General features: G+C 63.0%; 50 protein-coding genes and 1 tRNA gene (2 of these 51 cut by a window edge). 30 read left to right on the top strand and 21 right to left on the bottom strand.

Going from position 1 to position 57,011, the window contains the following annotated elements:
• From mglA to AACQ43_RS18810, 4 genes are all read right to left on the bottom strand, one after another.
• Window positions 1–1,351 carry the 5' portion of a galactose/methyl galactoside ABC transporter ATP-binding protein MglA gene (gene mglA / locus AACQ43_RS18825; RefSeq protein ID WP_029302302.1) on the bottom strand. Its footprint begins 170 nt before the window's first position, so 1,351 of the gene's 1,521 nt are visible here — the first part of the coding sequence; the start codon lies at window positions 1,349–1,351; its stop codon lies beyond the left edge, outside the window.
• Window positions 1,352–1,405: 54 nt separating this feature from the next.
• The gene (mglB, locus tag AACQ43_RS18820) at window positions 1,406–2,392 is read right to left on the bottom strand and encodes a galactose/glucose ABC transporter substrate-binding protein MglB (RefSeq protein WP_011707762.1); all 987 of its coding nucleotides are present in this window, start codon (window positions 2,390–2,392) and stop codon (window positions 1,406–1,408) included.
• A 235-nt stretch (window positions 2,393–2,627) separates the two neighbouring features.
• The gene (locus AACQ43_RS18815) at window positions 2,628–5,702 is read right to left on the bottom strand and encodes a beta-galactosidase (protein ID WP_168968283.1); all 3,075 of its coding nucleotides are present in this window, start codon (window positions 5,700–5,702) and stop codon (window positions 2,628–2,630) included.
• Window positions 5,703–5,920: 218 nt separating this feature from the next.
• On the bottom strand, window positions 5,921–6,925 hold the full coding sequence (locus AACQ43_RS18810) for a substrate-binding domain-containing protein (RefSeq protein ID WP_011707764.1): 1,005 nt from the start codon (window positions 6,923–6,925) through the stop codon (window positions 5,921–5,923).
• A gap of 204 nt (window positions 6,926–7,129) precedes the next feature.
• On the opposite strand from AACQ43_RS18810, the gene galE reads away from it, so the two are divergent.
• The 6 genes from galE (at window position 7,130) to bacA (ending at window position 13,713) form a co-directional block, all read left to right on the top strand.
• Window positions 7,130–8,143: a UDP-glucose 4-epimerase GalE gene (galE, locus tag AACQ43_RS18805; protein WP_168968281.1), complete on the top strand. Its 1,014-nt coding sequence runs from the start codon at window positions 7,130–7,132 to the stop codon at window positions 8,141–8,143.
• A 106-nt stretch (window positions 8,144–8,249) separates the two neighbouring features.
• A complete protein-coding gene (locus AACQ43_RS18800) occupies window positions 8,250–9,308 on the top strand; it encodes a UDP-glucose--hexose-1-phosphate uridylyltransferase (RefSeq protein ID WP_168968279.1) in 1,059 nt (352 codons plus the stop codon).
• Window positions 9,305–10,453, top strand: coding sequence for a galactokinase (gene galK, locus AACQ43_RS18795; RefSeq protein ID WP_168968277.1), 1,149 nt, complete (start codon window positions 9,305–9,307; stop codon window positions 10,451–10,453). The genes AACQ43_RS18800 and galK overlap by 4 nt, the downstream gene beginning before the upstream one ends.
• Window positions 10,454–10,517: 64 nt before the next feature.
• Window positions 10,518–11,510 (top strand): galactose-1-epimerase, encoded by a 993-nt coding sequence (galM, locus tag AACQ43_RS18790; protein WP_168968275.1) that lies wholly within the window; start codon window positions 10,518–10,520, stop codon window positions 11,508–11,510.
• Window positions 11,511–11,694: 184 nt separating this feature from the next.
• A complete protein-coding gene (locus AACQ43_RS18785; protein ID WP_168968273.1) occupies window positions 11,695–12,705 on the top strand; it encodes an aldo/keto reductase in 1,011 nt (336 codons plus the stop codon).
• A gap of 192 nt (window positions 12,706–12,897) precedes the next feature.
• Entirely contained in the window at window positions 12,898–13,713 is an 816-nt protein-coding gene (gene bacA, locus AACQ43_RS18780; RefSeq protein WP_011707770.1) for an undecaprenyl-diphosphate phosphatase, read from the top strand.
• A 61-nt stretch (window positions 13,714–13,774) separates the two neighbouring features.
• Here the strand turns inward: bacA and AACQ43_RS18775 are convergent, their stop codons facing one another.
• The 3 genes from AACQ43_RS18775 to AACQ43_RS18765 form a co-directional block, all read right to left on the bottom strand.
• Window positions 13,775–14,440 (bottom strand): ChrR family anti-sigma-E factor, encoded by a 666-nt coding sequence (locus AACQ43_RS18775; protein WP_168968271.1) that lies wholly within the window; start codon window positions 14,438–14,440, stop codon window positions 13,775–13,777.
• Window positions 14,433–15,002 (bottom strand): sigma-70 family RNA polymerase sigma factor, encoded by a 570-nt coding sequence (locus AACQ43_RS18770; RefSeq protein ID WP_168968269.1) that lies wholly within the window; start codon window positions 15,000–15,002, stop codon window positions 14,433–14,435. Before AACQ43_RS18770 ends, AACQ43_RS18775 begins: the two co-directional genes overlap by 8 nt.
• 132 nt (window positions 15,003–15,134) lie before the next feature.
• Window positions 15,135–15,701, bottom strand: coding sequence for an LON peptidase substrate-binding domain-containing protein (locus AACQ43_RS18765; RefSeq protein WP_049045479.1), 567 nt, complete (start codon window positions 15,699–15,701; stop codon window positions 15,135–15,137).
• Window positions 15,702–16,014: 313 nt separating this feature from the next.
• Here AACQ43_RS18765 and argS point away from each other — a divergent pair, with 313 nt between their 5' ends.
• The 14 genes from argS to mgtE all read left to right on the top strand — a co-directional run bounded on the left by argS (window position 16,015) and on the right by mgtE (window position 33,659).
• Complete coding sequence (gene argS, locus AACQ43_RS18760; protein WP_168968267.1) at window positions 16,015–17,760, top strand: arginine--tRNA ligase; 1,746 nt, start codon at window positions 16,015–16,017, stop codon at window positions 17,758–17,760.
• A 3-nt stretch (window positions 17,761–17,763) separates the two neighbouring features.
• Window positions 17,764–18,603, top strand: a complete 840-nt coding sequence (locus AACQ43_RS18755) for an SPOR domain-containing protein (protein ID WP_011707775.1) — start codon at window positions 17,764–17,766, stop codon at window positions 18,601–18,603.
• Between the two features lie 187 nt (window positions 18,604–18,790).
• Window positions 18,791–19,324: an ATP-dependent protease subunit HslV gene (gene hslV, locus AACQ43_RS18750; protein WP_168968266.1), complete on the top strand. Its 534-nt coding sequence runs from the start codon at window positions 18,791–18,793 to the stop codon at window positions 19,322–19,324.
• Window positions 19,325–19,419: 95 nt separating this feature from the next.
• Window positions 19,420–20,748, top strand: coding sequence for an HslU--HslV peptidase ATPase subunit (hslU, locus tag AACQ43_RS18745; protein WP_168968264.1), 1,329 nt, complete (start codon window positions 19,420–19,422; stop codon window positions 20,746–20,748).
• A gap of 260 nt (window positions 20,749–21,008) precedes the next feature.
• Window positions 21,009–21,650 (top strand): TetR/AcrR family transcriptional regulator, encoded by a 642-nt coding sequence (locus AACQ43_RS18740; protein WP_168968263.1) that lies wholly within the window; start codon window positions 21,009–21,011, stop codon window positions 21,648–21,650.
• Window positions 21,651–21,735: 85 nt separating this feature from the next.
• Complete coding sequence (gene hlyD / locus AACQ43_RS18735) at window positions 21,736–22,704, top strand: secretion protein HlyD (protein ID WP_168968261.1); 969 nt, start codon at window positions 21,736–21,738, stop codon at window positions 22,702–22,704.
• Entirely contained in the window at window positions 22,701–24,455 is a 1,755-nt protein-coding gene (locus AACQ43_RS18730) for an ATP-binding cassette domain-containing protein (protein WP_168968260.1), read from the top strand. The genes hlyD and AACQ43_RS18730 overlap by 4 nt, the downstream gene beginning before the upstream one ends.
• Complete coding sequence (locus AACQ43_RS18725) at window positions 24,452–25,561, top strand: ABC transporter permease (protein ID WP_168968258.1); 1,110 nt, start codon at window positions 24,452–24,454, stop codon at window positions 25,559–25,561. Before AACQ43_RS18730 ends, AACQ43_RS18725 begins: the two co-directional genes overlap by 4 nt.
• Window positions 25,562–25,564: 3 nt before the next feature.
• Window positions 25,565–26,653: an ABC transporter permease gene (locus tag AACQ43_RS18720; RefSeq protein WP_168968256.1), complete on the top strand. Its 1,089-nt coding sequence runs from the start codon at window positions 25,565–25,567 to the stop codon at window positions 26,651–26,653.
• 296 nt (window positions 26,654–26,949) lie between these two features.
• Window positions 26,950–29,496 carry a nitrite reductase large subunit NirB gene (gene nirB / locus AACQ43_RS18715; protein ID WP_168968254.1) on the top strand — a complete coding sequence of 849 codons (2,547 nt, stop codon included), beginning with the start codon at window positions 26,950–26,952 and terminating at the stop codon, window positions 29,494–29,496.
• Window positions 29,496–29,813: a nitrite reductase small subunit NirD gene (gene nirD / locus AACQ43_RS18710; RefSeq protein ID WP_016352322.1), complete on the top strand. Its 318-nt coding sequence runs from the start codon at window positions 29,496–29,498 to the stop codon at window positions 29,811–29,813. Before nirB ends, nirD begins: the two co-directional genes overlap by 1 nt.
• A 57-nt stretch (window positions 29,814–29,870) precedes the next feature.
• On the top strand, window positions 29,871–30,683 hold the full coding sequence (gene nirC, locus AACQ43_RS18705) for a nitrite transporter NirC (protein WP_168968252.1): 813 nt from the start codon (window positions 29,871–29,873) through the stop codon (window positions 30,681–30,683).
• Window positions 30,684–30,695: 12 nt separating this feature from the next.
• Entirely contained in the window at window positions 30,696–32,102 is a 1,407-nt protein-coding gene (gene cysG / locus AACQ43_RS18700) for a siroheme synthase CysG (protein ID WP_168968250.1), read from the top strand.
• 132 nt (window positions 32,103–32,234) lie between these two features.
• Window positions 32,235–33,659: a magnesium transporter gene (mgtE, locus tag AACQ43_RS18695; protein ID WP_168968248.1), complete on the top strand. Its 1,425-nt coding sequence runs from the start codon at window positions 32,235–32,237 to the stop codon at window positions 33,657–33,659.
• A 57-nt stretch (window positions 33,660–33,716) separates the two neighbouring features.
• Here mgtE and AACQ43_RS18690 read toward each other — a convergent pair whose 3' ends face one another.
• A complete protein-coding gene (locus AACQ43_RS18690; RefSeq protein ID WP_168968246.1) occupies window positions 33,717–35,570 on the bottom strand; it encodes a methyl-accepting chemotaxis protein in 1,854 nt (617 codons plus the stop codon).
• A gap of 146 nt (window positions 35,571–35,716) precedes the next feature.
• Between AACQ43_RS18690 and rraA the strand changes: the two genes are divergently transcribed.
• On the top strand, window positions 35,717–36,202 hold the full coding sequence (gene rraA / locus AACQ43_RS18685; protein WP_005306574.1) for a ribonuclease E activity regulator RraA: 486 nt from the start codon (window positions 35,717–35,719) through the stop codon (window positions 36,200–36,202).
• A gap of 269 nt (window positions 36,203–36,471) precedes the next feature.
• Here rraA and AACQ43_RS18680 read toward each other — a convergent pair whose 3' ends face one another.
• The 3 genes from AACQ43_RS18680 to AACQ43_RS18670 form a co-directional block, all read right to left on the bottom strand.
• Window positions 36,472–37,146 carry a 7-cyano-7-deazaguanine/7-aminomethyl-7-deazaguanine transporter gene (locus tag AACQ43_RS18680; RefSeq protein WP_076362142.1) on the bottom strand — a complete coding sequence of 225 codons (675 nt, stop codon included), beginning with the start codon at window positions 37,144–37,146 and terminating at the stop codon, window positions 36,472–36,474.
• Window positions 37,147–37,278: 132 nt separating this feature from the next.
• Window positions 37,279–37,566 (bottom strand): DUF3630 family protein, encoded by a 288-nt coding sequence (locus AACQ43_RS18675; RefSeq protein ID WP_168968244.1) that lies wholly within the window; start codon window positions 37,564–37,566, stop codon window positions 37,279–37,281.
• 10 nt (window positions 37,567–37,576) lie between these two features.
• Entirely contained in the window at window positions 37,577–39,004 is a 1,428-nt protein-coding gene (locus tag AACQ43_RS18670; RefSeq protein ID WP_168968242.1) for a protein adenylyltransferase SelO, read from the bottom strand.
• 103 nt (window positions 39,005–39,107) lie between these two features.
• Here AACQ43_RS18670 and AACQ43_RS18665 point away from each other — a divergent pair, with 103 nt between their 5' ends.
• Entirely contained in the window at window positions 39,108–39,407 is a 300-nt protein-coding gene (locus tag AACQ43_RS18665) for a c-type cytochrome (RefSeq protein WP_168968240.1), read from the top strand.
• A gap of 59 nt (window positions 39,408–39,466) precedes the next feature.
• Here AACQ43_RS18665 and recQ read toward each other — a convergent pair whose 3' ends face one another.
• The gene (gene recQ / locus AACQ43_RS18660) at window positions 39,467–41,302 is read right to left on the bottom strand and encodes an ATP-dependent DNA helicase RecQ (protein WP_168968238.1); all 1,836 of its coding nucleotides are present in this window, start codon (window positions 41,300–41,302) and stop codon (window positions 39,467–39,469) included.
• Between the two features lie 133 nt (window positions 41,303–41,435).
• On the opposite strand from recQ, the gene AACQ43_RS18655 reads away from it, so the two are divergent.
• Complete coding sequence (locus AACQ43_RS18655; RefSeq protein ID WP_049045446.1) at window positions 41,436–41,900, top strand: thioesterase family protein; 465 nt, start codon at window positions 41,436–41,438, stop codon at window positions 41,898–41,900.
• 124 nt (window positions 41,901–42,024) lie between these two features.
• Entirely contained in the window at window positions 42,025–42,552 is a 528-nt protein-coding gene (locus AACQ43_RS18650; RefSeq protein WP_168968236.1) for an AbiTii domain-containing protein, read from the top strand.
• Window positions 42,553–42,900: 348 nt separating this feature from the next.
• Here AACQ43_RS18650 and AACQ43_RS18645 read toward each other — a convergent pair.
• From AACQ43_RS18645 to AACQ43_RS18605, 9 genes are all read right to left on the bottom strand, one after another.
• Window positions 42,901–42,977 (bottom strand) — tRNA-Pro (locus AACQ43_RS18645).
• Window positions 42,978–43,124: 147 nt separating this feature from the next.
• Entirely contained in the window at window positions 43,125–43,835 is a 711-nt protein-coding gene (locus AACQ43_RS18640; RefSeq protein ID WP_076362148.1) for an MOSC domain-containing protein, read from the bottom strand.
• Between the two features lie 45 nt (window positions 43,836–43,880).
• Window positions 43,881–44,723 carry an ABC transporter permease subunit gene (locus tag AACQ43_RS18635; RefSeq protein WP_011707793.1) on the bottom strand — a complete coding sequence of 281 codons (843 nt, stop codon included), beginning with the start codon at window positions 44,721–44,723 and terminating at the stop codon, window positions 43,881–43,883.
• Window positions 44,720–45,625 carry an ABC transporter permease subunit gene (locus AACQ43_RS18630; RefSeq protein ID WP_017409743.1) on the bottom strand — a complete coding sequence of 302 codons (906 nt, stop codon included), beginning with the start codon at window positions 45,623–45,625 and terminating at the stop codon, window positions 44,720–44,722. The genes AACQ43_RS18635 and AACQ43_RS18630 overlap by 4 nt, the downstream gene beginning before the upstream one ends.
• A complete protein-coding gene (gene potA, locus AACQ43_RS18625) occupies window positions 45,622–46,776 on the bottom strand; it encodes a polyamine ABC transporter ATP-binding protein (RefSeq protein ID WP_011707795.1) in 1,155 nt (384 codons plus the stop codon). The genes AACQ43_RS18630 and potA overlap by 4 nt, the downstream gene beginning before the upstream one ends.
• A 75-nt stretch (window positions 46,777–46,851) precedes the next feature.
• Window positions 46,852–47,913: a polyamine ABC transporter substrate-binding protein gene (locus tag AACQ43_RS18620; protein WP_211162605.1), complete on the bottom strand. Its 1,062-nt coding sequence runs from the start codon at window positions 47,911–47,913 to the stop codon at window positions 46,852–46,854.
• A 141-nt stretch (window positions 47,914–48,054) separates the two neighbouring features.
• Complete coding sequence (locus AACQ43_RS18615; protein ID WP_029304954.1) at window positions 48,055–49,152, bottom strand: polyamine ABC transporter substrate-binding protein; 1,098 nt, start codon at window positions 49,150–49,152, stop codon at window positions 48,055–48,057.
• Window positions 49,153–49,206: 54 nt separating this feature from the next.
• Complete coding sequence (locus tag AACQ43_RS18610) at window positions 49,207–50,568, bottom strand: aspartate aminotransferase family protein (RefSeq protein WP_042067130.1); 1,362 nt, start codon at window positions 50,566–50,568, stop codon at window positions 49,207–49,209.
• 190 nt (window positions 50,569–50,758) lie between these two features.
• Window positions 50,759–52,090, bottom strand: a complete 1,332-nt coding sequence (locus AACQ43_RS18605) for a glutamine synthetase family protein (RefSeq protein ID WP_146062422.1) — start codon at window positions 52,088–52,090, stop codon at window positions 50,759–50,761.
• A 468-nt stretch (window positions 52,091–52,558) separates the two neighbouring features.
• Here AACQ43_RS18605 and AACQ43_RS18600 point away from each other — a divergent pair, with 468 nt between their 5' ends.
• The 6 genes from AACQ43_RS18600 to yegD all read left to right on the top strand — a co-directional run.
• The gene (locus tag AACQ43_RS18600; protein ID WP_010635769.1) at window positions 52,559–52,945 is read left to right on the top strand and encodes a TraR/DksA family transcriptional regulator; all 387 of its coding nucleotides are present in this window, start codon (window positions 52,559–52,561) and stop codon (window positions 52,943–52,945) included.
• Window positions 52,946–53,115: 170 nt separating this feature from the next.
• A complete protein-coding gene (locus AACQ43_RS18595) occupies window positions 53,116–53,973 on the top strand; it encodes a hypothetical protein (RefSeq protein WP_011707800.1) in 858 nt (285 codons plus the stop codon).
• Window positions 53,974–54,024: 51 nt separating this feature from the next.
• Window positions 54,025–54,471, top strand: a complete 447-nt coding sequence (locus AACQ43_RS18590; protein ID WP_168968232.1) for an Mpo1 family 2-hydroxy fatty acid dioxygenase — start codon at window positions 54,025–54,027, stop codon at window positions 54,469–54,471.
• Between the two features lie 21 nt (window positions 54,472–54,492).
• Window positions 54,493–54,972 carry a CreA family protein gene (locus AACQ43_RS18585; RefSeq protein WP_024945569.1) on the top strand — a complete coding sequence of 160 codons (480 nt, stop codon included), beginning with the start codon at window positions 54,493–54,495 and terminating at the stop codon, window positions 54,970–54,972.
• A gap of 77 nt (window positions 54,973–55,049) precedes the next feature.
• Window positions 55,050–56,039 carry a 2-hydroxyacid dehydrogenase gene (locus AACQ43_RS18580; RefSeq protein WP_011707803.1) on the top strand — a complete coding sequence of 330 codons (990 nt, stop codon included), beginning with the start codon at window positions 55,050–55,052 and terminating at the stop codon, window positions 56,037–56,039.
• A 91-nt stretch (window positions 56,040–56,130) separates the two neighbouring features.
• On the top strand, window positions 56,131–57,011 hold the 5' portion of the coding sequence (gene yegD, locus AACQ43_RS18575; protein ID WP_168968230.1) for a molecular chaperone. It continues 499 nt past the right edge of the window; 881 of the gene's 1,380 nt are visible here — the first part of the coding sequence; its start codon is at window positions 56,131–56,133; its stop codon lies off the right edge, out of view.

Raw genomic sequence — 57,011 nt, 5'->3', positions numbered from 1 at the left:
CCAGGATGAGCTGATAGATCTCGAACTTGGCCCCCACATCGATGCCACGAGTCGGTTCGTCCAGCATCAGGATCTCCGGCTGGGTCAGCAGCCAGCGGCCGATGATCACCTTCTGCTGGTTGCCTCCCGACAGGGAGCCGATCTGGGTCTGCTGGGTCGGTGTCTTGACCCGCATGGAGTCGATGACCCACTGGGTATCACTCTTCATCTTGTTGTCGCTGAGCAGCCCCATGGAGCCCTTGTAGTTGTCCATGTTGGCGATCAGGGAGTTGAAGGCGATATCGAGGCGCGAATAGATGCCGGTGGAGCGCCGCTCCTCGGTCACCAGTGCAAAACCGTTGCGGATCGCCTCGTGGGCATTGTGGTTCGCCACCGGCTGACCGTGCAGCTTGATGACACCTTCACTGCGATCGCGGATGCCGAACAGGGTCTCGACGATGTCGGTGCGCTTGGCCCCCACCAGTCCGGCAATGCCGAGGATCTCCCCCTTGTGCAGGTTGAAGGTGATGTCCTGAATGGAGGGTTGGTTCTTCGCCGTCAGGTGCTCGACTTCGAGGATCACCTCTTTCGGCTGGTTGGTCTTCTCCGGGAAGCGCTGGGTCAACTCACGGCCGACCATCATGCCGATGATCTGATCCATGGTCATGCCCTTGAGCGGCTGGGTCGCCACCCACTGGCCATCCCGCAATATGGTGATCTCGTCACACAGCTGGAAGATCTCTTCCATCTTGTGGGAGATGTAGACGATGCCGCAGCCCTTCTCCTTGAGCTTGTTGATGATCTTGAAGAGGTGGCTCACCTCTTTCTCGGTCAGCGAGGAGGTGGGCTCGTCCATGATGACGATCTTGGCGTCATAGGAGAACGCCTTGGCGATCTCGATCATCTGCATCTGGGAGACGGAGAGGGTGCCGACCTTGACCCTTGGGTCGATGTCGATGTCCAGCTCGTCGAAGATATGCTTGGTGTCCTGATACATCTTGCCGTGGTCGACGAACAGCCCCTTGGTGGGATAGCGACCGAGCCACATGTTGTCCATCACCGAGCGTTGCAGCACCAGGTTCAGCTCCTGATGCACCATGGAGACGCCATTCTCCAGCGCCTCTTTGGAGGAGGTGAAGTTGATCTCCTGCCCCTTGAAGAAGATCTTGCCCTGATCCTTCTCGTAAATGCCGAACAGGCACTTGAGCAACGTGGATTTTCCTGCCCCGTTCTCGCCCATCAACGCATGCACAGAATGAGGACGGACCCGTAAATTGACATTATCGAGTGCCTTGACGCCGGGAAAGCTTTTACTGACGTCAATCATCTCCAACAGCCATTCTGATTGTTGCTGTGTTGTCATATCAGCCATCACATCTGGTTGAAACTGAGGGCAAGGGGAGACCCCTTGCCCGGGAGGAGGGAATTATTCGAATTTGGACAGGTTGTCAGCATCGACACCAACGTAGGGAACGCGCACAACCTTGTTGACGATGTTCCACTTGGTGCCTTCACCGGCAGCTTTGCCTTCCGCCAGGTTCTTGGTCAGCTCGTAGGTCGCCTTGGCCTGGTTGGCGGCATCGTTCAGCACGGTACCGGCCATGGCACCGCTCTTGACCAGAGCCAGCGCTTCCGGCAGGGCATCAACCCCGAATACCGGGATGGCGGTCTTGCCCTGGGCCTTCAGCGACTCGACGGCCCCCATCGCCATGCCATCGTTGTTGGCGATGACCACTTCGATCTTGTTGGCGTTGGGGCCGGAGATCCAGGCGTCCATCTTGTCCTTGGCCATGGCGGTATCCCACATACCGGTATCCATGTGCAGCTGCTCGGTCTTGATGCCGCCGTCGTTCAGGGTCTTGATGACGTAGGTGGTACGGGCTTCGGCATCGGGGTGGCCCGGCTCCCCTTTCAGCAGCACGAACTGGATGACGCCATCCTTGTTCAGGTCCCAGGCCGGGTTGGCTTTCCAGTGCTTGGCGATCAGCTGACCCTGGATGATGCCTGACTCCTTGGAGTCGGTACCCACGTAGTAAGCCTTGTCATAGCTGGCGAGATCGGCAGCGCTCGGCTCCTTGTTGTAGAACACCACGGGCACATCCTCGCCACGGGCCTTCTCGATCACGACCGGGGCCGCAGCCGGGTCAACCAGATTGATGGCCAGCGCCTTCACGCCTTTGGCCAGCAGTACGTCGACCTGATCGTTCTGCTTGGACTGGTCATTCTGGGAGTCATTCATCAGCAGCTCCACCCCCGGGTTGGCCGCCGCTTCCTTCTCGATTGCCTTGCGCACTACCGCCATGAAGTTGTCGTCGTATTTGTAGACGGTCACCCCGATGCGGGTTTCGGCATGAGCGGTGGCCCCAGCCATCAGGCTCATCAGTACGGCGGCAATGGTCGTGATCTTTTTCATTGTTATGCTCCGATCTCTCTATCTGTTTTTGTAGGGAATGCTGTACACCAAGTGAACTGGCGCCAGCCTAATGTAATCAGTTTGTTGTATGACAATCTGTGATCATGACAACAAAATGAAAACGTTTACACTCTGTTACATAGCAACAAATCAATTAAAAAATCATGCAGTTACATTTGATTACTGATGCTTGAGCCCTGAACGAGGCTCTTTCTTGTTAAGCAATCGCTCAGATTCAGCGTAGAACACAGTTCCAATAGTAGCCGCCCGGCTGCAACCAATATTCCGGCCGCACGCTCTGGCTCCAGGAATCATCGCCCCCAATCCCCATATGAAAGCCATCGAGACAGAGGTGCAGCCCTCCCTCGGCCACCAGATCGGTCTGGTGGCGGGCCTGTGCCAGCTGCTGCTGACTGAAGCGGCTCAAGCTGAAATGGAACAGCCCCTCGACCTCGATGCTACCCAGTTGCAGCTGGCGGGTGTCGCAGCGCAGCCCGTTGTCGGTCGGGAACACATACGCGGTGTGCAGCGCATCGAGCGACAACTGCCAACGACCGAGGTCAGCAGCCAGCAGGCGATCCGGATAGTTCTCGTGCGGACCGCGCCCCAGCCAACTCACCTCTCCTGCCGCCAGCACCTCGTCGGTCAGCCAGAGCCGGGCGCCGATGCGCGGCAGAGAGGGCATCTCAGCCGCCACCTGCACCTCGATGGCGAGGCGCATGGCCCCATCCTGATCGAACTCGTGGCGCCAACGGGTCAGCAGCTTGAGCACATCGCCGACGAAGTAACCGTGGCGTACCGTCACAACCCCTTGGTCAGGGCTCACTACCATATCGAGGCAGCGGTGCTGCAACTCATTGAGCCCGGCCTCCTGCCAGCGAGCGATCCAGGCGTTGGGATCGGCGTGATCCGCCTCGCTGGTGCCGATGTCGTTGTCGAGCGGTGCCCGGTAGAAGTGATCGGCGATCGCCTCTTTCAGTTGCTCGCGGCCCAGCTTGCACCAGCTTTGGACGCGGCCGCTGGCCTTGTCCAACCGCCACTCGCTGGCGGCCGCCCGGATCTGCCAGCCATCCGCCAGCTCGATAAAGGTGGCCGGCGTGCGGGTGGCGGGCAGTGCCAGCGGCGCAGGCAACATGCATTGCTGGCGCGCTACCTCGTGACCAGCCGCTGACCAGGGCGTGGCGGCGGGCTGCACGATGGCGAGATCCAGCCAGGCGAGCGCCCCCGGCGCAAAGGCCGGCAGCCGCTCCAGCAGAGTCAGCGTCACGCTTTCCTGCGGTGCCAGGGTGAGTGGGCATTCACCCTGGCTCACCACTACGCCGTCTTCGCACAGCCGCCACTGCAACCGCTCGTTGTCCGTCTCGCGAAACAGGTACTCGCTGCAGATCTCGATCGTCAGCGGTTGGCGCTCGAGCAGCCTCAACCCGAACGGCTGCTGGGCACGTTTTGCCTCAAACAGGGCGGGATGGGGGGTGCGGTTGGGAAACACCAGACCGTTGCAGCAGAATTGGCGATCATTCGGGGTATCGCCGAAATCACCGCCATAGGCCCAGAAATGGCGGCCGTCATCGGTCAGCTTGTCCAGCCCCTGATCGACCCAATCCCAGACGAAACCACCCTGCAACCGTGGATGATCGCGAAATGCCTGCCAGTAGTGGGCATAGCCCCCCAGGCTGTTGCCCATGGCGTGGGCGTATTCACACAGGATCAGCGGGCGAGTCTCTCCCGGCAGGCCGATCCACTTGGCCAGCGCCCACTTGGGCACCGCCGGGAAGGGCTGATCCTGATGGGTACGGGCATACATGGGGCAGATGATGTCGGTGGCCGGCGTATCGGCCCCACCCCCTTCGTATTGCACCGGACGGCTCGGATCCGCCCGCTTGACCCAGCCATACATGGCATCGTGGGCCGGGCCGTAACCCGACTCGTTGCCAAGGGACCAGATGATGATGCTGGGGTGGTTGAAGTCGCGGGCCACCATGCGGGTCACCCGCTCCAGGAAGGCGTTGCTCCAGGCGGGATCCCGCGCCAGCCGCCCCATGGGGGTCATGCCGTGGGTCTCCAGGTTCGCCTCGTCCACCACGTAGAGGCCGAGCCGGTCGCACAGCCGATAAAGCTCGGGGTGATTGGGGTAGTGAGAGCAGCGCACCGCGTTGAAGTTGTGCCGCTTCATCAACAGCAGATCCTGCTCGATGGCGGCGGGGGTCACCACATGGCCGCTGGCCGCATCGTGTTCGTGACGGTTGGCACCGCGAATGAGCAGCGGCTGGCCGTTGACCCGCAGCAGGCCGCCACGGATCTCCACCGCCCGAAAGCCCACGTCATAGGCTTCGCTCTCGATGGGCTCCCCCTGCTCGTCCAGCAGGGTCAGGGTGAGACGATAGAGGTGGGGGGTCTCGGCGCTCCACTTGCGCGGAGCCGCCACCTCGAGCCAGCACTCGGCACGATCGTCATATGCCCCTTTCTCGTCAATGGCTTGCGTGCCGATCGGTTGGCACAGGGTCGCCACCCGCTCACCGCCGTCATAGAGATTGGCCACCACCGACAGACCGGCCCCATTGACTGCCTGCAACGCGATCTTGAGTCGACCATCGCGATAGCAGGCGTCCAGCTCTGGGGTGACCCGGATGTCCATCAGATGACGGGCCGGTTTGTGCAGCAGGCTGACGGAGCGGAAGATGCCACTCATGCGCCACATGTCCTGATCTTCCAGATAGGAGCCGTCGGACCAGCGCAGCACCAGCACTGCCAGCCGGTTGTCACCGCAGCAGAGGAAAGAGGTCAGATCAAATTCGGCAGGCAGCCGGCTGTCCTGGGAGTAACCGACCCAGCGACCGTTGCAGAAGAGGTGAAAAGCGCTGTCCACCCCGTCGAAGATGATCCGGGTCTGGCCGCTGGCGAGCCAGTCGGCCGGCACGCTGAACTCGCGGGAGTAGCAGCCGGTGGGATTCTCGGCCGGCACCCGCGGTGGATCGCACGGGAAGGGATATTTGATGTTGGTGTAGATAGGCACGTCTGTCGCAGGCCGCAACCCTGGGTAGGCCGCATCCAGCTGCCAGTTGCCCGGTACCTTGATGGGACAAGCATCCGGCAGATCCTCAACCAGCCAGTGCTCCGGCACCAGCTCGGGCGCCGCGAAGAAGGAGAAACGCCACTCCCCATCCAGCAGGGTGCGCGATGGCGAGGCGAGATCATCCCGCGCCGCGGCTTCGCTGCGCCAGCTGAACAAGGGGGTATGGGCAGGCAACCGATTCACTGCGGTAATCGCCTGGGTCTGCCAGTCCTGACGGGCCACTATCTCCCTGAGCATTCTTCTCTCTCCCTGCATGAACGCCGAAAACGTATACAGTGTAGGGGAGTTTTGCCCGGTGATCGGCGATCTCGCTCACACAGATGTAAACGATTACACTGAATTTGTTAAGTAAAACAGGGTAAAAATGCGCTAAATGCAGGTAAAAGACCAAGGCTCCGGATCACGCGCCGCAAAAACGGCGATCCGGAGCGACAAACAGAGGTAAATGAAAGGGATCAGCTTCGAACGGGCGCCACCGAGTGGCGGTTGATCAGGGTCGGGGTGTAAATGCGGCTCTGTACCGCCTCGCTTTCACCCGCCGCCAGCTGCAGTGCCAGCTTGGCCGCCTGGGCAGCCATCAATTCAACCGGGTAGCGCATGGTGGAGAGCTTGGGGCGCAGGTATCTGGCATAGATGATGTCATCGAAGCCCACCACCGACACCTCCTCCGGCACCTTGAGGCCATTGTCCGCCAGCACCGAGATGGCCCCCGCCGCCATGGCATCGTTGTAGGCCACCACGGCCGTGATGGGCAGCCCCTTGGCCAGCAGGTTGAGCATGGCGCGCTCGCCGCCCTCCTCGTTGGGCATGCCGCTCTCCACCAGCTCAGGATCGGCGCGCAACCCCGCTTCGGCCAGCGCATCCTGATAGCCCTGCAGCCGCAGGATGGCATCTTCGATGGCGTGATCCGAACTGAGGAAGGCGATGTGGCGGTGGCCCAGCTCCAGCAGATGGCGGGTCGCCGTGGCGGCCCCCTGGCGGTTGTTGAGGGCAATGCAGCGCCCCTTGAGCGCCGGGATGTCGCGGTTGATCAGCACCATGCCGGGCACCCGCAGCGCGTAGTCGATCAGCTCCTCGTCGCTCAGCGCCTTGCTGTGCACCACCAGCGCCTCGCAGCGCTTGCCGATCAGCAGTTCGATGGATTCGCGCTCCTGCCGTGCCTTGTGAAAACCATTACCCATCAACAGGTGCAGGCCCTGTTCCACCGCCACCGCGGCCACCCCCTTGACCAGGGCGCCGAAGAAGGGATCCGCCACGTCGCCCACCAGCACCCCCATTGTGTCACAGGTCTGGCTGACCAGTGCCCGCGCGTTGGCATTGGGGGTGTAGCCCAGTTCGGCCATGGCCTTCTGCACCACCTCGCGGGAGGCGGCACTGGCCTTGGGTGAGTTGTTCATCACCCGTGAAACCGTTGCCACCGATACGTTGGCCAAACGGGCGACATCCTTGATGGTACTCATGCTGTTTTCACTTATTTCACGGCTCGGGATGGCGCCATTATACCGAGCAATGTCACTGATAACAGGGGGGAAAACCATATTGCTGAAATGATGACCATCAAAACAAGTGTAATCGTTTACACATATTTGTTAGCCAGTTCACAGTTTGCCCGCCGGCCCCTCGGCTAGACTCCTTCACAGGCTTTTTTCAGCGTGGAGATGAGGATGAAAGTACTGGTCACCGGCGGCTGCGGCTACATCGGCAGCCACACCTGCCTGGCACTGCAAGCGGCTGGCATGGAGCCCGTGGTGGTGGACAACCTCTGCAACAGCAAGGCGGGTGTACTGACTCGCATCGCCGCCATCAGCGGGCGCGAGCCCCGCTTCTATCAGGGGGACATCCGTGACCCGGCCCTGCTGGATCGCATCTTCAGCGAGCAACGGATCGACGCCGTGATCCATTTCGCCGCCCTCAAGGCGGTCGGCGAGTCCACCCGCCTCCCCCTCGCATACTACGAGAACAACCTGAGCGGTACCCTGGTATTGCTGCAGGCGATGCAGCGGGCCGGCGTCCATAACCTGGTGTTCAGCTCGTCGGCCACCGTCTACGGCGACCCGGCCAGCACCCCCATCCGGGAAGATTTCCCACGCAGCGCCACCAACCCCTACGGCCGATCCAAGCTGATCATCGAAGAGATCCTCGAGGATCTGCAGCGGGCCGAACCGCACTGGAGCATGACCCTGCTGCGCTACTTCAACCCGGTCGGCGCCCACCAGTCGGGCACCATGGGGGAAGATCCCCAGGGGATCCCCAACAACCTCATGCCGTTTTTGACCCAGGTCGCCATTGGCCGGCGCGATTGCCTTTCCGTCTTTGGTAACGATTACCCCACCGTCGACGGTACCGGCGTACGCGACTACATCCACGTGATGGATCTTGCCGAAGGACACGTCAAGGCGTTGCAGCACTGCGCCAGCAAGGGCGGCGTGCACACCTACAACCTGGGCACGGGCCAGGGCCAGAGCGTGCTGCAGATGGTCGCGGCGTTCGAGACGGCCAGCGGCCGCCCCTTGCCCTATCGCATCGAACCAAGACGCCCGGGCGACATCGCCGAATGCTGGGCCGATCCCGCCAAGGCCGAACGCGAGCTGGGCTGGCGTGCCCGGCGGGATCTGGCCACCATGTGCGCCGACAGCTGGCGCTGGCAATCCGCCAACCCCCAGGGGTATGAGGCGTGATATCCGTTTTGCACCCTTCTCCCGTCGCGGGAGAGGGGCCACAGATGAGCGGCGCACCCGCCCTCATCACTGCCCGCAATTCCTTTATTGAGCTTGAGGAGTGATGATGTTCAACCCGGTTGATCACCCCCACCGTCGTTTCAACCCGCTGACCGGCCAATACGTGCTGGTCTCCCCTCACAGAGCCAAGCGCCCCTGGCAGGGCCAGGTAGAGAAGGTGAGCCAGGCGCCGAGCCAGGCCCATGACCCCGACTGCTTCCTCTGTGCCGGCAACAAGCGCGTCACCGGCGACCAGAATCCCGACTATCGGGACACCTTCGTCTTTACCAACGACTTCGCCGCCCTGATGCAGGACACCCCGGCTGCCAGTGGCCAGCAGGATCCCCTGCTCAAGCTGGAAGCCGCCCGTGGCACCAGCCGGGTCATCTGCTTCTCGCCGGATCACGGCAAGACCCTGCCCGAACTGCCCCTGCCTGCCATCGAGCAGGTGATCACCACCTGGATGGAACAGGTGGCCGAGCTGTCGGCCCAGTGGGAGTGGGTGCAGGTGTTTGAAAACAAGGGCGCCGTCATGGGTTGCTCCAATCCTCACCCCCACGGTCAGCTGTGGGGCAGCGACTTCCTGCCCAATGAAATTGCCCGCGAAGAGCAGCACCAGCGCGACTGGCTGGCGGAGCACGGCCGCCCGCTGCTGGTCGACTACGTGGAGCGGGAGCTGCAGGATCGCTCCCGCATCGTGGTGGAGACAGCCCACTGGCTGGCGGTAGTCCCCTTCTGGGCGGCCTGGCCGTTCGAGACCCTGCTGCTGCCCAAGCGCCACGCTCCCTCTCTGCTCGACCTCACTCCCGAGCTGCAGCAGGATCTGGCCATCGCGCTCAAGGAGCTCACCAGCCGCTACGACAACCTGTTCGAGTGCAGCTTCCCCTACTCCATGGGCTGGCACTTTGCCCCGCCCCGCTCCGACTGCCCAGAGGCGTGGCAACTGCACGCCCACTTCTATCCGCCGCTGCTGCGCTCCGCCACGGTGCGCAAATTCATGGTGGGCTTCGAGATGCTGGCCGAGACCCAGCGTGACCTTACCCCGGAGCAAGCCGCGGAACGGCTGCGGGCACTTTCCCCCATTCATTACAACCAGACCAATCAGGCCAACGAGGAGGCCCTATGACCCCGAGTCAGCGCGTCAGCGCCGTGTTTGCCGAGCAGTTTGAGCAACAACCCGACCTGCTGGTGCGGGCCCCCGGCCGCGTCAACCTCATCGGCGAGCACACCGACTACAACGACGGCTTCGTGCTGCCTTGCGCCATCGACTACGAGACCTGCGTCGCCATCGGCCTGCGCGATGACAGCCTGGTGCACGTGATCGCCGCCGACTACGGCAACCAGCGCGACCTGTTCGATCTCGACCAGCCCATCGGCCACCATGCCGACCAGCGCTGGAGCGACTACATCCGCGGGGTGGTGAAATACCTGCAGGAGCGGGGCTATCCGCTGCGCGGCCTCAATCTGGTGGTCTCCGGCAACGTGCCGCAGGGAGCCGGCCTCTCCTCTTCCGCCTCGCTGGAAGTGGCCATCGGCCAGGCCTTCAAGGAGGCGCTGGGGCTCGCCATCACGCAGGCCGAGATTGCCCTCAACGGCCAGCAGGCAGAGAACCAGTTCGTCGGCTGCAACTGCGGCATCATGGACCAGATGATCTCCGCCAGCGGCAAACAGGATCACGCCCTGCTGCTCGACTGCCGCTCGCTGGAAACCCGACTCATCCCCATGCCCACCGATCTGGCGGTGCTGATCGTCAACTCCAACGTGCGCCGCGGCCTGGTGGACAGCGAATACAACACCCGCCGCCAGCAGTGCGAAGCAGCCGCCCGTCACTACGGGGTCAAGGCGCTGCGCGATCTGGATCTGGCGGCGCTGGAAGCGGGCAAGGCCGGGCTGGATGAGGTCTGCTATCGCCGTGCCCGTCACGTGGTGGGCGACAACAGCCGCACCCTGGCCGCCGCCGACGCGCTGGCGCAAGGGGATCTGGTGCGCCTCGGCGAGCTGATGGCCGACTCCCACGCCGCCATGCGCGATGACTTCGAAATTACCGTGCCCGCCATCGATGGTCTGGTGGAGATCATCAAGGCCAGGATCGGCACCGAGGGCGGCGTGCGGATGACCGGCGGCGGCTTCGGTGGCTGCGTGGTCGCCCTGCTGCACCCCGACAAGGTGGCCGAGGTGATCGCCGCGGTCGATGCCGACTACCCGGCCCGCTTCGGCCTCAAGGCCGACAGCTACGTCTGCCGCGCCAGCGCAGGAGCGGGAAGACTATGAGCCCATTGATGATGCAGGCCGACGGTGACGTCTGCCGGGTCGGCAACACAGGTGCAGGCAGACTATGAGCGATGCCATGATCCCGTTCGAGCTGGAAAACGAGGAGGGGCTGCGCCTGCGTGGCCTCGATTTCGGCGCCACCCTCACCTCCCTCACCCTGCCGGTGGCGGGCGGGCGCCGCGAAGTGCTGCTGGGCTGCGCCGATGAGGCCTACCCCGCCCAGCAGGTGTGGCTGGGGGCGGTGGCGGGGCGCTTTGCCAACCGCATCGGCAACGCCGAGCTGCTGCGCGACGGCCAGCGTTGGCCGCTGGATGCCAACCAGCCGCCCCACTGCCTGCACGGCGGGCGGGCGGGGTTTCATCACCAGCACTGGCAGATCAAGGAGCGGGAGGCGGACCGGGTCAGACTGACCCTGCTCTCCCGAGCGGGGGATCAGGGCTTTCCCGGCAACCTGCGGGTCACGCTGGAGTACCGGCTGGAGCAGTGCGATCTGGTGGTGGATTTCGTCGCCAGCACGGATGCCGCCACCCCGGTCAGCCTCACCAGCCACACCTACTTCAATCTCGATGGACAAGCCGCCGACGGCGATGTGCGCGGCCACCTCATCCGCCTCAATGCCGACCGTTTCCTGCCGACCGACCCAAGCGGGCTGCCACTCGCGCTCGCACCGGTGGAGGGGCCGTTTGATCTGCGCCGTGAGCGCCTTATCGGACAAGAGTGGCTGAGCCATCCCCAGCAGCAACAGGCCAAGGGGTATGACCACGCCTTCGTGCTCAACGGGCCGACCGCCGAGTGGGCGGCGCGGGTGGTCTCGGGGGATCGTCAGCTGGCCATGGAGGTCTACACCAACCAGCCCTCGCTGCAGTTCTACACCGGCAACTGGCTGGCCAATACACCAGCACGCGATGGCCAACTCCATCAGGATCACGCCGGCTTCTGTCTGGAGGCCCAGCAGCTGCCGGACAGTCCCAACCGGCCCGAGCTGGGGGATCCCTGGCTGTTGCCGGGGCAGACCTATCGTCACCAGACCCGTTATCGCTTTATCGCCGCCGGCTGACCCGGCGCCCTCCGCCAAGCCTGTGCTGACCACCGCAGGCGAGGCCGAGGCGGCGTCACCGTTTCGCGGCACTCTGGCCCTACTCTGGCCCCGCGCGCTCTGCTCCACGCCGACATGGCGGATGAAGAGGGCGCGGGGTCACCCGTCATATCCGCTCGCACACAAGTTCACGCAAGGAGTCGTTATGGATGATCACTACCTCGCCGCCCCCGACCGCTACCAGCGCCAGCCCTATCGACCCGCCGGTCGCCACGGCCTGCGTCTGCCCAGCATCGGTCTCGGCCTCTGGCACAACTTCGGCGCCGAGTGCGATCCCGCCACCGCGAAAGCCATGGTGCACCAGGCGTTCGATCTGGGCATCACCCACTTCGATCTGGCCAACAACTACGGGCCGCCGCCGGGGTCGGCCGAGATCACCTTCGGCAAGCTGCTCAAGGGGAGCCTGGCCCTCTATCGGGACGAGCTCATCATCGCCAGCAAGGCGGGATACATCATGTGGGATGGCCCCTATGGCGATGGCGGCAGCGCCAAATACCTGTTTGCCAGCCTGCACCAGAGCCTGCGCCGGCTCGGCCTCGACTATGTGGACATCTTCTATCACCACAGGCCGGATCCGCGCACCCCGCTGGAGGAGACCTGTCAGGCGCTGGCCCTGATGGTTCGTCAAGGCAAGGCGCTCTACGTCGGCCTCTCCAACTACCCGGCCCCGCTCGCCGCGCAGGCCGCCTCCCGGCTGGCGGAGCTGGGCACCCCCTGTCTGGTCAATCAGCTCAAATACTCCCTGTTCCAGCGCGATATTGAAGCCAACACCCTGCCGATCTGCCGCGAGCACGGCATGGGGGTGGTCGCCTTCTCTCCGCTGGCCGGCGGGCTGCTGAGCGATCGCTACCTGGCCGGCATTCCAGCGGATTCGCGCGCGGCCAGTGCCAGCCCCTTCCTCAAGCCCGAACAGATCACCGCCGGGAAGCTGGCCACCATCCGCGCCCTGCACGCGCTGGCGCAGCAGCGGGGCCAACCGCTGTCGCAACTGGCGCTGCAGTGGGTGCTGCGCGACTCTGTGGTGAGCTGCGCCCTGATCGGTGCCAGCAGCCCGCAGCAGATTGTCAGCGCTGTGGAAGCCCAGGCCCAGCCTCCGCTGGATGCAGCGCTGCTGCAGCAAATCGAGGGGATCCTGGCCAGCCAGGGTACCGCCTGATCGGGGCCGATGCCGACGGCGAACAAATCTGACCCGAACGAAAACCCATGGCCCCGCCGTCGATCCCGCCGGCGGGGCCTGCCACCGACACAATATTCACTGGTTGCCCGTCCGATTTTCCTCCATCATTGGTCGCCCCTGGCTCGGCTCGGGGCCGACTTCATCCGGACCAATAATCAAGAGATCTGAAACATGACAGAGTCTTACGCCCTGTTTGTCGCCTTCGTGCTGGGCATAGTGGAGGGCCTGACCGAGTTCCTCCCCGTCTCCTCCACCGGCCACATGATCATCGTCGGCCACCTGCTTGGCTTCGACGGCCCCAAGGCTGCCACCTTCGAAGTGGTGATCCAAATGGGCTCCATCCTGGCGGTGGTCGCCGTGTTCTGGCGCCGCCTGTTTGGCCTGATCGGCATCCACTTCGGCCAGAAACCGGCGCAGGGACACGCCACCCTCTCGCTGGTGCACATCATCCTCGGCATGCTGCCCGCCGTGATCATCGGCCTCGCCATCCACAGCTGGATCAAGGCCCATCTGTTCGGCCCACAGACCGTGATGTACGCCCTGGTGGCCGGCGGCATCCTGCTGATCATCGCCGAGAAGTTCCGCCCGGCGGTGCGCTCCGAAACCCTGGACGACATCAGCTACAAGCAGGCGCTCGGCATCGGTCTGTTCCAGTGTCTGGCGCTCTGGCCCGGTTTCTCCCGCTCCGGTGCCACCATCAGCGGCGGCATGCTGATGGGGATCAGCCGCCAGGCTGCGGCCGAGTTCTCCTTCATCCTAGCGGTGCCCATGATGGTGGCGGCCAGCGGGCTGGATCTCTACAAGAGCCGGGATCTGCTCTCCATGGCCGACTTCCCCATGTTTGCGGTGGGCTTCATCACCGCCTTCGTGGTAGCCATGATCGCCATCAAGACCTTCCTGGCGCTGATCCGTCGCCTCGACTTCATCCCGTTCGCCATCTACCGCTTCGTGGTGGCCTTCGCCGTCTATCTGGTGTTCGTCGCCTGATCCGGTCGCGACACCATGCAAAAAGGGACCTCGAGGGTCCCTTTTTTATTGCTGCCATGGCTCAGTAGAGGCGATGGCTGATGCCGTTGAGCAGCCGCGACAGCCCCTTGGTGAACTGCACCGGCGCGTCTTGCACCGTGTAGCAGAGGCAGCCGTCCGGGGTGTGCGGACTGTGGGCGTGGCTGGCATCGCGCCAGATGAAGTCCCCGGCCTGATAGCGAGTGTCGCCATCTTCGATGGTGCCTGCCAGCAGCAGGGTCAGCTCGTAGCCCTTGTGGGTGTGCTCCGGGATGCGACCGCCCGCCTCTATGTGCAGCAGGCTGGCGCGGGCCCCCTGCTCGTCGAGCGGCAGGCTCACCTGCCGGATGGCGCCGATGTGGCGCCAGCTGGGAGCTTGGTGACGAGCCAGCACCCGTGGCAACCGGTACGACTGGCCCGCCACCTGCAGCTCGGGCTGGACCGCCGCCGACTGACTCAACGCGGCCTCACTGGCCACCGGCTGCTGCAGGATACCAGCCAGCATGGCATCGAACGCCGCCGGCAAGGGCTCGCACTCTTCGGCCGGCGCCAGGTATTGCCGGGCAAGCTCCTCTTCGCAGGCCCGCAGCCGGGCCGCACAATAGGGGCAGAGCTCGCAGTGAGCGGAAACGCCGACGGCCAGCGGCAGGGGCAATTCGTCGGCGGCAAAGGCGCGCAACATGGCCTGAACGGGATGGGCTTTAATCATGGCCTTGCTCCACTTGTTCCTTCAATTTTTGTAATGCCAGTCTGAGGCGGGATTTGATGGTGCCGAGCGGCACACCGAGCCGGTCTGCCAGCTCCTGCTGGGAGAGCTCCTGCAGGTAGATGCCGCGCACCACCTGCTGCTGCGGTTCCGGCAGGGTGCCGACGTAATGGGCCATCTGGCGGGTCAGAACGGCGTCTTCGCCGCCGCTCAGGTGCTCCTCTTCCGCCCTGAACTCCAGCAGCGGCCAGATCTCCTCGGCGCAGAGCTCCTCCTTGCTGGCGCGGCGTCGGCGCAGCATGTCAAAGCTCTGGTTGCGCATCACGGTGTAGATCCAGGTGGTGGCAGCCCCCTTGTCGGGGTGATAGAGCCGGGCCTTCTGCCACACCAGCAGCATGGTCTCCTGTACCAGCTCCATGGCGTTGGCCTCGCTGCCGAGGTGGCGCAGCCCGTAGCTGCGGATGCGCGGGGCAAAGTGCTGGAACAGGGTGGCGAAGGCGGCCTTGTCACCATGCTCGGCCACCCGCACCAGCAGGGATTTCAGATCGCCGGCGGAGTCATCCATGGGGGGCGATATCCTGTGCGGAGTCAATTGTGATTGGCCAGTATATGCCATGGCGCCGTACCTTGAAGAGGGTGATGAGTGCCAATACGTGCGCCGCGGCAAAAGGATCACCGGCGCCGTATCAAAGAGGGCTCAATGGCTGGCGACCAGCAACCCGCTCAGCAGGGAGAGCGCCGGCTGGTTGTCTTCCGCCGCCACCAGCCACTGCTTCTGCTCCACCGGGATCGGCAGCACCTCCAGCCAGCGCTGGGCCACCCAGCTGGCATCGCCCCAGTCGGGGTTGCGATAGAGGGCCGCGTATTCCGGGTAGTCTTCGAACACCTCCTGCAACGCCCTGGCCAGCGAGTGCTGGTCGGCATTGAGCCGGCCGGTACGCCAGGGGGGCAGCTGCTCCACCTCCCCAATCCGCAAGCCGTCTGCCTCCTGCCACAGATCGGTGATCCTGACCCGCTCCATGCCAAGCACTGTGATGCCGAGCAGGCCGTCCGGCAGTTGATCGAAGTCGACGATCCGCACCCGGGTGGCGATGGGATACATGTTGCGCAGCGCATCGGGCTGGCGGGGATCCAGCATGCAGAGGGCGAAGCCCTGATCTCCCGCCTGGGCGATCATGCGCTGGTATCTGGGCTCGAAGATGCGCAGCGGCATGATGCCACCGGGCAACAGATGGGCCGAGAGGGGAAACAGCGCCAGTTTCATCGACAGATTCCTCGGTAAAAGGTCCCTGTTGATACGACCGTGCCGACGGGGCAGATCATTCAGAACGAGTTGGAATAAAAAACCCCTTAACAATCAGGGGAAAATAGCCTGGACAAGCCGCTTCGATATGCAGTAGAAATGGATAAGCACCACAATTTCCGTCCAATATTCTGGATTACGGTGCCAAATGCAGTGAAATATCCGCCCATCCAACTCCGGCGGGCCGTCCCTATAGTTTTCTCGGGCCGATGCGGGTAAAATTCACGCCCTTATATATCAGTCATTTTTCGACGCGCAACCTTGGTGGTCAGTTATGAAAGAGCATATTCATCATCTACTTGAACAAACGGTAGCCAATCTGAAGTCTGCGGGCGTCCTGCCGGCGGACCTGGAAGCCCGCGTGCAAGTAGACCGATGCAAGGAGAAGGCTCACGGCGACCTGGCCACCAACCTGGCCATGCTGCTGGCCAAACCGGCCCGCAAGAATCCCCGTGAGCTGGCCGCTGCCATCATCGAGCACCTGCCCGCCTCCGATCTGATCGCCAAGGTCGAGATCGCCGGCCCCGGCTTCATCAACTTCTTCTTCGACCCGAGCTGGCTGGCCGGCCAGGTGGAGGCCATGGTCGCCTCTGCCAACGCCAACGTGAAGCTGCCGGCGCCGCAGACCGTGGTGGTGGACTACTCCGCCCCCAACGTGGCCAAGGAGATGGCGGTGCACCACATCCGCTCCACCGTCCTCGGTGACGTGGCCGCCCGCGCGCTGGAGTTCCTCGGCCACAAGGTGGTGCGTGCCAACCACATCGGCGACTGGGGTACCCAGTTCGGCATGCTGATCGCCTATCTGGAGAAGATGGCCAACGAGCACGCCTCCGACATGGAGCTGCGCGATCTGGAAGCCTTCTACACCCAGGCCAAGCGCCACTACGACGAAGACGAAGCCTTCGCCGAGCGCGCGCGCAACTACGTGGTCAAGCTGCAGGGCGGCGATGAGTACTGCCGCACCATGTGGAAGAAGCTGGTCGACATGACCATGGAGCAGAACCAGCGCAACTACGACCGCCTGAATGTCTCCCTGACCAACAAGGACATCATGGGCGAGTCCATGTACAACGACATGCTGCCGGAGATCGTGGCCGATCTGAAAGCTCGCGGCCTGGCGGTCGAGAGCGAAGGCGCCACCGTCGTCTTCCTGGACGAGTACAAGAACAAGGATGGCGAGCCCATGGGCGTCATCATCCAGAAGAGCGATGGCGGCTTCCTCTACACCACCACCGACATCGCCTGTGCCAAATATCGTTACGAAACCCTGGGCGCCGACCGGGTGATGTACTTCATCGACTCCCGTCAGCACCAGCACCTGATGCAGGCCTGGACCATCACCCGCAAGGCGGGCTATGTGCCGGAATCCGTACCGCTCGAGCACCACGCCTTCGGCATGATGCTGGGCAAGGACGGCCGTCCCTACAAGACCCGTTCCGGCGGTACCGTCAAGCTGGTCGAACTGCTGAACGAAGCCGAAGAGCGCGCCAGCGCCCTGCTGGAGAGCCGCAACAGCGACCTCTCCGCCGAAGAGAAGGCCCAGGTGGTGCACGCCATCGCCATGGGTGCGGTCAAGTATGCGGATCTCTCCAAGAACCGTACCACCGACTACATCTTCGACTGGGACCTGATGCTCTCCTTTGAAGGCAACACGGCGCCGTACCTGCAGTACGCCTACACCCGTATCCAGTCCATCTTCCGCAGGGCCGGCGTCGATGCCGACACCCTGAGCGGTCATGTGATCCTGAACGAGGAAGCGGAAGAGGTGCTGGCCCAGAAGCTGATCCAGTTCTCCGACGCGGTCAACGGCGTGGCGGACAAGGGCATGCCGCACCTGCTCTGTACCTATCTGTACGAGCTGTCCGGCAACTTCATGACCTTCTACGAAGCCTGCCCGATCAACAAGGATGGCGTCGACGAAGCGACCCGTCAGAGCCGTCTGCTGCTGTGCGCCGCCACCGCCAAGGTCCTCAAGCTGGGTCTGGGCGTACTGGGCATCCACACCCTGGAGCGCATGTAATAGATGGCGACCCGGGATTATGTCGGCAGCCGCCCGCGACGTCGGGCGGGTGGTCGCAACACCAAGAAAGCGGCACCTCGCCGCTTTCCTGTTATCCCGGCCCTGCTGGCCGGGGCGCTGCTGGCTGGCTTTGGCGGCTTCCTCTACACCATCAGTGGCAAGGGTCATGATGCCCCGACCATCGAAGAGCAGGTGAAAGCCAACAAGCCCAAGGCACAGAACAACGGTCTGCCGCAGGAGAAGTGGAGCTATATCGAACGGCTGGAGAACAAGCAGGTCGATATCACCGAGCCGCCGCCCCAGCCGGGCGTGCTGCCACCACCGCCGGCGGAAACCATGACCCTGCAGCCGGAGAAGCTGCCGCAACCGGTGCCGACCGACATTCCCCAGCCGGGTACCCCCATCGGTCAGGTGCAGCCCTACAAGCCGCAACCGGTACAACCGGCCAAGCCGGCGACCGGCGCACCGGTGGCCAGTGCCCAGGAGCAGGTGATCGACCGCAAGGCCGAACGGGACCGGATGGAGCGGGAGCTGCGTGCCGAACTGGAGCGGGAACGGGCCGAGGCCGCCAAGGCCAAGGCGGCCACCCCGCCCGCGACGGCCGACAACGAACGCTACATGATGCAGTGCGCCGCGCTGCGCTCGCAGGATTCCGCCGAATCGCTCAAGGCGCGCATCGCCTTCACCGCCGGGCTCTCTTCCAGCCTGCAGGTGGTCAACGGGGCCGGTGGTGCCGTCTACAAAGTGATGGTCGGTCCCTTCAGCGGCAAGGCGGCGGCCGATGCGGCCAACCGCAAGCTGCAGGGCTCCGGCATCAGCGGCTGCATCCCCAAGAAGGGCTGATCGCCGCATGCATACCACAGGGCCGGGTGGCAACACCCGGCCCTGTTTCTTTTGGTGCCAGTTGCCACCGATCCTCTCCCACCCCGTTTGTCTCGCCAAACCGCAGGCTTGAAAAGCCGGTTTGCCATCCCCATCTTTCTTGCCATGCACAGTCAGGCCGTCATTCGGCTCAAGCGAGGTAAGTAAAGTGACTACCATAGTTTCAGTTCGCCGCAACGGTCAGGTCGTCATCGGTGGCGATGGCCAGGTTTCCCTTGGCAACACCGTCATGAAGGGCAATGCCCGCAAGGTTCATCGCCTCTATAACGGCAAGGTACTGGCTGGTTTCGCCGGCGGCACCGCCGACGCCTTCACCCTGCTCGAGCGCTTCGAAGCCAAACTGCAGGCCCATCAGGGCAACCTGGAGCGCGCCGCTGTGGCGCTGGCCAAGGACTGGCGCACCGATCGCGCCCTGCGCCGCCTCGAGGCCCTGCTGGCCGTCGCCGACGAGCACAAATCCTTCATCATCACCGGCAACGGTGACGTGGTGCAGCCGGAGCACGATCTCATCGCCATCGGCAGCGGCGGCAACTTTGCCCAGTCCGCCGCCATCGCCCTGCTGGAGAACACCGAGCTCGACGCCAAGAGCATCGTCGAGAAGGCGCTCAAGATCGCCGGCGACATCTGTGTGTTCACCAACGGCAACCACACCATCGAAGTGCTGGATTATTCAGCTAAATAAGTCGGCGAAATAGGACCGCCAAATAAGGCCGTCTTGCCAGACCCCCCATTTTCCAAGGGGTGGGCCCTACCCGCCCCGGATACAGGAACGCCATCATGTCCGAGATGACCCCGAGAGAAATCGTCCACGAGCTGGATCGTCACATCATCGGCCAGGCCGACGCCAAGCGCGCGGTCGCCGTCGCCCTGCGCAACCGTTGGCGCCGGATGCAGCTCGATGAAGAGATGCGCCATGAAGTGACCCCGAAAAACATCCTGATGATCGGCCCGACCGGTGTCGGCAAGACCGAGATCGCCCGTCGCCTGGCCAAGCTGGCCAACGCCCCCTTCATCAAGGTGGAAGCGACCAAGTTCACCGAAGTGGGCTATGTCGGCAAGGAAGTGGACAGCATCATCCGCGATCTGACCGATGCCGCCATCAAGCTGGTGCGCGAAACCGAGATGGAGAAGATGAAATACCGCGCCGAGGAAGCCGCCGAAGAGCGCATCCTCGACGCCCTGCTGCCCAACCCGCGCAACAGCTGGGGCGAGGAAGAGAAAGCCGACAACTCCAACACCCGCCAGATCTTCCGCAAGAAACTGCGGGAAGGTCAGCTGGATGACAAGGAGATCGAGCTGGAGCTCTCCGCCTCCCCGATGGGCGTCGAAATCATGACCCCGCCGGGCATGGAAGAAATGGCCAACCAGTTGCAGGGGCTGTTCCAGAACCTGGGCCAGAACCAGAAGAAGAAGCGCAAGATCAAGGTCAAAGAGGCCATGAAGGCGCTGATCGAAGAGGAAGCGGCCCGCCTGGTCAACCCGGAAGAGCTGAAGCAGAAGGCCATCGCTGCGGTCGAGAACAACGGCATCGTCTTCCTCGACGAGATCGACAAGATCTGCAAGCGCGGCGAGAGCTCGGGCCCCGATGTCTCCCGTGAAGGGGTACAGCGCGACCTGCTGCCACTGGTCGAGGGCTGCACCGTCAACACCAAGCACGGCATGGTCAAGACCGACCACATCCTGTTTGTCGCCTCCGGCGCCTTCCAGATCGCCAAGCCGTCTGACCTCATCCCCGAGCTGCAGGGCCGCCTGCCGATCCGCGTCGAGCTGACCGCGCTGACCACCGATGACTTCGAGCGCATCCTGACCGAGCCGAACGCCTCGCTGACCGATCAGTACCAGGCGCTGATGGCCACCGAAGGGGTCAAGATCGAGTTCACCAAGGATGGCATCCGCCGTCTGGCCGAAGCGGCCTGGCAGGTCAACGAGCGCACCGAGAACATCGGTGCCCGTCGTCTGCACACCGTGATGGAGCGGCTGATGGAAGACATCTCCTATGACGCCTCCGAGAAGTCCGGCGAGACCTTCGTCATCAACACCGACTACGTCAACGCCCACCTCGGCAAGCTGATTGAAGACGAGGATCTGAGCCGCTTTATTCTGTAAGAGCGAGCAATGGACCTGAAAACGCCTCCCCTGTGGAGGCGTTTTTATTTCTCCACCACCAACCTCCATCGTCCGTATTCAGGCCCACACCTGCGGCAACCCGCTCAATCCCAAGCCGTTTCCAAACCTCTCCTTGCCAACGCCCGCCGTTTTTTCATCCCCGCTGAAATCTGCTCAAAAAAAGATCTTTCCTATTCTCGGCGGCTGATTTATACATACGTATAAATCAGATCAAAATCTGTGCAGCAGGAACCAGAAAAATGAATCCAACCCGTCAGAAACTGCTCGATACCGGCCTCGCCATCGCCACCGACAAGGGGCTGCGCGGCCTGACGGTGCGCGAGCTGGCGGCAACGGCAGAGGTGAACCTCGGCTCCTTCGTCTACCACTTCGGCAACCGCGACGCCTTTATCGACGAGCTGGTCGAGCTCTGGTACGCCCCCCTCTATGACGAGCTCAAGGCGGTGGCAGCCAAAGGCTCCTACCCCTCTGCCATCGCCATGTTCGAGGCGACCATGGAGGCGCTGATCGGGCTGGTGGCGCGCCAGCGCGGCTTTATCAACCACCTGTTTGGCGATGCGCTGGCAGGTGAAGGGGCGGCCCAGCGCTTTCTGCTCAGCCTGCCGCGCCGTCATCCCCTGCTGCTGATCGAGCAGGTACGGATGGCACAGGCGGAAGGGTCGCTGGTCGCGGGTCACCCGCTCCAGCTGATGATCTTCATCATGGGGTCGGTCGGCCTGCCGCTGGTGATCGCCGGCAGCGGTCGTCAGCTCGGCTGGCTGCCTGAACAGGCAGCCCCCTTTCTCAGCCAGATAGACAGCCCCGAGGCCGCCAGACAGCGGCTGGGATGGGCCCTGCGCGGCCTGCGCTCCACCGGCATCAAAGAAGGAGAAGCGGCATGAAACAACGCATCGCTATGGTAGCTCTGCTGCTGGCGGTTCTCAGTGGTTACCTCTGGCTGCAGAACCACCCTCAAGGAGAAGCGGTATGAAGCAACGCATTGCAATCGTAGCCCTGCTGCTAACCGTTATCGGTGGCTACCTCTGGTGGCAGGGGCGCCCGGCCGACGGCTCCATTCTCTACGGCAACGTCGATATTCGCGACGTCAATCTGGCCTTTCGGGTCGGCGGCCGCGTCGATCAGGTGCAGGTCGATGAGGGAGATAGCGTAAAAGCCGGTCAACTGCTGGCCCGCCTCGATCCGGTTCCCCTCACCCACAGCCGCGACCGCGCCCGCGCCAATCTGGCTGCGCTCACTGCCGCCAACGCCTTGATCCACAAAGGCTATCGCAGCGAAGAGACCGACCGCGCCCGGGCCGCACTGGCCGCCGCCGAGGCCGCTGCGCTGGAGGCCGACCAGCAGTGGCGCCGCCAGAGCGCATTGGCAGCCACCGGCGCCATCTCCCGCGGTCAGCTCGATACCGCCCGCTCCCAGCGGGATCAGACCCAGGCGCAGGTACGCTCGGCACGCGAACAGCTCGCCCAGCTCGAAACCGGCTACCGCCCGGAGGAAATCGCCCAGTCCGATGCCCAGCTGGAAGGGGCCAAAGCGGCGCTCGCCAGTGCCGAGCTGGCGCTGGCGGATGCCAGCCTGACCGCCCCCAGCGACGGCATCATCATCAGCCGCGCCATCGAGAACGGCAGCATGGTCCAGAGCGGAGCGACCGCCTTCAACCTCTCCCTGACCGCGCCAGTCTGGGTGCGCGCCTATGTGGAGGAGCCCTGGCTCGGTCACTTCCCGAGCGGCGCCAGGGTGATCCTCACCACCGACTCGCGGCCGGATCAGCCCTATCACGGGGTGGTGGGATTTGTCTCGCCCACCGCCGAGTTCACCCCGAAATCGGTGGAGACGCCGGATCTTCGCACTCACCTCGTCTACCGGCTGCGCATCGTGGTGCAGGACCCCGACCCGGCACTGCGCCAAGGAATGCCGGTCACCGTCAGGCTGGCGCCATGAGCTGCGCCATCTCCCTTGAGGGGCTCACCAAACGCTTTGGCGAGCGGGTCGCCCTCAACGCCATCTCGGCCACCATTCCGGCTGGCGGCATCACCGGGCTGGTCGGCCCCGACGGCGCGGGCAAGAGCACTTTGCTGCGCCTGTTGGCCGGTCTGCTGATCCCCGAAGCGGGCACCATCCGGGTGCTGGGGCTGGACCCGGTGAGCGAGGGAGATCTGCTGCGTCAGCGCCTCGGCTACATGCCCCAGCAGTTCGGCCTCTACGAGGATCTCAGCGTGCTGGAAAATCTCACCCTCTACGCTGACTTGCGCGGCGTACTGGAGCCCGAACGCACGCCCACCTTCGCGCGGCTGCTCGCCTTCACCGATCTCGCTCGCTTCACCGCACGACCGGCGGGCAAGCTCTCTGGCGGGATGAAGCAGAAACTCGGGCTGGCCTGCGCACTGCTCGGCACCCCGGATGTGCTGCTGCTCGACGAACCCGGGGTCGGGGTCGATCCCATCTCCCGCCGCGCCCTCTGGCAGATGGTGCGCGAGCTGGCCAAGGGGGGGATGACGGTGCTCTGGAGTACCGCCTATCTCGATGAGGCGGAGCTGTGCGACCACGTGCTGCTGATGGCGGATGGCGAGGTGCGCACCAGCGGCACGCCGGCCGATCTGATGGGGGCCATGGCCAGCCGCTGCTGGCTGCTGGAGGCGGGGCAACTGGATGGCCGCGAGCGGCGCGCCCTACTGCGCCGGGCACTGGCGCACCCCGCGGTGATGGATGGCGCCGTGGCGGGGGAGCGGGTTCGCCTGCTGCTGCACCCGGGCATGACGCCCCCGCCGCTGGCGGAGCTGCATCTCGCCAACGGCACCTTTCAACCGGCCCAGCCCCGGCTGGAGGATGCCTTTATCGACCTGCTCGGCGGCGGCCCCGGTGGGGAGTCGAGTCTGGCGGCCGGGATGCGGGAAGCCGAACTGCCGCAGGGGGTCTCCCCCGAGGCGGTGATCGAGGCGCGCCACCTCACCAAGCGCTTCGGCGATTTTGCCGCCACCGATGATGTCAGCTTTGCGGTGCGCCGCGGCGAGATCTTTGGCCTGCTCGGCCCCAACGGGGCGGGCAAGTCCACCACCTTCAAGATGGAGTGCGGACTGCTGCGCCCGAGCGAGGGGCAGGCGCTGGTGACCGGCATCGATCTGGCCCACAGCCCCTCGGCGGCACGCCAGCGCCTCGGTTACATGGCGCAGAAGTTCTCCCTCTACAAGCAGCTCACCGTGGCCCAGAACCTCTCCTTCTTCGCCGGTATCTACGGTTTGTTCGGCCGCCACCAGCAGACGCGGATCGACGCCATGGTGACCGCTTTTGCCCTCGCCCCCTGGCTCGATCAGAAGGCGGAATCCCTGCCGCTCGGCCTGCGCCAGCGCTTGTCGCTGGCCTGCGCCCTGCTGCACGAGCCGCCGCTGCTATTTCTCGACGAGCCCACCTCCGGGGTCGATCCGGTGACCCGGCGCGAGTTCTGGTCGCACATCAACGCGCTGGCCGACCACGGCGTCACCGTGCTGGTCACCACCCACTTTATGGATGAGGCGGAGTATTGCGACCGCATTGCCCTCATCTATCGCGGCAAGCTGCTGGCGCTCGGCACTCCGGACGATCTCAAGGGGCTGGCCGCCAAAGAGGAGGCGACCTCTTTGCCAACCGGCTCCTTGCCGACCATGGAAGAGGCCTTTATCACCCTGGTCGAGCGGGCCAGCGAGGAGGACGCATGAGCATCAACCGTCGGCGACTGCTGGCCCTCTGCCGCAAGGAGACGCTGCAAATCGTCCGTGACCCGAGCAGCATCCTCATCGCCTTCATCATGCCGGTGGTGCTGCTGGTGGTGATGGGTTACGCCATCAATCTGGATGTGGACCATCTGCGCCTCGGCATCTGGCGTACCGACAGCGGAGCCCCGGCGGTGCGGCTGGAGCAGGCCCTGCGCGGCTCAACCGCGCTGGAGATCCACAGCGGCCCGAGCAAGAAGTCCCTGCTCGCCACTCTGGCCCGTGGCGAGATCCGCGGCCTGCTGGTGATCGACGACGGCTTCTCCCGCGCCATGGCCGGTCAGGGCAATGGCACGCCGCAGGCGCTGCTGCTCACCGATGGCTCCGAGCCCAACACCGCCAACTTCGTCACCAACTATGTGCAGGGGATCTGGCAGGGGTGGCTCGCAGGCGAGGGGGTCGCCATGCCGGTGTCGATAGAGAGCCGCGCCTGGTTCAACCCGGCGCTGGTGAGCCGCAACTTTCTGGTGCCGGGCTCCATTGCGGTGGTAATGACCATCATAGGGGCCCTGCTCACCTCGCTGGTGGTGGCGCGGGAGTGGGAGCGCGGCACCATGGAGGCGCTGCTCGCCACCCCGGTCACCAAGGGGGAGCTGCTGCTCTCCAAGCTGCTGCCCTACTATGGCCTCGGCATCATCGCCATGCTGCTCTGCCTGCTCTTCTCGGTGGCGGTAATGGGCGTGCCGTGGCGCGGCTCCCTGCTGCTGCTCTTTCTGGTCACCAGCGTCTTTCTCGGCAGCGCCCTCGGACTCGGGCTGTTCCTCTCCACCGTGATGCGCAGCCAGTTCAACGCCGCGCAGGCAGCGCTGATCGCCGCCTTTCTGCCCGCCGTGATGCTGTCGGGCTTCGTGTTCGAGATCGCCAGCATGCCGCCGCTGCTGCGAGCCATCACCCACCTCATTCCGGCCCGCTACTTCGCCAGCTCCCTGCAGACCCTCTATCAGGCGGGCAGCGTCTTCTCGATCCTGCTGGTCAACGGTTTCTGTCTGCTGCTGCTGGCCGGTTTCTGGCTGGCCCTGACCGCCCGCAAGACGCGGCGCACTCTGGAGTAACCCATGCTGATCCGACTCTGGTGGCTGATCCGAAAAGAGCTGCAGGCCCTGCTGGGCAATACCCAGGGGCGCTTTCTGCTCATCATGCCGGTGCTGCTGCAAACCGCCCTCTTCCCGTTCGCCGCCACTCTGGAGGTGACCGGCAACACGCTGGCCATCTACAACCAGGATGGCGGAGCCCAGAGCCGCGAGCTGCTGGAGCGCCTCACCCATATGCCCGCCTTTACCACCATCATCCCGGTGCAGGGCGAGGCGGGCATGACCGAGGCCATCACCGGGCAGCAGGCACTGCTCGGGCTGATTATTCCGGGGGATTTCTCGCGTCGGCTGGCGCGGGGCGAACCGGCCAGGGTGCAGCTGATTATCGATGGCCGCCGCTCCAACGGCGGTCAGGTGGCGGCTGGCTACATCAGTCAGGTGATCGCCCGCTGGCAAAGTGAGGGCAAGGGGCAACCCGAGCTGGCGGTGCGCAACCTCTACAACCCCAACGTCGAATTCCACTGGCATATCCTGCCGGCGCTGGTGGCCATCATCACCACCACCGGCTGCCTGATTGTCACCGCCCTCTCGGTCGCGCGGGAGCGGGAAGAAGGCACCTTCGATCAGCTGCTGGTCTCCCCCCTCACCGCGGGCTGGATCATGGCGGGCAAGGCGGTGCCCGGCATCATGGTGGCGGTGGGGCAAGGGTGCATAGTCGCGCTGGCCGCCCGTTTTGTCTTTCACCTCCCCTTTGCCGGCAGCCTCAGCCTGCTGATGGCGGGCATGGTCTGCTACGGGCTGGCACTGGCCGGGATCGGGCTCTTCATCTCGTCGTTCTGCTCGACCCAGCAGCAGGCCTTTCTCGGGGTCTTCTCCTTCACCGTACCGGCGGTGATCCTCTCGGGCTACATCTCGCCGGTGGAGAACATGCCGCAGGTGTTCCAGTGGCTGGCGGCCATCGACCCCCTCACCCACTTCATCGTGCTGCTCAAGGGGGTCTTCCTCAAGGGGTTCGACTGGTCGGACGCCTGGCCCCTGCTCTGGCCGCTGCTCGCCATCGCCGGCGTCACCCTGTCGCTGGCGCTCGCCATGTTCCGCCGCCATATCGCCTGACGCGCCACCTTGTTCAGCTGATGCCGATCTCGCCCAGCGCGAGGCCGGCCATTTTCCGCCAGAAGTTTTCACTCCCCGGCCGTGGGTAAACCGGGCTTTCCCTCCACCACCCCTCACCCCGAGCTAGCCCAGAAATCATTAACTGGCATACCTATTTTTGTATAGTGTTGAATTTTCTCGAATTACCCCTGAGGAGATATATAAATAGACACTTGATTTGCATCAATCGCCCACCCCTGCCGACTGGGTAGCCTAGCCCCAGAATGATGTTTTATTACTCCAAACTTGAGGCAACTATGAGCAAAGTCAGACTGGTCGTTGTGGGCAACGGCATGGTGGGGCACCGCTTCATCGAAGAGCTGATCGAGCGGGCCGACCCGGGCCGCTACGAGATCACCGTCTTCGGTGCAGAACCCCGTCCCGCCTACGATCGCGTCCATCTCTCCTCCTACTTCTCCCATCACACCAGCGAAGATCTCTCCCTCGTCAAACCCGGCTTCTACGACAAGCACGGCATCCGCCTGCTGCTCGGCGAAGCGGTGAAAAAAATCGACAGGGCCAACCGCGAAGTGCACTCCAACAAGGGCACTGTGGTCGAGTACGACAAGCTGGTGCTGGCCACCGGCTCCTACCCCTGGGTGCCGCCCATTGCGGGCAGTCAGCACCACGAGTGCTTCGTCTACCGCACCATCGAGGATCTGAAAGCCATCCGCAGCGCCGCCAAGAGCGGCAAGAGCGGGGTGGTGATCGGGGGTGGCCTGCTTGGCCTCGAAGCCGCCGGCGCCCTCAAGGCGCTGGGTCTCGAGACCCACGTGGTGGAGTTTGCTCCGGTGCTGATGGCCGAGCAGCTCGATGGTCAGGGCGGCCAGCTGCTGCGCCGCAAGATTGAATCCATGGGCGTGCAGGTGCACACCAGCAAGAGCACCAGCGAGATCCTGATGCACGGCGGCCGCGACGCCCAGCACCGCCTCGCCTTCGCCGACGGCAGCCAGCTGGAAGTAGACGTGGTGGTCTTCTCCACCGGCATCCGCCCGCAGGATACCCTGGGCCGTTACTGTGAACTGGCCATTGCCGACCGTGGCGGCGTGCTGATCGACGATCACTGCCTCACCTCCGACCCCGACATCTACGCCATCGGCGAGTGTGCCGCCTGGCAGGGCCGCTTCTTCGGGCTGGTGGCACCGGGCTACAAGATGGCCCAGATCACCGTCGACCATCTGCTCGGCGGCGACAGCCGTTTCGAGGGGGCGGACATGAGCGCCAAGCTCAAGCTGCTCGGCGTCTCCGTCGGCTCCATCGGCGATGCCCACGGCCGCACCCCGGGCAGCCACAGCTATGTGTTCCAGGATGACCAGGCCGGCGTCTACAAGAAGATCGTGGTGAGCGAAGACAACAGCCGATTGCTCGGCGCCGTGCTGGTGGGTGACGTGGAAGATTACGGCAACCTGCTGCAGATGATGCTCAACGCCCTGCCGCTGCCGAGCCACCCGGACACCCTGATCCTGCCCGCCTACGCCGGGGCCAAGCCGACCCTGGGGGTGGATGCCCTGCCTGAGAGCGCCCAGATCTGCTCCTGCTTCGATGTCTCCAAGGGCGATATCGCCAAGGCGGTGGCCGAGGGTCACACCACCCTGGCCGCCATCAAGCAGCACACCAAGGCCGGTACCGGCTGTGGCGGCTGCGTGCCGCTCATCAGCCAGGTGCTCAACGCCGAGCTGGTGAAGCAGGGCATCGAGGTCAACAACCACCTTTGCGGCCACTTCCCCTACTCCCGTCAGGAGCTGTTCCACCTGGTCAAGGTGGAGGGGATCAAGAGCTTCGACGAGCTGCTGGCCAAGCACGGTCACGGCCATGGCTGCGAGGTGTGCAAACCGACCGTCGGCTCCATCCTCGCCTCCTGCTGGAGCGACTATGTGCTGAGCCCGCTCAATACCCAGCTGCAGGACACCAACGACATCTTCCTCGGCAACATGCAAAAGGACGGCAGCTACTCCGTCATCCCGCGCATGGCCGGCGGTGAAGTGACCCCGGAAGGGCTGCTGGCAGTGGCCGAAGTGGCCCGCGACTACAAGCTCTACACCAAGATCACCGGCGCCCAGCGCATCGGTCTGTTCGGAGCCCAGAAGGATGATCTGCCCGCCATCTGGCGCAAACTGCTGGCGGCCGGTTTCGAGACCGGTCAGGCCTACGCCAAGGCGCTGCGCATGGCCAAGACCTGCGTCGGCAGCACCTGGTGCCGTTTCGGCGTGCAGGACAGCGTCGGCCTCGGGGTCTTCCTCGAGAACCGCTACAAGGGTATTCGCACCCCCCACAAGATGAAGTTCGGCGTCTCCGGCTGTACCCGTGAATGTGCGGAAGCGCAGGGCAAGGACGTCGGCATCATCGCCACCGACGCGGGCTGGAACCTCTATGTAGGCGGCAACGGCGGCATGAAGCCGCGCCACGCCGACCTGCTGGCCTCCGATCTCGACCGCGAGACCCTGATCAAGCTGATCGACCGTTTCATGATGTTCTACGTCACCAGCGCCGACAAACTGCAGCGCACCTCGGTCTGGCTCGGCAATCTGGAAGGGGGCGTCGACTACCTGCGCGAGGTGATCGTCGACGACAAGCTGGGGCTGGCCGAGACGCTGGAGCGCGATATCCAACGCCTTATCGACAGCTACGAGTGCGAATGGTCGCGAACCCTTAATGAAGAGGAAGCGCTCAAACGCTTCAGCCACTTCATCAATAGCGACAAGCGCGACCCGGACGTTCAGTTCGTCAGCGAGCGCGACCAGCACCGACCGGCCACCCCGGCCGAGCGCATCCCTGTCTACCAGATCGAGGTGGAGACCAAATGATGAAATTAGCCTGCCAACTCAACGACATCCTGCCTGGCACCGGCGTCTGTGCTCTGCTCGAGGGGCGTCAAATTGCCCTGTTCCGCCCGAGCGCGGCGGCCGAGGTGTTCGCCATCGACAACCGGGATCCCTTCTTCGCCGCCAACGTGCTGTCGCGCGGCATCGTAGGTGAACATGAGGGTGAGCTCTGGGTCGCCAGCCCGCTCAAGAAGCAGCACTTCCGTCTGCGCGACGGCCACTGCCTCGAGAACGCCGCCATGTCGGTGCAAAGCTATCCCGTTGAAGTACGCGACCAGCAGGTCTGGGTCGCCGTCTAACGCCGATTTCACTCTCTTTCGGGCTGCCTGCAGGCAGCCCTTTCAAGGACTCACAAGATGTACACGGAAACCATTAACAAGTGCGCCGCCAACGCGGCCCGCATCAACCGCTTCGAGCGCAGCGACAAACTCGGCTTCTGGCTCAGCTCCGCCATGGCGGGGGCCTATGTGGGCCTCGGCATCATCCTCATATTCACCCTCGGCAATCTGGTGGATCCGAGCATCCGACCGCTAGTGATGGGGGCCACCTTCGGTATCGCCCTGACGCTGGTGATCATCGCCGGCTCCGAGCTGTTCACCGGCCACACCATGTTCCTCACCTTCGGGGTGAAGGCGGGCAAGATCACCATGGCCGACCTGCTGCGCATCCTGCCGCAGACCTGGGCCGGCAATCTGATTGGCTCCGTCGTGGTGGCGCTCATCTACTCCTACGGCGGCAGCCTGCTGCCGGACGCGGGCAGTCTGGCCCACAAGGTGGCGCTGGCCAAAACCCAGGCTCCGGCGCTGACCCTGTTTATGAAGGGGATCCTCTGCAACTGGCTGGTCTGCCTCGCCATCTGGATGGCGCTGCGCACCGAGGGTGCCGCCCGCTTCATCGCCATCTGGTGGTGCCTGCTGGCCTTCATCGCCTCCGGCTACGAGCACTCGGTCGCCAACATGACCCTGTTTGCCCTCTCCTGGTTTGGTGCCCATTCCGAGGCCTACACCCTGGGTGGCATCGGCCACAACCTGCTGTGGGTGACCCTGGGCAACACCGTCTCCGGCGCCCTCTTCATGGGCCTCGGCTACTGGTATGCCACCCCCAAGGCTGAGCGCCCGGTCGCTGTGAGCGAGACCGCCACCACTGCCAGCCAGACCCAAACCGCCTGATCCGGAGGCCCCATGGACTACTTGCCCATCTTTTGCCGACTCGACAACAAACCCGTGCTGCTGGTCGGCGGCGGCGAGGTAGCACAGCGCAAGGCGCGCCTGCTGCTGGATGCCGGTGCCCAGCTCACCGTGGTCGCGCCCGAGCTCGACCCCGAGCTGGCAGAGCTGGCTGCCAACGGCAGCATCGAGTGGCTGGCCGGTGAATTCGCGCCGGCACAACTGACGGGCAAGTGGCTGGTGGTGGCCGCCACCGATCGGCGCGAGGTGAACGCCCTGGTCTACCAGAGCGCCAATCAGGCGCGGATATTTGCCAACGTGGTGGATGACCCGAAACGCTCCAGCTTCATCATGCCGTCGATCATCGACCGCTCGCCGCTGATGGTGGCCATCTCCTCCGGCGGCAAGGCACCGGTGCTGGCCCGGCTGCTGCGGGAAAAACTCGAAGCCCTGCTGCCGCAACATCTGGGCGCCGTCGCGGCCTTCGCCGGCAGCCTGCGGGAGCGGGTCAAGGCCCGCTTCGCCAGCATGGGCGAGCGGCGCCGCTTCTGGGAACGGCTGCTCGGGGCGGACCGGCTCGGGCAGGCACTGGCACGGGGCGATAGCGCCTCTGCCAATCAACTGGCCGACAGCCTGTTTGCCGACGAAAGCCAGACCGGTGGCGAGGTGGTACTGGTGGGGGCAGGCCCCGGCGATCCGGGCCTGCTCACCCTGCACGCCCTGCGCCAGATGCAGCAGGCGGACGTGGTGGTCTATGACCGGCTGGTCTCCGACGAGGTGATGGCGCTGGTGCGCCGCGACGCCAAGCGCATCTTCGTCGGCAAGCAGGCGGGCAACCACTGCGTGCCGCAGGAGGGGATCAACCAGCTGTTGCTGGAGGAGGCGAAGAAGGGCCAGCGGGTGGTGCGGCTGAAGGGGGGCGACCCCTTCATCTTCGGCCGTGGCGGCGAGGAGCTGGAGACGCTGGTCGGCAGCGGCATCGGTTTTCAGGTGGTGCCGGGGATCACGGCGGCCAGCGGCTGCGCGGCCTACGCCGGCATTCCACTGACACACCGCGATCACGCCCAGAGCGTGCGCTTCGTCACCGCCCACGGCAAAGGGGGCGCCCAGGATCTCGACTGGCCGCTGCTGGCCAAAGACAAACAGACCCTGGTGTTCTACATGGGGCTCTCCTCCTGTGCTACCATCCGCGAGCAGTTGCTGACCCACGGCAAGGCAGGCGATACCCCGGTGGCGCTGATCGAGCGTGGCACCCAGCCAAGCCAGCGGGTCATTCGCGGCACCCTGGATCAGTTGCCCGCGCTGGCGGTGGGGGTCGAGAGTCCGGCCCTCATCATGGTGGGCTCTGTGGTGACCCTGGCGGACCAGCTCGCCTGGTTCGGGCAAGGAGGCACCGCAGACGCGGCCCTGGCCTCGGCCTGATCGCGGCTTCTAATCCAACGCCACCCTAGGGTGGCGTTTCTTTTTCTGCATTTACTGTCATAACCTCTTGTTTTGAGTCTGGTATCCTATGGGGTGTGTCAGCCGGACCACCGAATTCAGGAATTCTGCTTCATGTCCCTCCCCGCCAAGAACAGCGCCAAACAGCGTGAACAAGACAGATCACGTATTCTCACCCTGCTGCTGGCCGATGATGCCCTCACCGACAGCCTGCTCGACCCGCAAGGGGTGCAGGATGCCACCCTGCGGGATCAGACCAGCGAGCTCACCCGGCTGGTCAACAGCCTGCCCGCCGCCGATATCGCCGATGCGCTGGAATCCCTGCCGCCGGACGAGCGCCACGTGCTGTGGCAGCAGGTGGACGAGGAGAAGCACGGCCAGATCCTGGTCGAGGCGTCAGAGACGGTGTGGGACAGCCTGATCAGCGGCATGAGCGACAAGGAGCTGCTGCACGCCCTGAGCACCCTCGACATCGACGACCAGATCTACCTGGGCCAGCACCTGCCCCGCAACCTGATGGGGCGGCTGCTCACCTCCATGGCGCCGGTGGACAGGGACAAGGTGCGGGAGGTGATCCGCTACGGCAAGCACACGGTCGGCGCCATGATGGACTTCGAGCTCATCACGGTGCGGCCCGACGTGACCCTGGCCACCGTCCAGCGCTATCTGCGCCTGCGCGGCCAGATCCCCAAGAACACCGACAAGCTGTTCGTCACCGATCGGCGCAACCGGCTGCAGGGGGAGCTGCCCCTCACCGCCGTGCTGCTGCACAAGCCCGAAACCCTGGTGAGCGAAGCGATGGAGAAGGATCCGGTCACCTTCGATCCGGAAGACAACGACGAGGCCGCCGCCCGCACCTTCGAGCGGGACGACCTGGTCTCCGCCGCCGTGGTGGATGCCAGGGGCAAGCTGATGGGCCGGCTCACCGTCGCCGAGGTGGTGGACCTGGTCTATGAGGAGAGCGACACCGACCTGCGCCGCATGGGGGGGATCAGCGAGGAAGAAGACGTGTTCGCCCCCGTCTCCAAGGCGGTCAAGACCCGCTGGGCCTGGCTCGCCATCAACCTCTGCACCGCCTTCGTGGCATCGCGGGTGATCGGCCTGTTCGAGCACACCATCTCCCAGCTGGTGGCGCTGGCGGCCCTGATGCCCATCGTCGCCGGGATCGGCGGCAACACCGGCAACCAGACCATCACCATGATAGTGCGGGCGCTGGCGCTGCAGCATATCCAGACCGGCAACGTCTCCTTCCTGCTGTGGCGCGAGCTGGGGGTGGCCCTGATCAACGGCCTGGTGTGGGGCGGCACCATGGGGGTGGCCACCTACATCCTCTATCAGGATGCGGCGCTGGGCGCGGTGATGACGCTCGCCATGATGCTCAACCTGCTGGTGGCGGCGCTGATGGGGGTCATCATCCCCATGACCATGAGCCGACTGGGCCGCGACCCGGCGGTGGGTGCCAGCGTGATGATCACCGCCATCACCGACACCGGCGGCTTCTTCATCTTCTTGGGGCTGGCCACCCTGTTCCTGCTTTAATCCGCTTGGCAGTAAAAAGGGAGCCTTGATGGCTCCCTTTTTCATTCGGCGCGGCCGCTACACCCGGTATTTGGCCACCGCCTGGTTGAGCAGCTTGGCCTGCTCGGTCAGGCCGTGGCTCGACTTGGCGTTCTCCTCCGCCATCAGGCTCGACTCCTGGGCGATGTCGCGGATGTTGTTGACGTTGCGGTTCACCTCGTTGGCCACCAGGCTCTGCTGCTCGATCGCTGCCGCAATCTGGGTGCTCATGTCCATGATGTGGGTGACGTCCTGAGTGATCTGCTCCAGCAGTTCGCCCGCCATGCTGGCTTGCTCCGAGCTGCTGTTGCCCTGCTCGCGGCAGGTTGCCATCATGCCCACTATGTTGCCGGTCTGCTTCTGCAGCGAACTGATGATGCCGGCGATCTCCTGGGTCGACTTCTGGGTGCGGATGGCGAGGCTGCGCACCTCGTCCGCCACCACCGCAAAACCGCGCCCCTGATCCCCCGCCCGCGCCGCCTCGATGGCCGCGTTGAGCGCCAGCAGGTTGGTCTGCTCGGCGATGCCGCGGATCACGTCCAGCACAGAGCCGATGGTTTCGCTCTCCTGCTGCAGTTGGGCCACTTCGCGGGAGGAGTTCTCCAGGTTGTCGGCCAGGGAGCGGATCTGGCTGACGGTGTTCTCCACCGCACTGCGTCCCTCCATCGCCTTGTTGTTGGTGGTCTGGGCATTGTTGGCGGCCTGCTCGGTGTTGCGGGCGATCTCCTCTATGGTGGAGCCCATCTCGGTGGAGGCGGTCGCCACCATGTCGGTCTCCTGCAACTGGCGAGCGGCCCCCTCGCTGGTGCGGCGGACGTTGCCGGAGAGGTGATCCGCCGCCTCGGTCAGGGTGTGCACGCTCTGCTTAACGTCGCCGATGAGGTGGCGAAAGCCCCCCAGCATCACGTCCAGATTGCCTGCCAGCTGGGCCATCTCGTCCGCCCCCTGCAGCTCTATCTTGAGGCGCAGGTCATTATCCTGCCGGATGCGGTTGACGGTGTCGTTCACCCGCGAGATGGGGCGGTCGATGCTGCGCCCCAGCAGCATGCTCATGATGCCAATCAGCACTATGATGATGCCGCCACAGACCAGCATCAAGGTATTGAGGCGCGAGGTCTGCCGTACCAGCTCGTCGGCGACGTGCTTGCCGACGGCGGTAAAGCCCTGCTCGGTCTGATGCACCAGGCCCCGCATCTCATTGCGCAGCCCCTCATCTTCACTCAGTCCCAGCACTTGCATGCCCTGCACCAGCGCGACGAAGTCCTGTCGGTACTGCTCGCTGGCCTGCTCCAGCTTGCCGCGATCAGCCTCCGGCAAGGTTGCCAGCCGCTGCTGGAAATCCTTGTGCAGGGTCTGGAAGCGCTCCAGATACTGGATGTCGGAGCGCAGCATGAAGTCTTTCTCCGCCCGCCGCAGCTGCAACATGGTGATGAGCAGCCCCTGTTCATCCAGCTGCTTGAGCCCCTCTTCCACCTGATGCACTGCCGTTCTCAAACGCCCATAGAGGCCGTCTTCCGGCCCCAACCCGATGATCTGCTGCTGGGCCACCAGATCGTTGAAGGCCTTGCCATAGGCCCCCATCTGCTGATCCAGCCGGGTCAGTTCGCCCTGCACGGCACTGAGGTTGTCATCCTGACCCAAGGTCTGGTTGAGCTGGTGAAAATTGGCCAGCACCTCGTTGAAGCGGGTCACGAAGGCCGGATCCTTGCGGATCAGGAAATCCTTCTCGGCCCGTCGCAGGTTGAGCATGGCGATCTCGAGCCCGTCCACGTTGCGCTGGGCCTCGGTCAGATGGCGACTCACCTGGTTGGAGTAGAGAAACAGGCCGCTCAATACCAGCATGGCAACGGCGACCAGCGCGGTATTCAAGATCAATTTATGACGGATCAGCACGATGAACCTCTCACAAGCATGGGATGGACTGCATTGAGCTTATGCGGAAAACGTTATCCCCGTTGTTGTTCAAGGAATATTCATTGAAATGCCGGTCCCACTCCTTATACTGGATCCCACCTGTTTCCAGCGGTGGATTTGACACAATGGAATACAACACTTCAGAACTGTGCGACATCTATCAGGACATGGTGGATGTGCTCGAACCCATGCTCTGCTCCTTCGGCGGCCGTGCCTCGTTCGGCGGCGTCATCACCACAGTCAAATGCTTCGAATCAAACGGCCTGATCCGTGAACTCGTCAAAGAGAACGGCGTCGGTCGGGTGTTGCTGATCGATGGCGGTGGCTCCATGCGCCGCGCCCTGATCGACAGCGAGATCGCCACCACGGCGGCCGAGAACGAGTGGGAAGGGATCGTCTGCTACGGTTGCGTACGCGAGGTCGACATTCTGGAAGATCTGGATATCGGCATTCAGGCGCTGGCAGCCATTCCGGTGGGCGCCGACAGCAAGGACGTGGGCGAGACCGATCTACCGGTCAACTTCGGCGGCGTCACCTTCCTGCCGGACGACCATCTCTACGCCGATACCACAGGGGTGATCCTCTCCCCCGATGCGCTCGACATCGAGTAAGCAGAACAGAGTAAAAATGGGAGCCAAGGCTCCCATTTTTTATGCCCGTCGCTGGCCGAAAACACGCAAAAAAAGAGGGCCAGTAAAAACTGGCCCCTTAACTGGAAGCAATGTGAGCAATGTCGTGCCTTCACAAGAAGTCCATCACGTTGGAACGAATGAAGTCTTTCCCGGAAAACAAGTTAACAATAATCATTCTCATTTAACTTAGCAACCCTTATTTGCCAAAAATGCAAAAAAATTGACCACCCATGGGGTGGTCAATCTCATCAGGCTTGTCGCGTAGCAGCTTGCAGGCCAGCCAATCCGGCCTCCCCCACCAGCTTGCGGCTGAGATAGCGCAGCAGCACACCGTAGAGCGGCACAAACAACCCCAGACTTATCAGCAATTTGAATACGTAATCCACGGTCGCGATCTCGACCCAGTGCTCGGCCATGAAGGGGTCCGTGCTGCGCCAGAAGGCGATGGTGAAGAAAGCGATGGTATCTACCAGGTTGCCGAACAGGGTGGAGGCTGCCGGTGCCACCCACCAGGCTTTCAGCAGCCGCAGCCGGTTGAACACCACCACGTCCATGAACTGGCCCACCAGATAAGCCATAAAGCTGGCTAACGCGATCCGGGCAACAAAGAGATTGAACTCTGCCAGATTGCCGACCCCCTGGAAACTGCCCTCGAAGAACAGCACCGACAGGGCATAGGAGATGGCCAGCGCCGGCAGCATCACGGTCTGGATGATCTTGCGCGCCAGACCGGCACCGAAGATCCGCACCGTCAGGTCGGTGGCCAGAAAGATGAACGGGAAGCTGAAGGCACCCCAAGTGGTGTGGAAGCCGAAGATGGTGATCGGCAGCTGCACTAGGTAGTTGCTGCTGGCAATGATCAGGATGTGGAACAACGAGAGGCGCACCAGCGCCGTCTGGTGCTGAGCAGGGGTCAGATTCATATTGTGACCTTTTTGGTTAATGGGGTTAGGGAACCCATACCGCCACCATTGGCGATAATTGAGGGGCGATATTATACGCCCCCACACTGATAGTTCAATGTTTATGCGGTTGCTTGAGGCTGTTGTCCCCGCTCAACCCTGATGCTGACGGGCCAGCCAGAGCAGCACCTCGGCATCGGCCGGCTGCTCCACCGCCAGCCAGCAGCCGCTGTAGTGTTCGTATTCGAGCCGAAAGCGGCTCCCCTCGAACTCCAGCAACCAGCTGTGACGATCGGCGCCGCACTCCCGCTCGAGCGCCACCAGCTCCCACTCCTGCAACAGCGCCTCGGCCAGGGTCGGAAAACTGTCCCAGTCGAGTGCGGGGTTCACCAGCGTCACCACCCCGGCCTCCCTGTCTGTCTGCGCGATACGCCAGTTCATCTGCGGTTCCTCAACTGCTGCAAGAGAGCTCGCCACCGCAATACCATGCCGGTTGCGGAGTAGCGAGTTCCTCGTATTCGGGTTGCTCATCATAGGGGTGCTGCAAGGCCGCAAACAGCCGCTCGAACGGTGCCATGTCACCCTGCTCGGCGGCCTCGATCACCCGCTGGGCCAGCGCATTGCGCAGCACATACTTGGGGTTGACCGCATCCATCAGCCCCTTGCGCACGCCATCCTCACTCTCTTCCCGGTCGAGGCGCGCCCGATAGGCCTCAAGCCACCCTTGCCAGGCGGCAGGCTCCGGCAGCAGCGCCAGCAGGCTGGCGGGCCATGCCCCCTCTCCCGTCACCTCACCGAGACGGCGCAGGAACAGGTGGTAATCCACCCCGTGCGCCGCCAGCAGCTGGAACAACTCGCGAAACAGCGCCGGATCATCGTCTTCCCACACCGCCAGCCCCAGTTTGGCCCGCATCAGTTCGGAATAGTGCAGCATCAACTGGTGTTCGTACTGGGCCAGGGCCGCAGCCAGCGCGTCCCCATCGACGTGGTCGGCCAGCGCCTGCGCCAGCTTTTGCAGGTTCCAATAACCGACCGCGGGCTGCTGATCCAGCGCATAGCGACCGCCCGGATCCGAGTGGTTGCAGACAAAGTCCGGCACATAGGCATCGATAAAGCCGTATGGCCCGTAATCCAGCGTCAACCCGAGCAGCGACATGTTGTCGGTGTTCATCACCCCGTGGCAGAAGCCTGCCGCCTGCCACTTGGCGATGAGCCGCGCGGTGCGGCGCACCACTTCGGCAAACAGCTCGGCACCATCGGCCAGCTCGGGGAAATGGTGGCGCAGCAGATAATCGATAAGGGCCGGGATCCGCTCCCCCTGCCCGCTCCAGGCGAAATACTCGACGTGGCCGAAGCGCAGATGGCTCGGGGCGGTACGCAGCACGGTCGCACCTGTCTCCACCTGCTCGCGGTAGACCGGCTCCTGGCTGCCCACCAGCACCAGGGCCCGGGTAGTGGGAATATCGAGGGCATGGAGCGCCTCGGAGGCCAAATACTCGCGAATGCTGGAGCGCAGCACGGCACGGCCATCGCCGAAGCGGGAAAATGGCGTCTTGCCCGCCCCTTTCAGGTGCAGGTCCCAGCGGCTGCCATTCGGCGCCTGCTGCTCCCCCAGCAGCAGGGCGCGGCCATCGCCAAGACGTGGGCTGTAGCCGCCGAACTGGTGGCCCGCATAGACCTGGGCTACCGGCTGCATGCCGGGCAAGAGCTGCCCATGGCCACAGCAGGCCAGCCAGTCGGTCTCGCTCACCGCCCCCAGCCCCAGCTCACCGAGCAGCGCACGGTTGAGGTGCAGCAGGCCGGGAGCATGCAATGGCTGGGGTGCGACGGGCTCACAGGCCCAGGGCAGTTCGGTGGCAAAAGTGTTGATCAGCTTCATGGTGGTGCGGTTCGTCCCTGCGTATGCTCGTGTCACTCTTTATACCGCCGTCGGCCAGCACTGGCTAACGGACGATGCGCTATTTCATTTCAAGGAGAAGAAGATGCAAAGATGGTTGGGCGCCCTGCCCCTGTTGCTGTTGTTATGGGGGCCGGCCCAGGCGGCCGATGTCGAGGCAGGCAAGGCCAAGGCCGCCGTTTGCGCCGCCTGTCACGGGGTTGAAGGCAAGGCTCTTATTCCCAGCTATCCCCATCTGGCGGGACAAAACGCCGCCTATCTGGTGAAACAGCTGAAGGCCTTCAAGGATGGCAGCCGCAAGGAGCCTTTGATGGTGCCCTTCATGGCGCCGCTCACCGATGCGGACATGGAGAATCTGGCGGCCTATTACTCCAGCCTCAAATAACCCGGCGCGCCCGGCAGACGGGCGCCTCCCATTGACGACGCACCCACTTCACCAACCTTTTACCGACGGCAGTAGTCGATGATCAGGTCCATAAAGGCTTCGCCAAAGCGTTCCAGCTTGCGGTGACCCACGCCGTTGACTGCCAGCATTTCCGCCTCGGTCATCGGCATCAGCTGCGCCATCTCGACCAGGGTGGCATCGTTGAACACCACGTAGGGCGGTACCTCTTCATCCTCGGCGATCTGCTTGCGCAGGGCGCGCAGCTCCTTGAACAGCCGCTTGTCGTAGTTGGCGTTGTCGAGCAGACCGTTGCGCTTCTCCTTGCGGCTGGAGATGGGCTGCAGGCGCGGCACCGCCAGATCCAGCTTCACCTCGCCGCGCAGCACGGGACGGGCGGCCTCGGTCAGCTGCAGCACAAGATTGCGGGTGATGTTCTGGGTCAGCAGCCCCTTGTGGATCAGCTGGCGGATCACGCTCATCCAGTACTCGTGGCTCTGATCCTTGCCGATGCCGTAGGTCGACAGCTTGTCGTGGCCGTGGTCCTTGATGCGCTGGTTCAGCGAACCGCGCAGCACCTCCACCACATAACCCACGCCGAAGTTCTGACCCACCCGCCAGACGCAGGAGAGCGCCTTCTGGGCATCTTCGGTGCCGTCATAGCTCTGGGGCGGGTCCAAGCAGATGTCACAGTTGCCGCACGGCTTGTCGTTGTACTCGCCGAAGTAGTTGAGCAGCACTTGACGGCGGCAGGTCTGCGCCTCGGCAAAGGCCGCCATCACGTTGAGCTTGTACTGCTCCACCTGCAGCTGCTGGGGATTCTCGATGTTGTCGAGCAGGCGGCGCACCCGACCGATATCGGCAGGATCGTAGAGCAGCAACGCCTCGGCCGGAGTGCCATCGCGCCCGGCGCGGCCGGTCTCCTGATAGTAGGATTCGATGTTCTTCGGGATGTCGTAGTGCACCACGAAGCGCACATTGGGCTTGTCGATGCCCATACCGAACGCCACCGTCGCCACCACTATCTCGATATCATCCTTGAGGAAGGCCTCCTGAGTCTGCTGACGCAGCTCGAGCGGCAGACCGGCATGATAGGGCGCCGCCTTACAACCGTGGCGGGATAGCCGCTCGGCCACCTCCTCCACCCGGTTGCGGCTGGAGCAGTAGACGATGCCGCAGTTGCCCTTCTGGCTCTGGACGTAACGCAGTAGCTGCTCGGCCGCCTTGAACTTCTCCACCAGGCTGTAGCGGATATTGGGGCGATCGAAGCTGGCAGTGTGGATAAAGGGATCGCTCAGCTCCAACCGGTGCAGCATATCGCTGCGGGTCGCCTCGTCGGCGGTGGCGGTCAACGCCACCACCGGCACCTGCGGGAACCACTGCTTGAGCCGGCCCAGCGCCGCATATTCCGGCCGGAAGTCATGGCCCCACTGGGAGACGCAGTGCGCCTCATCGATGGCGAACAGCCCGAGCGGCAGTTCGGCCAGCCGGTCCATGAACTCGTGCTGCAGCAGGCGTTCGGGGGAGACGTAGACGATTTTTATCTCGCCGCGCCGCATGGCGGCGAAGTTCTGGATCATCTCTTCCCGGCTCAGTGCCGAGTTGATGTAGACCGCCGCCACGCCGTTGGCGCGCAGGCTGTCCACCTGATCCTTCATCAGCGAAATGAGGGGAGAGACCACCACCCCGAGCCCGGGCCGCAACAGCGCAGGGATCTGGTAGCAGAGCGACTTGCCGCCACCGGTCGGCTTGAGCACCAGCGCATCGCGCCCCGCCACGATCTGCTCGATGATTTCGAGCTGGCCCGGCCGGAATTGCTGATAGCCGAACACCGCCTGCAGCAGGGCAAGCGGATTCTCTGGCTGGGGGTCAGGCAGGGTTTCGGCAATGGCGGTCATGGGCTCTCCTTTGGGGTCGCCATTCTAAAGCAGCCGCCGCCCACAATAAACCTGCCATTGCGACTGTTAAGGAAGTGTTGCAGACTGGCTGGAGTTTTTACTCGGTCGTACTGCCAGGGATCGGACTCAAGGAATGAAACAGATGCTCAAGAAGATGGCGCTCAGTGGCATTGCCAACCTGTTCGCCGAGAGGATGCCGTTCAATAAGCTGATCGGCATGCAGGTGACCCACTACGACTTCGACAAGGTGGAGCTGCGCATCAAGATGGAGGAGAAGCTGATCGGCAACCCCTTCCACAACATCCTGCACGGCGGCGTCACCGCCAGCCTGCTCGATGTGGCCGGCGGCATGATAGTCGCCGCCTCCTGCATCGACGAGCTGGAAGACTTCTCCCCCAGCCACCTCAAGGAGCGCTTCTCCCGCCTCGGTACCATCGATCTGCGGGTGGACTACCTGCGGCCGGGGCGTGGCAACGAGTTCATCGCCACCGCCCACATCATCCGGGCCGGCAGCAAGGTCGCGGTTGCCCGCATGGAACTGCACAACGAAGAAGGGACTCATATCGCCTTCGGTACCGGCACCTACCTGGTGGGCTGAGCCAGCCTATTGCATAAAAACCACGCTGCTAATCTAATTTTAATCATTAGAAACCTTACCCCCTCTGCCGCCACCAGGTTCATACTGAAAGTCGGGATTGTGTGCGGAGGGAGGATTGCAGGCGATGAGTGCGAAACTGGCCACCAAACCATCCAGAACCTTGTTGACACAGCTCGAGTCCATGCTCGACGAGGTGCAGACACCCGAGTGTCGCCACTGGCTGGAACAGGAGCTTGAGGGATACTCTCTCTGTTCGCCCCTGCCTTGGTATCGCATCATAGCCTGTCGGCAACGCGGTCACTTCTTGGATCTGAAGACGGGAAAATACCTGACTTGTCATATCAACAGTCAAACACTAAGCCAACGCGATCTGGCCCAAATTCAGTTCATCTATGCCCGTGAACCCGCCGCCCACTATTTGCTGCAACGCAATTCCGGTATTGAGCCCTGGCCAGAACAGCTGCAGGAAGATTATCAGGAGCAGCTGATCCCCGGCCATCTATGCCTGCAAGCCTGGCATGAGCCCGTGTCTTCATTACGTGAACAACTGATGGAGGGAATCGAACATTTCATTAGTGAGTACCCCAAGCACGCGGCCTTGCAACCTCAGCATGGCTTCAAGGCATTGCGGCATCAGCACTGGCATATCTAACAGGCGCCTGGCGCGCAAGGAGGGCACCATAGACAGAACCCAACCAGAGATTGCCACAATCTAGAGTGCCGGAGTCAGGATCAGACTCCACCCTGGGCCACCGAGCGGTGGCCCTTTTATTGCCCTGCGCCGGGCAACGGAACTGACGAGACGGATGAAACAGAGAGACAGAGAGACAGAGAGACAGAGAGACAGAGAGACAGAGAGACAGAGAGACAGAGAGACAGAGAGACAGAGAGACAGAGAGCATTGCAGTTGCCCTAGCAAGCCGCAAGCCTGAATATCGCCCTCCACTTGCGCAAACGCCAGATGCGAAAAGGCCGCTCTATTGAGCGGCCTTTTCTAATGTGGTCGGTGTGAGAGGATTCGAACCTCCGACCCCTTCGTCCCGAACGAAGTGCGCTACCAAGCTGCGCTACACACCGATGTCTGCGGGACGGGAATTTACCGAAAGCCCCGACTCGACACAAGCCTTTTTTACGTTTGGAAGGAAAAAAATGGCTGTTCGCTCAACTATTCGTCAGTTCCATCCGTCCTGAGCCGTCAGCGGCCAAAAAATGGCCTGGCAACGCTTATGACGATGCGAGCTGGAATTCGGCCGGGCCGAGCAAGCGGCGACGCCAGTCAGCGACCACACCATGCTCCAACCAGTCTGCCGCATGCTTGCGCCAGTTGGGCGAGAGGGCCGGATTTTCCAGCAGTAACAGCAGGTCCGCCTCGTTGCGCAGCTGGTTGAACAGGATGTCAGCGGTGCGCTTTACCGTCAGCTCAGGGTAGGGCCTGTCCACCAGCTCCAACCGCTCCTGCGGCATCACCATCCCCTCCTCCAGCACCCGCAGCAGCCAGCCACAACGGCCGCTGAGCTGCATCACCTGCGACATCTGGCCATAACCGAAACGCTGGTTGAGCTTGAAGCAGGGGGATCTGGGCTGACTTATCTGGATCAGCACCTCGCCGAGTCGATAGACATCGCCGATGCAGGCCTGCGCCTCGGTCAGCCCGATCCCGGAGAGGTTCTCGCCGAAGGCGGCCGGTTGCCAGGGAGTACGTGGGGCCGCCAGGCCCAGCGCCGTCTGCCAGTTGTGCCACCAGGGGTAGTGATCGGCGGGATAGTAGTGCAGCGCCCGATCCGGGCCGCCATGGTGGCGCTGGTCGCACTGTTCGTCGCCAGCCAGACCATTGGCACCGCACCAGAGCGGTATGGAGGTGGCTTGTTTGTGGATGGCGCTGACAAGGCCGGGAACCAGCTCGGAACCCTGGCCGCTAAAGATGGAGATCCGCATTCTCATCCTCCGGATTGACGAGAGAATGCGGATCTTAACACGAGGTCAGGCGACTGCCTGCATCTGGGTGGTCATGGCGATCTCGGCGCGGCGACGTTTCTCCGCCTTGGCCATCAGATACCAGCTGCCGAAGGTGAACAGCGACACCGACAGCAGGATCAGGCTGGCCACCGCGTTGATCTCGGGTTTCACCCCGAGCCGCACCGCCGAGAAGACCTCCATCGGCAGGGTGGTCGAGCCCGGGCCGGAGACGAAGCTCGCCAGCACCAGGTCATCCAGCGACAGGGCAAACGACATCATGCCACCCGCTGCCAGCGAGGGGGCGATCATCGGGATGGTGATCAGAAAGAACACCTTCCAGGGTTTGGCCCCCAGATCCATGGCCGCCTCCTCGATGGAGAGATCCAGCTCCCGCAGGCGGGCCGACACCACAATCGCCACATAGGCGGTACAGAAGGTGGTGTGCGCGATCCAGATGGTCACCATGCCCCGCTCGGCGGGCCAGCCCACCAGCTGGGCCATGGCCACGAACAGCAGCAGCAAGGAGAGACCGGTGATTACCTCGGGCATCACCAGCGGCGCCGTCACCATGCCGCCGAACAGGGTCCGGCCACGGAAGTGCGGGATCCGGGTCAGCACGAAGGCCGCCACCGTCCCCAGCGCCACCGCCGCAATCGCGGTATAGAAGGCGATCTCCAGCGAACGCAGTACCGAACCTATCAACTGCTTGTTGTCGAGCAGGCCGAAATACCACTTCAGCGACCAGCCGCCCCATACCGTCACCAGCTTGGAGGCGTTGAAGGAGTAGATCACCATGATGATCATCGGCAGGTAGATGAACAGCAGCCCCAGCCACAGCATCAGCTTGGCAAAACCAAAGCGCCTCATACTTTACCCTCCAGCTCTTTGGCCTGGTTGCGGTTGAACAGGATGATCGGAATGATCAGCACCGCCAGCATCACCACCGCCAGGGCGGACGCCACCGGCCAGTCACGGTTGTTGAAGAACTCCTGCCACAGCACCTTGCCGATCATCAGGGTCTCGGGGCCGCCCAGCAGCTCCGGAATGACGAACTCGCCTACCACCGGGATGAACACCAGCATGCAGCCGGCGATGATGCCGTTCTTGGAAAGCGGTACCGTGATCTGCCAGAACCGCGTCAGGTTGCGGGCGCCGAGGTCGGAGGCCGCCTCCAGCAGACTTTGGTCGTGCTTGACCAGATTGGCGTAGAGCGGCAGTACCATGAACGGCAGGTAGGAGTAAACGATGCCGATGTAGACCGCCAGGTTGGTGTTGAGGATCTGCAGCGGCTCGTTGATGAGGCCGATGCCCATCAACAGGCTGTTGAGCAGGCCGTTGTTGCTGAGAATGCCCATCCAGGCGTAGACCCGGATCAGGATCGCGGTCCAGGTCGGCATCATGATGAGCAGCAGCAGAACGGTCTGGGTCTCCTTGTTGGCCCGGGCGATGGAGTAGGCCATCGGATAGCCGATCAGCAGGCAGAGCACTGTGCTGATGAAGGCCATCTTGAGCGAACCGAGATAGGCCGCGATGTAGAGCTCATCCTCCTGCAGCAACAGGTAGTTGCCCATGTGCAGCAAGATGGTGAGCTGATCGTCGGCCCAGCTCACCACGTCGGTGTAGGGCGGGATCGCCACGTCCGCTTCGGCGAAGCTGATCTTCACCACTATGATGAAGGGCAGCAGGAAGAACAGGAACAGCCAGAAAAACGGGATGCCGATCACCAGCTGCCGCCCCCCCAGTGCCTTCAGTCGTCTCAATGCCATCATGATTGCAGCACCACGCCGCTGTCATCTTCCCAGTAGAGGAACACCTGGTCATCCCAGGTCGGCCGCTTGCCGTGGCGTTCGGCGTTGGCGATGAAAGCCTGAACGATTTTGCCCGAAGGCAACTGGATGTGATAAACCGAATGACCGCCCAGATAGGCGATGTCATAGACTTCGCCCTTGGTCCAGTTGAAGTCCGGATGCTCGATCTCCACCGGCTTTTGCAGGCTCATCAGCAGTTTCTCCGGCCGCAGGGCGTAGGTGACCTTCTTGTTCTCGGCGCGGGAGCTGATGCCGTGGCCCACATAGATGGGCTGCTCCAGATCGGCGCAGGCGATGGTGGCGTGGTCCTGCTCATCCTCCACCAGCAAGCCGTCAAACAGGTTGACGTTGCCGATGAACTCGCACACCAGCCGGCTGGCCGGGGTTTCATAGATGTCCATCGGGCTGCCGATCTGTTCAATGCAACCAAGGTGCATGATGGCGATCCGCTCGGCCATGGTCATCGCCTCTTCCTGATCGTGGGTCACCATGACGCAGGTTACCCCGACCCGTTCGATGATCTCGACCAGTTCGAGCTGCATCTGGGAACGCAGCTTCTTGTCCAGCGCCCCCATGGGCTCATCCAGCAACAGCAGCTTGGGCCGCTTGGCCAGCGAGCGCGCCAGTGCCACCCGCTGGCGCTGGCCACCGGAGAGCTGATGCGGCTTGCGGCGAGCATACTGGGTCATCTGCACCAGCTTGAGCATCTCCTCCACCCGGGCATCGACCTCCGCCTTGGGCAGGCCATCCTGCTTGAGGCCGAAGGCAATGTTCTGCGCCACCGTCATGTGGGGGAACAGGGCGTAGGACTGGAACATCATGTTGATGGGGCGCTCGTACGGCGGCATGTCGGTGATGTCGACTCCGTCGAGGAACAAGCGTCCCTCGGTGGGGCGCTCGAACCCCGCCAGCATCCGCAGCAGGGTCGACTTGCCGGAGCCGGACCCGCCCAGCAGGGCGAAGATCTCGCCCTTGTGGATGTTGAGGGACACGTTGTCGACCGCCAGCGTTTCATCGAACTGCTTGCTTACCCTGTCTATCTTGACCAGCACTTCTTTGCGTTGCTGGCTGCCCTCGAGGGCTTTCTTGTAGGCACTGGAGGCTATCGCCATTACCAAACTCCCAAAGGTAATACCGGCCGGGGCCGATCCGTAAAACAGTCTGGCGCCCCGGGATGGGCGCCAAGGTTAGGTTCCGGACTTGATCTTGGTCCAACTCCGGGTGATCAGGCGCTGCACCGCGCGGGGATGTGCCTGCTGCACATACAGCCGCTCCAGCACCGCCTGGGGTGGATAGACGGACTCGTCATTGCGCACGTGCTCCTCCATGAACTCCCCCGCCTTGGCGTTGGGGTTCGCGTAGCCCACATGATTGCTGATCTGGGCAATCACCTCGGGCTGCAGTACGTAGTTGATGAGGGCGTGCGCCTCTTTCACGTTGGTGGCATCGGCCGGGATCGCCATCATGTCGAACCAGAGGTTGCCCCCCTCCTTCGGTATGCTGTAGGCGATCTTGATCCCCTTGCCGGCTTCGTCGGCACGGGCCGCCGCCTGCAGGATGTCGCCGGAGAAACCGGCCGCCACGCAGATGTCGCCGTTGGCGAGATCGCCGATGTACTTGGAGGAGTGGAAATAGGCCACGTAAGGACGCACCTTGAGCAGCTGCTCCTCGGCGCGCTTGAGATCCGCCGGATCCTGGCTATTGGGGTTGAGCCCCAGATAGTTGAGCGCCGCCGGGATCATCTCGTCTGCCGAGTCGAGGAAGGCGACCCCGCAACGGGCCAGTTTCTGCATGTTTTCCGGTTCGAAGATCACGGCCCAGGAGTCAATCTTGTCGACCCCCAGCACGGCCTTGACCTTGTCGATGTTGTAACCGATGCCGTTGGTGCCCCACAGATAGGGCACGGCGTACTGATGATCCGGATCCACCTTGTCGAGCTGCTTGAGCAGCACGGGATCCAAGTTGGCCAGATTGGGCAGCAGGGCGGGATCCAGCTTCTGGAAGGCCCCCGCCTTGATCTGTTTGGCCAGGAAATTGTTGGAGGGCACCACCAGATCGTAACCGGTGCGTCCGGTCAGCAGCTTGCCTTCGAGGGTTTCGTTGGAATCAAACACGTCATAGACGGTCTGGATCCCGGTCGCCCGCTGAAAGTCGCTGAGGGTGGTCTCGCCGATATAGTCGGACCAGTTGTAAAAGTGGACCACAGGGGCTGCCTGAGCCACATTTGCCAACCCCAGAGCCAGGGCCATCGTCACTATCTTGGTTGTGTGCACTTACTCAGTCCTCTTAATGTGTGATTTGCCAGTCGCGCATCCTTACGCGCCGTCCAACCTGTCGGGTGGGTCACCTCCCTCCCGGCCGAACTGCGGACCGGGAGGGGCACTCGTCACTTACTTGCCTGACTTGATCTTGGTCCAGCTACGCGTCATCAGACGCTGCACCTTGGCCGGCAAATCCGGGAAGGTGTAGATCTTGGCCAGCGTCTCGTCGCTCGGGTAGATGCCCGGATCGTTGCGGATCTTCTCGGACACCAGCGGCACGGAGGCCTTGTTGCCGCTCGGGTAGCTGACGGCGTCGGAGATCTTGGCGATCACCTCCGGCTTCATCAGATAGTTCAGGAACACATGGGCCGCTTCCACGTTCTTGGCATCGGCCGGGATGGCCAGCATGTCGAAGAAGCTGCCCGCCCCCTCTTTCGGGATCACGTAGGTCAGGTTGACGCCGTTCTTGGCCTCGATCGCCCGTGACTTGGACTGCTGCAAGTCACCGGAGTAACCGACCGCCACGCACAGGTTGCCGTTGGCCAGATCCGAAATGTATTTGGAGGAGTGGAAGTAGGCGGTATAGGGACGGATAGAGAGGAACAGCTCCTCCGCCTTCTTCAGCTCGTCCGGCTTCTGGCTATCCGGCTTGAAGCCCAGGTATTGCAGGGCAGCCGGCAGCATTTCGGTCGGCGAGTCGAGGAAGGAGACACCGCACTCCTTCAATTTGGCCATGTTTTCCGGTTTGAACACCAGATCCCAGGAATCCACCGGCGCCTTGTCACCCAGCACGGCTTTCACCTTCTCCGGGTTGTAGGCATAACCGATGGTGCCCCACAGGTAAGGAATGGAGTACTGGTTACCCGGGTCGCTCGGTTCGAGCGCCTTGAGCAACGAGGTATCCAGGTTTTGCCAGTTGGAGAGCTTGGACTTGTCCAGCTTCTGGAACACGCCCGCCTTGATCTGCTTGGCCAGGAAGGGGTTGGACGGCACGACGATGTCATAGCCCGAACTGCCGGCCAGCAACTTGGCTTCCAGCACCTCGTTGCTGTCGAACACGTCGTAGACCACCTTGATGCCAGTCTCTTTCTGGAAGTCTTCCAGCGTGTTTGGCGCGATATAATCGCTCCAGTTGTAGACGTGCAACACCTTGTCCTCGGCCATCACCCCGGTACTCATCATGACCAGTGCCACAGAGGCTGCAATCATTCCCGTTTTGAAAGACATCGTCCTTGTCTCCTAAGCAAATTGTATGCGCAAGCCAACCTGCCCGGCGCCCGCCTATCCCCGCAGCTTTGCCGCCGTCAGATCGAGACTGAGCCTGGCCAGATTGACCAATTCATCCACCTGTTCCTCAGTGATCACCAAGGGGGGCGATATGATCATGGTATCGCCGACCGCCCTCATCACCAAGCCATTGTTAAAGCAGAACTCCCGACAGGTCATACCGGCCTGCAGCCCAGCCGGGAAGCGGCTGTTGGTCTGCTTGTCCTGCACTATTTCCAGCGCGGCCACCAGGCCTTTGCCACGGGTTTCGCCCACCAGCGGATGGTCCGCCAGCTCCGCCCAGCGGCGCTGCAAATAGGGGCCGATGGTATCATGAACTCGCTTAACTATGCTTTCGTTTTGCATAAGCGTAATGTTGGCAATCGCCACGGCGCAGGCCACCGGATGACCGGAGTAGGTGAAGCCATGGTTGAACTCGCCCCCCTCTTCCACCAGCACCTTGGCGACCCGGTCCCCCACCATCACGGCCCCCATCGGCAGATAGCCGGAGGTGATCCCCTTGGCCAGACACATGAGATCCGGCTTGATGCCGAAGCCTTCGCTGGCGAACCAGTGGCCAGTGCGACCAAAGCCGCAGATCACCTCGTCGGCGATCAGCAGGATGCCGTACTTGTCGCAGATGCGCTGGATCTCCGGCCAGTAGCTGTCGGGCGGGATGATGACGCCGCCTGCGCCCTGGATCGGCTCGCCGATGAAGGCGGCTACCTGGTCTACCCCCAGTTCCAGAATCTTCTCCTCCAGCTGACGGGCACGGGCCAGCCCGAATTCATGGGCGCTCATCCCCTGCCCCTCGCCGAAGTGATAGGGCTGGTCGATGTGCACGATACCGGGGATCGGCAACCCGCCCTGGGCGTGCATCCCCTTCATGCCACCCAGGCTGGCGCCCGCCACGGTGGAGCCGTGGTAGGCGTTGTGGCGGCTGATGATCACCTGCTTGTCCGGCTGCCCCTTGCTGGCCCAGTAGTGGCGCACCATGCGCAGCACGGTATCGTTGCACTCGGAGCCCGAGCCGGTGAAGAAGACGTGGTTGAGGTGTGGCGGCGTGATCTCGGCCAGCAGGGTCGCCAGCTCGGCAGCGGGCGGGTGGCTGGTCTGGAAGAAGAGGTTGTAGTAGGGCAGTTGCTGCATCTGGCGGGTGGCGGCGTCCACCAGCTCCTGGCGGCCATAGCCCAGGTTGACGCACCACAGGCCGGCCATGCCATCCAGAATGCGCTTGCCTTCGGAGTCTTCCAGATAGACGCCCTCGGCCCGGGTGATGATGCGGCTGCCTTTCTTGTTCAGCGCCTGAAAGTCGGTAAACGGATGCAGGTGATGGCTGGCTTCCAGTTGCTGCCACTCACGGGTGGTATGCTGCATTGCTTGCTCCTCGGTTCCTTCGATTTAAGCGATGTTTGTTGGTCAGTTGATGAGGGGCAGACAACTCCCCCGGTCACGGTGACTCACCGGGTGTCGTGCAGTGCTGCCTGCACCCCAACTGTCTCGATTCACGCGGGAGGGGCTGGCGGCCCCTCCGGGCAGGGTGATGCGCGGCCGGCGCGCATCCGGGTCAAACGTTCAGCAGCAGGAACTCCCGTTCCCAGCGGCTGATCACCCCGAAGTAGGTCTCATATTCCTTGCGTTTGACCGCCACGAAGGCGCGGGTAAAGCGCTCGCCCAGCATCTCCTTGATGGGGTCGCACTGCTCCAGGTGGCTCAACGCCTCCTCCAGCGAGCGGGGCAGGCTGTAGGGCAGCTCATAGGCGCTCGACTTCATCTCCGGCAGCGGTTCCAGCTTCTCCATCATGCCGAGGTAGCCGCAGGCCAGCGTGGCCGCCAGCGCCAGATAGGGGTTGGCATCGGCGCCGGCGAAGCGGTTCTCCACCCGGCGGGCACTGGCCTCGGAGAAGGGCACCCGCAGCCCGCAGGTACGGTTTTCCACCCCCCACTGCACGTTGCGCGGCGCGCTCTCGCCAAAGGTGAGGCGGCGGTAGGAGTTGACGTTGGGGGCCAGCAGCGCGGTCACCGCCGGCGTGTATTTCTGCAGGCCGGCGATGAAGTGCATGAACAGCTCGGAGTGGCCACCGTTCTCGGTGCCGAACAGGTTGTGGCCGTTCACATCTTCCAGACTCTGGTGAATGTGCATGGCGGAGCCAGGCTCGTCACTCATCGGCTTGGCCATGAAGGTGGCGTAAATCCCGTGGCGGTGGGCAGCTTCCCGCATGGTGCGCTTGAACAGAAACACCTGATCCGCCAGATCGACGGCGTCGCCGTGCAGGAAGTTGATCTCCATCTGGGCGGCGCCGGACTCGTGGATCAGGGTGTCCACCTCCAGCTCCTGCGCCTCGCAGTAGTCGTACATGTCTTCAAAGATGGGGTCGAATTCGTTGACCGCGTCGATGCTGAACGATTGGCGGGCCGTCTCGGGGCGGCCGTTGCGCCCCACTGGCGGCACCAGCGGATAGTCGGGGTCTTCGTTGCGCTTGACCAGGTAGAATTCAAGCTCGGGGGCCACCACCGGCTTCCAGCCCTGCTTCTCGTAAAATGACAGGACCCGACGCAGCACGGAGCGCGGCGCGATGTCGATCAGCTTGCCATTGATGTCGAAACAGTCGTGGATCACCTGGGCGGTCGGCTCCAGCGCCCAGGGTACGAAACGAATGGTGTTTGGATCGGGATAGAGCTGCATGTCCCGCTCCAGCGGGTCGATCATGCTGTCGTCATCCGGATACTCGCCGGTCACCGTCTGGGTGAAGATGACCTCGGGCAGCCGCATGCCCCCCTCGCGCAGAAACTTGTTGGCTGGAATGATCTTGCCTCGGGCATTGCCGGTGAAATCCGGAAACAGGCACTCCACTTCCGTGATGCGATTGCTCTCCATCCAGCCCTTGATACTGTCCATGTTAAACCCCGACTTTACGGTTGCCATTGGCAAGGGTGTCTAATATATGGAACACCCTTGTTATCAAATTGTAATCAACACCACCATAAAAGCCCGCCATCAGGGGCAATGTCAAGCGGTGGTGTTTAAAAAACTATAAATAACGGCGCATATAATGACCATCGCGGGGACAAATACTAAACACCCTGGCGTGATAACGACTCACTGCAAGCCCGGTGCCAACAAGCTTGCCGGATCCCCCATGTTCTCAGTCAGACCCTGTCTGAATCGGGTCATTTTTTTGCAAGGGCGCACAATACTTGTCCTCTTTGCTTTGCATGCCTGCATTTTTTTGGTACAAGGCCCGCCCTGATTTGCACTCTCCTGCTTGGATTTGGTGCAAATTCAGGACACAGGGCTTGGTCTGCAGGCAGACAGCCCCCATAAACAGGGATAATTGGGTTAGTAAACTGACTGGTAGTAAATCGTATGTGTGATTTCATGACTGAAGACCAACTGGCCTTTTACAAGGGACAGATCGAGCGCCAGATCCTCGAACTCGAAGATCGCCTCAACTCCCAGGCCAGCCAGGCCATCGCCACCGATACCAACGAGATGGCTGATGAAATTGACCGTGCCAGCATCGAGGAAGCCCGTCGTCTGGAGCTGAACCGCATCGAGCATGACAAGCTGCATCTGCGCAAGCTGCGTGGTGCCCTCAAGCGCATCAGCGAAGGGGATTTCGGTTACTGCGAATCCTGCGGTGACGAGATCTCCCTCAAGCGGCTGCAGGCTCGTCCCGAGTCCCGCTTCTGCGTTGAATGCCAGAGCACCAAGGAGTTCAACGATACCCACGTGTATCGTCGCGTCGCCTGACGCCTCGCTGCCTGCTCACTGTCGTGCGGCGAGCGTCGCCAGCGGGGTGGGCATGCAGGTGACAATGAGGACACCAGGCTGCTCACCCTGGCGGATCACGGCTACGCAGCAAGAGAGTGACAAGTTCTGTTAGACTCCGGGCAAGCCCGGAATCTACAGGAGAGCAGAGAGTGAAATGGTTCCTCAAACTGTGCTTGTGTCTGCCGTTGCTGGCACAAGCACAGACCCTCACGGTCAAGGTTCCCAGCCGGCCGATCAACGACCTCGACAAAGAGTACCAGCTCAAGCTGCTGGAACTGGCGCTGACCCATGCCGGCCAGCCGTTTCGCATCAAGCAGGTCGAACTCAACCTCAACCAGTACAGCCTGCAGCAACAGCTGAGCAAGGGCCAAACCATCAATGTGTTCTGGATGGGCACCTCCAGCGCCCTCGAATCCTCGCTCATTGCCGTGCCGATCCCGCTGTTTCGCGGTCTGGAAGGGCTGCGGCTCTCCTTCATCCACGCCGATGCCCAGGAGAAGTTCAACCAGATCAACTCGCTGGCCGATCTCAAGAAGCTGAAGGCGGCACAGGGGGTGGGCTGGGCCGACAACAAGATCCTGGAGAACGCCGGCATCCCCACCTACTCGGGGCGCTACAGCAACCTATTTCGGCTGATCAACGACGGCGACAAGCTGGACTTCTTCCCGCGCAACCTGGTGGAGATCTTTGCCGAGCGCAGCGAGCTGGTGGCGCAATATCCCAACCTGGTCATCGATCAGCACCTGCTGATCCGCTACCCCTTCGCCGAGTTCTTCTTCGTCAGCCCGGAATCCCCCAAGCTGGCCAAGGCGATCCAGACCGGGCTTGAGCGGGCCTATGCCGACGGCAGCTTCATGAAGTTCTTTCGGGAGAACCCCAAGATCCGCGAGGCCTTGGCCAGCGCCAATCTCGAGCGGCGGGTCACCATCTCCCTGCCCAATCCCGACATGACACCGTTGCTAAAATCCATTCCGGCCCAATATTGGGAGTATCCCCCGCAGGGATAAGAGTCGGCCACCTCAACCAGGGTGGTACCAACAGCGCGCCAGGGAGGTGCCATGAAGGGAATCGAGGAGTGGTTTGAACTGTACGGCCAGAGCCACCGGCACCCGGTCAATGTGGCGATCCACAAGCTGGCAGTGCCCGGCATCTATCTCTGCGCCCTGGCCCTGCTCTGGTGCCTGCCGACCGGACCGCTGCCGCCGTCGCTCAACTGGGCCGCGCTGGTCGCCATCCCGGTGCTGGCCTTCTATCTGCGGCTGTCGTTTGCGCTGTTTGTGGGCATGACGGTGCTGACCGCACTGGGGCTGGTCATTTGCCACAGCTGGCAAGGCCCCCAGCTGTGGCCGGCGCTGGCCGGGTTTGTGCTGCTCTGGATCGCCCAGTTCGTCGGCCACAAGATCGAGGGCAAGCGCCCCTCCTTCCTCACCGACCTGCAGTTTTTGCTGATCGGCCCCGCCTGGGTGCTGGCCAGCCTCTATCGTCGTTTGGGCATTCCCTACTGAGGGAAGCCAACAGGAGAGACCATGAGACATCCTCAGATCCTTGCTCGCACCCTGCCGCTGCTGCTGGGCGCACTGATTGCCGGCCCGGCGCTGGCCGACAAGGCCGACCCGGTCGGCGAGGTGAGCACCGCCTTCAAGCTGTTTGGCCCCAACCACAAGATCCTGGTGGAGGCGTTCGACGATCCCCGCATCGACGGCGTCGCCTGCTATCTGGCGCGCCCCAAGACCGGTGGCGTCAAGGGCGGACTCGGGCTGGCGGAAGATCCCTCCCACGCCTCCCTCTCATGCCACCAGATTGGCCCCATCACCCTGCCCGCCAAGTTGAAGGCGGGGGAAGAGGTGTTCGACGTCAGCACCTCGCTGGTGTTCAAGGAGCAGAAAGTGGTGCGTTTTTACGATCAAAAGCGCAACGCGCTGGTCTATCTGACTTACAGCACCAAGCTGGTGGATGGTTCTTACAAGAGTGCGGTCAGCGCCGTGCCCATCATGCCGTGGGGCTGAATTCCCACCATTTATCCCGTGATGACGACCCATATTTGTTGTAATTTAACTACATCATTATCTGCGGAGAGCGCACCATGAGAGTCGCCGTTTTCAGTACCAAGAGCTACGACAAAGAACACTTCAATCAGGCCAACAGCCAGTACGGTTATGAACTGGAGTTCTTCGACGTGCGGTTGGAGGCCAAGACTGCCCGGCTGGCCCACGGCTTCCCCGTGGTGTGCCTGTTTGTCAACGACGATGCCGACCGCGAGGTGCTGACCGAGCTGGCCACCAATGGCACCAGGGTGATCGCCCTGCGCTGCGCCGGCTACAACAACGTGGATCTGGCCGCCGCCAAGGAGCTGGGGCTGAAGGTGGTGCGAGTGCCAGCCTACTCCCCAGAAGCGGTCGCCGAGCACGCGGTGGGCCTCATGATGACTCTCAACCGTCGCATCCACAAAGCCTATCAGCGCACCCGTGACGCCAACTTCTCGCTGGAGGGGCTGGTCGGCTTCAACATGCACGGTCGCACCGCCGGCATCATCGGTACCGGCAAGATCGGCATCGCCACCCTGCGCATCCTCAAGGGCTTCGGCATGCGCCTGCTGGTGAGCGATCCCTATCCGAACCAGGCGGCCATCGATCTCGGCGCCGAGTACGTGGATCTCGATACCCTGTTCCGCCAGTCCGACGTCATCAGCCTGCACTGCCCGCTGTTCAAGGAGAACTACCACCTGCTGAACAAGGAGGCGTTCGCCAAGATGAAGGACGGGGTGATGATCATCAACACCAGCCGGGGCGGCCTCCTCGACTCCAACGCCGCCATCGAGGCGCTCAAGACCGCCCGCATCGGCGCGCTGGGGCTGGACGTCTACGAGGAAGAAGAGGATCTCTTCTTCGCCGACAAGTCCAACGAGGTGATCACCGATGACGTGTTCCGCCGCCTGTCGGCCTGCCACAACGTGCTGTTCACCGGTCACCAGGCCTTCCTGACCCGCGAGGCGCTGCACGCCATCGCCGACACCACCCTCAGCAACATCCGCGCCATCGACAGCCAGGGTCGCTGCGACAACGAGGTGGAGTAAACCACCGCGCAATAAGCGAGGCGCCGGGTTGTGAGACCCGGCGCCTTCGGGTAGGCTACCAGCCCTTTTTTGCTCAGGAGTCTGGCTGCCCATGTTTATCGGATTTGATTACGGTACCTCCAACTGTGCCGTCGCCGTGATGGAACAAGGCAGCCCCAGGCTGCTGAACCTGAGCGGTGCCCACTATCTTCCCTCCACCCTGCACGCCCCCCATCGGGATGCCATCGCCGGCCTGCTGGCCGAAGGGCTGGCCCCCGCCCAGCAGAGCGAGTACCTCAAGCTGCGCGGCCCCGTGGTGACCCGGGCCCAGGCGGTACGCCGCCAGATGCGCGAAGAGGGGCTGATCGACGAGCTCAGCTTCGGCGCCGCGGCGCTGGAGCGCTATCTGGAAGAGCCGGACGACGGTTACTACCTCAAGTCGCCAAAATCCTTCCTCGGCGCCTATGGCCTCAAGGCACCGCAGATCGCCCTGTTCGAAGACATCGTCTGCGCCATGATGCTGCACGTGCGGCGCGAGGCGGAGCAGCAGCTCGGCGCGCCGATCCGCCGGGCCGTGGTCGGTCGCCCGGTCAACTTCCAGGGACTGGCGGGGGAAGAGAGCAACCGTCAGGCCATCGCCATCCTGAGCGAGGCGGCCCGCCTCGCCGGGTTCGAACAGGTGGAGTTTCTCTATGAACCGGTAGCGGCGGGCTTCGAATTCGAGGCCCGCCTGACCGAGGATGCGGTGGTGCTGGTGGTGGACATCGGCGGCGGCACCACCGACTGCTCGGTGCTGCGGATGGGCCCGAGTCACCGCGACAGGCTCGATCGCGACGGCGATCTGCTCGGCCACAGCGGCCAGCGCATCGGCGGCAACGACTTCGACATCCGGCTGACGGTGGAGGGCATGATGCCCCTGCTCGGCATGCACGAGACCCTCAAGACCGGCAAGCCGCTCCCCCACCCGCTGTTTTGGGATGCCGCCGCCATCAA

Source organism: Aeromonas sp. DNRA1 (assembly GCF_963888745.1).
In the GTDB taxonomy this organism is placed as follows: Bacteria; Pseudomonadota; Gammaproteobacteria; order Enterobacterales; family Aeromonadaceae; genus Aeromonas; species Aeromonas hydrophila.
The sequence above is the reverse complement of the archived record's forward strand: the minus strand, read 5'-3'. Positions and strand labels throughout refer to the sequence as shown.

Excerpts from the sequence above, each read along its gene's own strand:
- mglB (WP_011707762.1), bottom strand. The coding sequence starts at position 2,392 with ATGAAAAAGATCACGACCATTGCCGCCGTACTGATGAGCCTGATGGCT.
- AACQ43_RS18815 (WP_168968283.1), bottom strand. The coding sequence starts at position 5,702 with ATGCTCAGGGAGATAGTGGCCCGTCAGGACTGGCAGACCCAGGCGATT.
- AACQ43_RS18810 (WP_011707764.1), bottom strand. The coding sequence starts at position 6,925 with ATGAGTACCATCAAGGATGTCGCCCGTTTGGCCAACGTATCGGTGGCA.
- galE (WP_168968281.1), top strand. The coding sequence starts at position 7,130 with ATGAAAGTACTGGTCACCGGCGGCTGCGGCTACATCGGCAGCCACACC.
- AACQ43_RS18800 (WP_168968279.1), top strand. The coding sequence starts at position 8,250 with ATGTTCAACCCGGTTGATCACCCCCACCGTCGTTTCAACCCGCTGACC.
- galK (WP_168968277.1), top strand. The coding sequence starts at position 9,305 with ATGACCCCGAGTCAGCGCGTCAGCGCCGTGTTTGCCGAGCAGTTTGAG.
- galM (WP_168968275.1), top strand. The coding sequence starts at position 10,518 with ATGAGCGATGCCATGATCCCGTTCGAGCTGGAAAACGAGGAGGGGCTG.
- AACQ43_RS18785 (WP_168968273.1), top strand. The coding sequence starts at position 11,695 with ATGGATGATCACTACCTCGCCGCCCCCGACCGCTACCAGCGCCAGCCC.
- bacA (WP_011707770.1), top strand. The coding sequence starts at position 12,898 with ATGACAGAGTCTTACGCCCTGTTTGTCGCCTTCGTGCTGGGCATAGTG.
- AACQ43_RS18775 (WP_168968271.1), bottom strand. The coding sequence starts at position 14,440 with ATGATTAAAGCCCATCCCGTTCAGGCCATGTTGCGCGCCTTTGCCGCC.
- AACQ43_RS18770 (WP_168968269.1), bottom strand. The coding sequence starts at position 15,002 with ATGGATGACTCCGCCGGCGATCTGAAATCCCTGCTGGTGCGGGTGGCC.
- AACQ43_RS18765 (WP_049045479.1), bottom strand. The coding sequence starts at position 15,701 with ATGAAACTGGCGCTGTTTCCCCTCTCGGCCCATCTGTTGCCCGGTGGC.
- argS (WP_168968267.1), top strand. The coding sequence starts at position 16,015 with ATGAAAGAGCATATTCATCATCTACTTGAACAAACGGTAGCCAATCTG.
- AACQ43_RS18755 (WP_011707775.1), top strand. The coding sequence starts at position 17,764 with ATGGCGACCCGGGATTATGTCGGCAGCCGCCCGCGACGTCGGGCGGGT.
- hslU (WP_168968264.1), top strand. The coding sequence starts at position 19,420 with ATGTCCGAGATGACCCCGAGAGAAATCGTCCACGAGCTGGATCGTCAC.
- AACQ43_RS18740 (WP_168968263.1), top strand. The coding sequence starts at position 21,009 with ATGAATCCAACCCGTCAGAAACTGCTCGATACCGGCCTCGCCATCGCC.
- hlyD (WP_168968261.1), top strand. The coding sequence starts at position 21,736 with ATGAAGCAACGCATTGCAATCGTAGCCCTGCTGCTAACCGTTATCGGT.
- AACQ43_RS18730 (WP_168968260.1), top strand. The coding sequence starts at position 22,701 with ATGAGCTGCGCCATCTCCCTTGAGGGGCTCACCAAACGCTTTGGCGAG.
- AACQ43_RS18725 (WP_168968258.1), top strand. The coding sequence starts at position 24,452 with ATGAGCATCAACCGTCGGCGACTGCTGGCCCTCTGCCGCAAGGAGACG.
- AACQ43_RS18720 (WP_168968256.1), top strand. The coding sequence starts at position 25,565 with ATGCTGATCCGACTCTGGTGGCTGATCCGAAAAGAGCTGCAGGCCCTG.
- nirB (WP_168968254.1), top strand. The coding sequence starts at position 26,950 with ATGAGCAAAGTCAGACTGGTCGTTGTGGGCAACGGCATGGTGGGGCAC.
- nirD (WP_016352322.1), top strand. The coding sequence starts at position 29,496 with ATGAAATTAGCCTGCCAACTCAACGACATCCTGCCTGGCACCGGCGTC.
- nirC (WP_168968252.1), top strand. The coding sequence starts at position 29,871 with ATGTACACGGAAACCATTAACAAGTGCGCCGCCAACGCGGCCCGCATC.
- cysG (WP_168968250.1), top strand. The coding sequence starts at position 30,696 with ATGGACTACTTGCCCATCTTTTGCCGACTCGACAACAAACCCGTGCTG.
- mgtE (WP_168968248.1), top strand. The coding sequence starts at position 32,235 with ATGTCCCTCCCCGCCAAGAACAGCGCCAAACAGCGTGAACAAGACAGA.
- rraA (WP_005306574.1), top strand. The coding sequence starts at position 35,717 with ATGGAATACAACACTTCAGAACTGTGCGACATCTATCAGGACATGGTG.
- AACQ43_RS18680 (WP_076362142.1), bottom strand. The coding sequence starts at position 37,146 with ATGAATCTGACCCCTGCTCAGCACCAGACGGCGCTGGTGCGCCTCTCG.
- AACQ43_RS18675 (WP_168968244.1), bottom strand. The coding sequence starts at position 37,566 with ATGAACTGGCGTATCGCGCAGACAGACAGGGAGGCCGGGGTGGTGACG.
- AACQ43_RS18670 (WP_168968242.1), bottom strand. The coding sequence starts at position 39,004 with ATGAAGCTGATCAACACTTTTGCCACCGAACTGCCCTGGGCCTGTGAG.
- AACQ43_RS18665 (WP_168968240.1), top strand. The coding sequence starts at position 39,108 with ATGCAAAGATGGTTGGGCGCCCTGCCCCTGTTGCTGTTGTTATGGGGG.
- recQ (WP_168968238.1), bottom strand. The coding sequence starts at position 41,302 with ATGACCGCCATTGCCGAAACCCTGCCTGACCCCCAGCCAGAGAATCCG.
- AACQ43_RS18655 (WP_049045446.1), top strand. The coding sequence starts at position 41,436 with ATGAAACAGATGCTCAAGAAGATGGCGCTCAGTGGCATTGCCAACCTG.
- AACQ43_RS18650 (WP_168968236.1), top strand. The coding sequence starts at position 42,025 with ATGAGTGCGAAACTGGCCACCAAACCATCCAGAACCTTGTTGACACAG.
- AACQ43_RS18640 (WP_076362148.1), bottom strand. The coding sequence starts at position 43,835 with ATGCGGATCTCCATCTTTAGCGGCCAGGGTTCCGAGCTGGTTCCCGGC.
- AACQ43_RS18635 (WP_011707793.1), bottom strand. The coding sequence starts at position 44,723 with ATGAGGCGCTTTGGTTTTGCCAAGCTGATGCTGTGGCTGGGGCTGCTG.
- AACQ43_RS18630 (WP_017409743.1), bottom strand. The coding sequence starts at position 45,625 with ATGATGGCATTGAGACGACTGAAGGCACTGGGGGGGCGGCAGCTGGTG.
- potA (WP_011707795.1), bottom strand. The coding sequence starts at position 46,776 with ATGGCGATAGCCTCCAGTGCCTACAAGAAAGCCCTCGAGGGCAGCCAG.
- AACQ43_RS18620 (WP_211162605.1), bottom strand. The coding sequence starts at position 47,913 with ATGGCCCTGGCTCTGGGGTTGGCAAATGTGGCTCAGGCAGCCCCTGTG.
- AACQ43_RS18615 (WP_029304954.1), bottom strand. The coding sequence starts at position 49,152 with ATGTCTTTCAAAACGGGAATGATTGCAGCCTCTGTGGCACTGGTCATG.
- AACQ43_RS18610 (WP_042067130.1), bottom strand. The coding sequence starts at position 50,568 with ATGCAGCATACCACCCGTGAGTGGCAGCAACTGGAAGCCAGCCATCAC.
- AACQ43_RS18605 (WP_146062422.1), bottom strand. The coding sequence starts at position 52,090 with ATGGACAGTATCAAGGGCTGGATGGAGAGCAATCGCATCACGGAAGTG.
- AACQ43_RS18600 (WP_010635769.1), top strand. The coding sequence starts at position 52,559 with ATGTGTGATTTCATGACTGAAGACCAACTGGCCTTTTACAAGGGACAG.
- AACQ43_RS18590 (WP_168968232.1), top strand. The coding sequence starts at position 54,025 with ATGAAGGGAATCGAGGAGTGGTTTGAACTGTACGGCCAGAGCCACCGG.
- AACQ43_RS18585 (WP_024945569.1), top strand. The coding sequence starts at position 54,493 with ATGAGACATCCTCAGATCCTTGCTCGCACCCTGCCGCTGCTGCTGGGC.
- AACQ43_RS18580 (WP_011707803.1), top strand. The coding sequence starts at position 55,050 with ATGAGAGTCGCCGTTTTCAGTACCAAGAGCTACGACAAAGAACACTTC.